The 57,671-nt window shown below is 48.6% G+C and carries 51 protein-coding genes, 2 tRNA genes, 1 rRNA gene and 3 pseudogenes (2 of these 57 running past the window's edge); 38 read left to right on the forward strand and 19 right to left on the reverse strand.

All coding sequences use genetic code 11. The annotated features are described in order from the left end of the window. Positions 1 to 1,091: ribosomal RNA gene (locus FND36_05200) — 23S ribosomal RNA — on the forward strand (it extends 1,808 nt beyond the left edge of the window). 168 nt (positions 1,092 to 1,259) lie between these two features. Here FND36_05200 and FND36_05205 read toward each other — a convergent pair. From FND36_05205 to FND36_05215, 3 genes are all read right to left on the reverse strand, one after another. Continuing rightward, positions 1,260 to 1,880: an HAD family hydrolase gene (locus tag FND36_05205; protein QDW73491.1), complete on the reverse strand. Its 621-nt coding sequence runs from the start codon at positions 1,878 to 1,880 to the stop codon at positions 1,260 to 1,262. 39 nt (positions 1,881 to 1,919) lie between these two features. After that, the gene (locus tag FND36_05210) at positions 1,920 to 2,456 is read right to left on the reverse strand and encodes a flavodoxin (protein ID QDW73492.1); all 537 of its coding nucleotides are present in this window, start codon (positions 2,454 to 2,456) and stop codon (positions 1,920 to 1,922) included. A 141-nt stretch (positions 2,457 to 2,597) separates the two neighbouring features. Beyond that, positions 2,598 to 3,881 (reverse strand): AAA family ATPase, encoded by a 1,284-nt coding sequence (locus FND36_05215; GenBank protein QDW73493.1) that lies wholly within the window; start codon positions 3,879 to 3,881, stop codon positions 2,598 to 2,600. A 167-nt stretch (positions 3,882 to 4,048) separates the two neighbouring features. Between FND36_05215 and FND36_05220 the strand changes: the two genes are divergently transcribed. The 9 genes and pseudogenes from FND36_05220 to FND36_05260 all read left to right on the forward strand — a co-directional run bounded on the left by FND36_05220 (position 4,049) and on the right by FND36_05260 (position 12,825). Then, positions 4,049 to 5,047 (forward strand): hypothetical protein, encoded by a 999-nt coding sequence (locus FND36_05220; protein ID QDW73494.1) that lies wholly within the window; start codon positions 4,049 to 4,051, stop codon positions 5,045 to 5,047. A gap of 54 nt (positions 5,048 to 5,101) precedes the next feature. Further along, positions 5,102 to 6,514, forward strand: coding sequence for an MmgE/PrpD family protein (locus FND36_05225; protein QDW73495.1), 1,413 nt, complete (start codon positions 5,102 to 5,104; stop codon positions 6,512 to 6,514). Positions 6,515 to 6,529: 15 nt separating this feature from the next. After that, entirely contained in the window at positions 6,530 to 7,585 is a 1,056-nt protein-coding gene (locus tag FND36_05230; GenBank protein QDW73496.1) for a hypothetical protein, read from the forward strand. Between the two features lie 4 nt (positions 7,586 to 7,589). After that, a complete protein-coding gene (locus FND36_05235; protein ID QDW73497.1) occupies positions 7,590 to 8,315 on the forward strand; it encodes a hypothetical protein in 726 nt (241 codons plus the stop codon). Positions 8,316 to 8,320: 5 nt separating this feature from the next. Further along, complete coding sequence (locus FND36_05240; protein QDW73498.1) at positions 8,321 to 9,496, forward strand: M20 family metallopeptidase; 1,176 nt, start codon at positions 8,321 to 8,323, stop codon at positions 9,494 to 9,496. A 15-nt stretch (positions 9,497 to 9,511) separates the two neighbouring features. Further along, positions 9,512 to 10,216 (forward strand): DUF5058 family protein, encoded by a 705-nt coding sequence (locus tag FND36_05245; GenBank protein ID QDW73499.1) that lies wholly within the window; start codon positions 9,512 to 9,514, stop codon positions 10,214 to 10,216. A 25-nt stretch (positions 10,217 to 10,241) separates the two neighbouring features. Further along, positions 10,242 to 10,778 (forward strand): annotated as a pseudogene (locus FND36_05250) (hypothetical protein). A 219-nt stretch (positions 10,779 to 10,997) separates the two neighbouring features. After that, the gene (locus tag FND36_05255; protein ID QDW73500.1) at positions 10,998 to 12,182 is read left to right on the forward strand and encodes an amidohydrolase family protein; all 1,185 of its coding nucleotides are present in this window, start codon (positions 10,998 to 11,000) and stop codon (positions 12,180 to 12,182) included. A gap of 4 nt (positions 12,183 to 12,186) precedes the next feature. After that, positions 12,187 to 12,825 carry a lactate utilization protein gene (locus FND36_05260; GenBank protein QDW75541.1) on the forward strand — a complete coding sequence of 213 codons (639 nt, stop codon included), beginning with the start codon at positions 12,187 to 12,189 and terminating at the stop codon, positions 12,823 to 12,825. A 50-nt stretch (positions 12,826 to 12,875) separates the two neighbouring features. Here the strand turns inward: FND36_05260 and FND36_05265 are convergent, their stop codons facing one another. From FND36_05265 to FND36_05275, 3 genes are all read right to left on the reverse strand, one after another. Then, the gene (locus FND36_05265; GenBank protein ID QDW73501.1) at positions 12,876 to 13,433 is read right to left on the reverse strand and encodes a hypothetical protein; all 558 of its coding nucleotides are present in this window, start codon (positions 13,431 to 13,433) and stop codon (positions 12,876 to 12,878) included. Next, on the reverse strand, positions 13,434 to 14,192 hold the full coding sequence (locus FND36_05270; GenBank protein ID QDW73502.1) for a hypothetical protein: 759 nt from the start codon (positions 14,190 to 14,192) through the stop codon (positions 13,434 to 13,436). A 201-nt stretch (positions 14,193 to 14,393) separates the two neighbouring features. Continuing rightward, a complete protein-coding gene (locus tag FND36_05275) occupies positions 14,394 to 15,680 on the reverse strand; it encodes an aminotransferase class I/II-fold pyridoxal phosphate-dependent enzyme (protein ID QDW75542.1) in 1,287 nt (428 codons plus the stop codon). Positions 15,681 to 15,963: 283 nt separating this feature from the next. Here FND36_05275 and FND36_05280 point away from each other — a divergent pair, with 283 nt between their 5' ends. The 4 genes from FND36_05280 to FND36_05295 are packed head-to-tail and all read left to right on the forward strand — an operon-like array spanning position 15,964 to position 20,224. Next, on the forward strand, positions 15,964 to 16,476 hold the full coding sequence (locus tag FND36_05280; protein QDW73503.1) for a sigma-70 family RNA polymerase sigma factor: 513 nt from the start codon (positions 15,964 to 15,966) through the stop codon (positions 16,474 to 16,476). After that, positions 16,473 to 17,042: a hypothetical protein gene (locus FND36_05285; GenBank protein ID QDW73504.1), complete on the forward strand. Its 570-nt coding sequence runs from the start codon at positions 16,473 to 16,475 to the stop codon at positions 17,040 to 17,042. Before FND36_05280 ends, FND36_05285 begins: the two co-directional genes overlap by 4 nt. Positions 17,043 to 17,099: 57 nt before the next feature. Continuing rightward, positions 17,100 to 19,490, forward strand: coding sequence for a transglutaminase domain-containing protein (locus FND36_05290; protein QDW73505.1), 2,391 nt, complete (start codon positions 17,100 to 17,102; stop codon positions 19,488 to 19,490). A 17-nt stretch (positions 19,491 to 19,507) separates the two neighbouring features. Then, positions 19,508 to 20,224 carry a hypothetical protein gene (locus FND36_05295; GenBank protein QDW73506.1) on the forward strand — a complete coding sequence of 239 codons (717 nt, stop codon included), beginning with the start codon at positions 19,508 to 19,510 and terminating at the stop codon, positions 20,222 to 20,224. A gap of 63 nt (positions 20,225 to 20,287) precedes the next feature. Here FND36_05295 and coaBC read toward each other — a convergent pair whose 3' ends face one another. Next, positions 20,288 to 21,496 (reverse strand): bifunctional phosphopantothenoylcysteine decarboxylase/phosphopantothenate--cysteine ligase CoaBC, encoded by a 1,209-nt coding sequence (coaBC, locus tag FND36_05300; protein ID QDW73507.1) that lies wholly within the window; start codon positions 21,494 to 21,496, stop codon positions 20,288 to 20,290. 250 nt (positions 21,497 to 21,746) lie between these two features. On the opposite strand from coaBC, the gene FND36_05305 reads away from it, so the two are divergent. Both FND36_05305 and FND36_05310 read left to right on the forward strand, forming a co-directional pair. Continuing rightward, the gene (locus tag FND36_05305; GenBank protein ID QDW73508.1) at positions 21,747 to 22,403 is read left to right on the forward strand and encodes an ECF transporter S component; all 657 of its coding nucleotides are present in this window, start codon (positions 21,747 to 21,749) and stop codon (positions 22,401 to 22,403) included. 84 nt (positions 22,404 to 22,487) lie between these two features. After that, entirely contained in the window at positions 22,488 to 27,212 is a 4,725-nt protein-coding gene (locus FND36_05310) for an AAA family ATPase (protein QDW73509.1), read from the forward strand. 10 nt (positions 27,213 to 27,222) lie between these two features. Here the strand turns inward: FND36_05310 and FND36_05315 are convergent, their stop codons facing one another. Beyond that, entirely contained in the window at positions 27,223 to 27,921 is a 699-nt protein-coding gene (locus FND36_05315) for a hypothetical protein (protein QDW73510.1), read from the reverse strand. 154 nt (positions 27,922 to 28,075) lie between these two features. On the opposite strand from FND36_05315, the gene FND36_05320 reads away from it, so the two are divergent. Together FND36_05320 and FND36_05325 are read left to right on the forward strand one after the other, a co-directional pair. Next, positions 28,076 to 29,002 (forward strand): hypothetical protein, encoded by a 927-nt coding sequence (locus FND36_05320; GenBank protein QDW73511.1) that lies wholly within the window; start codon positions 28,076 to 28,078, stop codon positions 29,000 to 29,002. Positions 29,003 to 29,105: 103 nt separating this feature from the next. After that, positions 29,106 to 29,176 (forward strand) — tRNA-Trp (locus FND36_05325). 47 nt (positions 29,177 to 29,223) lie between these two features. Here the strand turns inward: FND36_05325 and FND36_05330 are convergent. From FND36_05330 to FND36_05340, 3 genes are read right to left on the reverse strand one after another with little or no spacing between them, the layout of a single operon-like run. Then, on the reverse strand, positions 29,224 to 29,724 hold the full coding sequence (locus tag FND36_05330) for a peptide deformylase (GenBank protein QDW73512.1): 501 nt from the start codon (positions 29,722 to 29,724) through the stop codon (positions 29,224 to 29,226). Positions 29,725 to 29,777: 53 nt separating this feature from the next. Further along, entirely contained in the window at positions 29,778 to 30,155 is a 378-nt protein-coding gene (locus FND36_05335; GenBank protein ID QDW73513.1) for a hypothetical protein, read from the reverse strand. 36 nt (positions 30,156 to 30,191) lie between these two features. Further along, complete coding sequence (locus FND36_05340; GenBank protein ID QDW73514.1) at positions 30,192 to 30,782, reverse strand: TetR/AcrR family transcriptional regulator; 591 nt, start codon at positions 30,780 to 30,782, stop codon at positions 30,192 to 30,194. A 187-nt stretch (positions 30,783 to 30,969) separates the two neighbouring features. On the opposite strand from FND36_05340, the gene FND36_05345 reads away from it, so the two are divergent. Continuing rightward, positions 30,970 to 32,223 (forward strand): amidohydrolase family protein, encoded by a 1,254-nt coding sequence (locus tag FND36_05345; protein QDW73515.1) that lies wholly within the window; start codon positions 30,970 to 30,972, stop codon positions 32,221 to 32,223. An 89-nt stretch (positions 32,224 to 32,312) separates the two neighbouring features. On the opposite strand, the gene FND36_05350 is transcribed toward FND36_05345, so the two are convergent. Continuing rightward, positions 32,313 to 32,606, reverse strand: coding sequence for a hypothetical protein (locus tag FND36_05350; GenBank protein ID QDW73516.1), 294 nt, complete (start codon positions 32,604 to 32,606; stop codon positions 32,313 to 32,315). 299 nt (positions 32,607 to 32,905) lie between these two features. Between FND36_05350 and FND36_05355 the strand changes: the two are divergent. Beyond that, positions 32,906 to 34,303: pseudogene (locus FND36_05355) on the forward strand (IS1182 family transposase). A 178-nt stretch (positions 34,304 to 34,481) separates the two neighbouring features. Here FND36_05355 and FND36_05360 read toward each other — a convergent pair. After that, positions 34,482 to 34,826 (reverse strand): hypothetical protein, encoded by a 345-nt coding sequence (locus tag FND36_05360; GenBank protein QDW73517.1) that lies wholly within the window; start codon positions 34,824 to 34,826, stop codon positions 34,482 to 34,484. A 177-nt stretch (positions 34,827 to 35,003) separates the two neighbouring features. Then, positions 35,004 to 36,488, reverse strand: a complete 1,485-nt coding sequence (locus tag FND36_05365; protein QDW73518.1) for an ISLre2 family transposase — start codon at positions 36,486 to 36,488, stop codon at positions 35,004 to 35,006. 138 nt (positions 36,489 to 36,626) lie between these two features. On the opposite strand from FND36_05365, the gene FND36_05370 reads away from it, so the two are divergent. Together FND36_05370 and FND36_05375 are read left to right on the forward strand one after the other, a co-directional pair. Next, positions 36,627 to 37,520: a DUF4397 domain-containing protein gene (locus tag FND36_05370; GenBank protein QDW73519.1), complete on the forward strand. Its 894-nt coding sequence runs from the start codon at positions 36,627 to 36,629 to the stop codon at positions 37,518 to 37,520. Positions 37,521 to 37,745: 225 nt separating this feature from the next. Continuing rightward, on the forward strand, positions 37,746 to 39,038 hold the full coding sequence (locus FND36_05375; GenBank protein ID QDW73520.1) for an HlyC/CorC family transporter: 1,293 nt from the start codon (positions 37,746 to 37,748) through the stop codon (positions 39,036 to 39,038). A gap of 40 nt (positions 39,039 to 39,078) precedes the next feature. Here FND36_05375 and FND36_05380 read toward each other — a convergent pair whose 3' ends face one another. After that, positions 39,079 to 39,696 (reverse strand): YwaF family protein, encoded by a 618-nt coding sequence (locus FND36_05380; protein ID QDW73521.1) that lies wholly within the window; start codon positions 39,694 to 39,696, stop codon positions 39,079 to 39,081. Positions 39,697 to 39,829: 133 nt separating this feature from the next. On the opposite strand from FND36_05380, the gene FND36_05385 reads away from it, so the two are divergent. From FND36_05385 to FND36_05400, 4 genes are read left to right on the forward strand one after another with little or no spacing between them, the layout of a single operon-like run. Further along, positions 39,830 to 40,738 carry a DMT family transporter gene (locus tag FND36_05385; GenBank protein QDW73522.1) on the forward strand — a complete coding sequence of 303 codons (909 nt, stop codon included), beginning with the start codon at positions 39,830 to 39,832 and terminating at the stop codon, positions 40,736 to 40,738. After that, positions 40,731 to 41,270 carry a phosphohydrolase gene (locus FND36_05390; GenBank protein QDW73523.1) on the forward strand — a complete coding sequence of 180 codons (540 nt, stop codon included), beginning with the start codon at positions 40,731 to 40,733 and terminating at the stop codon, positions 41,268 to 41,270. The genes FND36_05385 and FND36_05390 overlap by 8 nt, the downstream gene beginning before the upstream one ends. Beyond that, positions 41,254 to 41,703, forward strand: a complete 450-nt coding sequence (locus FND36_05395; GenBank protein ID QDW73524.1) for a GNAT family N-acetyltransferase — start codon at positions 41,254 to 41,256, stop codon at positions 41,701 to 41,703. The genes FND36_05390 and FND36_05395 overlap by 17 nt, the downstream gene beginning before the upstream one ends. Positions 41,704 to 41,706: 3 nt before the next feature. After that, the gene (locus tag FND36_05400; GenBank protein ID QDW73525.1) at positions 41,707 to 42,153 is read left to right on the forward strand and encodes a D-tyrosyl-tRNA(Tyr) deacylase; all 447 of its coding nucleotides are present in this window, start codon (positions 41,707 to 41,709) and stop codon (positions 42,151 to 42,153) included. Positions 42,154 to 42,441: 288 nt separating this feature from the next. On the opposite strand, the gene FND36_05405 is transcribed toward FND36_05400, so the two are convergent. The 3 genes from FND36_05405 to FND36_05415 form a co-directional block, all read right to left on the reverse strand. Beyond that, on the reverse strand, positions 42,442 to 42,702 hold the full coding sequence (locus FND36_05405) for a spore coat protein (protein QDW73526.1): 261 nt from the start codon (positions 42,700 to 42,702) through the stop codon (positions 42,442 to 42,444). Positions 42,703 to 42,713: 11 nt separating this feature from the next. Next, entirely contained in the window at positions 42,714 to 42,896 is a 183-nt protein-coding gene (locus tag FND36_05410) for a hypothetical protein (protein QDW73527.1), read from the reverse strand. A gap of 68 nt (positions 42,897 to 42,964) precedes the next feature. Beyond that, the gene (locus tag FND36_05415; GenBank protein QDW73528.1) at positions 42,965 to 43,684 is read right to left on the reverse strand and encodes a gamma-glutamyl-gamma-aminobutyrate hydrolase family protein; all 720 of its coding nucleotides are present in this window, start codon (positions 43,682 to 43,684) and stop codon (positions 42,965 to 42,967) included. A 74-nt stretch (positions 43,685 to 43,758) separates the two neighbouring features. Between FND36_05415 and FND36_05420 the strand changes: the two genes are divergently transcribed. From FND36_05420 to FND36_05430, 3 genes are all read left to right on the forward strand, one after another. Beyond that, positions 43,759 to 44,715, forward strand: coding sequence for a membrane dipeptidase (locus tag FND36_05420; GenBank protein QDW73529.1), 957 nt, complete (start codon positions 43,759 to 43,761; stop codon positions 44,713 to 44,715). Positions 44,716 to 44,808: 93 nt separating this feature from the next. Then, positions 44,809 to 44,879 (forward strand) — tRNA-Gly (locus FND36_05425). A 99-nt stretch (positions 44,880 to 44,978) separates the two neighbouring features. After that, positions 44,979 to 45,917, forward strand: a complete 939-nt coding sequence (locus FND36_05430) for a D-2-hydroxyacid dehydrogenase (GenBank protein QDW73530.1) — start codon at positions 44,979 to 44,981, stop codon at positions 45,915 to 45,917. Positions 45,918 to 45,921: 4 nt separating this feature from the next. Here FND36_05430 and FND36_05435 read toward each other — a convergent pair whose 3' ends face one another. Beyond that, entirely contained in the window at positions 45,922 to 46,860 is a 939-nt protein-coding gene (locus FND36_05435) for a LysR family transcriptional regulator (protein ID QDW73531.1), read from the reverse strand. 171 nt (positions 46,861 to 47,031) lie between these two features. Here FND36_05435 and FND36_05440 point away from each other — a divergent pair, with 171 nt between their 5' ends. From FND36_05440 to FND36_05480, 9 genes and pseudogenes are all read left to right on the forward strand, one after another. Then, positions 47,032 to 47,904 (forward strand): hypothetical protein, encoded by an 873-nt coding sequence (locus FND36_05440; protein QDW73532.1) that lies wholly within the window; start codon positions 47,032 to 47,034, stop codon positions 47,902 to 47,904. Positions 47,905 to 48,114: 210 nt separating this feature from the next. Next, positions 48,115 to 49,002, forward strand: coding sequence for a MerR family transcriptional regulator (locus tag FND36_05445; GenBank protein ID QDW73533.1), 888 nt, complete (start codon positions 48,115 to 48,117; stop codon positions 49,000 to 49,002). Between the two features lie 212 nt (positions 49,003 to 49,214). Further along, positions 49,215 to 50,459 (forward strand): MFS transporter, encoded by a 1,245-nt coding sequence (locus tag FND36_05450; GenBank protein QDW73534.1) that lies wholly within the window; start codon positions 49,215 to 49,217, stop codon positions 50,457 to 50,459. Between the two features lie 21 nt (positions 50,460 to 50,480). Beyond that, the gene (locus FND36_05455) at positions 50,481 to 51,887 is read left to right on the forward strand and encodes an aminomethyl-transferring glycine dehydrogenase subunit GcvPA (protein QDW73535.1); all 1,407 of its coding nucleotides are present in this window, start codon (positions 50,481 to 50,483) and stop codon (positions 51,885 to 51,887) included. Positions 51,888 to 51,900: 13 nt separating this feature from the next. Then, positions 51,901 to 53,479: pseudogene (locus FND36_05460) on the forward strand (glycine dehydrogenase subunit 2). A gap of 22 nt (positions 53,480 to 53,501) precedes the next feature. After that, positions 53,502 to 54,614, forward strand: a complete 1,113-nt coding sequence (locus tag FND36_05465; protein ID QDW73536.1) for an ATP-NAD kinase — start codon at positions 53,502 to 53,504, stop codon at positions 54,612 to 54,614. Positions 54,615 to 54,631: 17 nt separating this feature from the next. Further along, entirely contained in the window at positions 54,632 to 56,044 is a 1,413-nt protein-coding gene (locus FND36_05470) for an MFS transporter (GenBank protein ID QDW73537.1), read from the forward strand. Between the two features lie 206 nt (positions 56,045 to 56,250). Then, entirely contained in the window at positions 56,251 to 56,985 is a 735-nt protein-coding gene (locus FND36_05475; GenBank protein ID QDW73538.1) for a DUF5058 family protein, read from the forward strand. Positions 56,986 to 57,018: 33 nt separating this feature from the next. Then, positions 57,019 to 57,671 carry the 5' portion of a hypothetical protein gene (locus tag FND36_05480; GenBank protein ID QDW73539.1) on the forward strand. Its footprint extends 58 nt past the window's final position, so 653 of the gene's 711 nt are visible here — the first part of the coding sequence; its start codon is at positions 57,019 to 57,021; its stop codon lies off the right edge, out of view.

A 57,671-nucleotide genomic window follows, 5' to 3' on the forward strand; every position in this document is an offset into this window, starting at 1 on the left:
AGGTGAAGTATACGGGCTGACGCCTGCCCGGTGCTGGAAGGTTAAGGGGAGAGGTTAGCGCAAGCGAAGCTTTGAACTTAAGCCCCAGTAAACGGCGGCCGTAACTATAACGGTCCTAAGGTAGCGAAATTCCTTGTCGGGTAAGTTCCGACCCGCACGAAAGGCGTAATGATTTGGGCGCTGTCTCAACAATGCACCCGGTGAAATTGAAATACCAGTGAAGATGCTGGTTACCCGCGCCAGGACGGAAAGACCCCATGGAGCTTTACTCCAGCTTGATACTGGGATTCGGTATTGCATGTACAGGATAGGTGGGAGACGCTGGAAGCCATGACGCCAGTTGTGGTGGAGTCGCTGTTGGGATACCACCCTTGCAGTATTGGATTTCTAACCAGCGGCCGTGATCCGGCCGGGGGACAATGTCAGGCGGGGAGTTTGACTGGGGCGGTCGCCTCCGAAAGGGTATCGGAGGCGCTCAAAGGTTCCCTCAGAATGGTTGGAAACCATTCGAAGAGTGTAAAGGCAGAAGGGAGCTTGACTGTGACACCGACGGGTGGAGCAGGTACGAAAGTAGGACTTAGTGATCCGGTGGTATTAAGTGGGAATGCCATCGCTCAACGGATAAAAGCTACCCTGGGGATAACAGGCTTATCACTCCCAAGAGTTCACATCGACGGAGTGGTTTGGCACCTCGATGTCGGCTCATCGCATCCTGGGGCTGAAGTAGGTCCCAAGGGTTGGGCTGTTCGCCCATTAAAGCGGTACGCGAGCTGGGTTCAGAACGTCGTGAGACAGTTCGGTCCCTATCCGGCGTGGGCGCAGGAGATTTGAGAGGAGCTGTCCTTAGTACGAGAGGACCGGGATGGACTGGCCGCTGGTGAACCTGTTGGGCTGCCAAGCGCATAGCAGGATAGCCAAGCCGGGAGGGGATAAACGCTGAAGGCATCTAAGCGTGAAGCCCCCCTCAAGATGAGATCTCCCTAACATAAGTTAGTAAGACCCCTTGAAGACGACGAGGTAGATAGGGCGGAGGTGGAAGTGCAGTAATGTATGGAGCTGACCGCTACTAATCGGTCGAGGGCATGACCAAGAGCAAAGAGAGCGGGCTGGATGTTACAGCCAATGAAAGGGCTCTCAAGCGGAGGCGGAAGGTACGGATGATTTCTTGTATGCAGTTTTCAGGGTATGTAAAAGACCTAAGTTAGATTATCTGACTTAGGTCTTTTTTTTACCGGATCTTTCTGCCGGCGAAAGACTGTCTATATGTATTTCAGCAAGTCTAAGGGCGTCTTAAGTTTAACGTCCGTCGAGATTTCTTCCTCAGATGTACAGCCCCAGGAGGCCAGTCCAAAATCGATGCCGGCTTGTTTCGCGCACCCGAAGTCAGCAGAAGTGTCGCCGATGTAAAGAGCGGAAGCGGTGTCTGTTCCAAAGCGGCGGATACATTCCAGCAGAGGTCGTGGGTCTGGCTTGTGATATGGAGTGTCATCTTCGCAGACAATGTGCTCAAAGCAGGAATAGATGGGGTAGTTTACAAAAGTACGTCCAAGCTGGAGGCGGGATTTGGATGTGACAACCCCAAGATGTGTGCCTTTTTTATACAGTTTTGTAATGGTTTCTTCTATATCGTCAAATAAAGGAATTTTGGAGATGGCTTCCTCGTAGAAGCTTTGACCGATCCGGGCGGCTTCCTGCCATTTATCACCGCAAAGTTTTTGAAGAGAAAGATAGCTTGGCGTGCCCAGGGCAAAATTAAGTTCTTTGTAGTCGTAATCCCTGCCTGTTATGGCCAGTACTGTCTTTCGCAAAGCGTATAAAATCGCGGAAGCGCTGTCAGTCAAGGTTCCGTCAATATCGAAAATCATAGTGCTGTAAGCCATTGTATTCTCTCCTTTATTTTCTCAGTACCTGCGAATCATTTATAAATCCAGATATGCTATCAGTGGGTCCAGATATTTCCGATCCGTCCAGTCACATTTTTGTCCGACCGCGCACATGAGAGCCTTCATCCAGGGTTCGTAGGTGGCTGGATCTTTTTTGGCCACAGATTTCTGAAGCAGCCGGCAGAGGGTCCTGTCTTTGAATGTCATGGCTTCTTCATCCCAGGCGCCCCGACCGTAGAAAAGGGGAAGATCTTCCAAATCCCCTTTCAGATTGAGCTGTCGGATTTCCTGAAGTGCTTTCTCATCATAAGGCGAGGCGCCGACACAGAAGATCGCGATTTTCTTGTGATGCTCTGCTTTTAGCTGCTGGATATTTTTTTTCAGATAAGATATTCCGGAAATGCCGGAGGCATAGATCGCGCCGCACAGTATGATGGTTTCATAGAGGTTCAGGCTGCCGGAAGGCGCCTTTTTTACTTCCAAACAGTCAAAGCTTGTCATTTCTTGAAGCCAGTTCGCGTATTTCTTGGCGGAACCGTATTTTGACTGATATAAGATCAATCCCTTTTTCATATTGACTTTCCTCTCTTAGTCTTTGATCCTTCTTGTTTCCATTTGGTGATGAAGAAAAATAAGATACCTCTTTTTATATATATCATTTGGGTCAAAACATGTCAACAACAGGCGTGCCGGATAAGCAGAGAAAGCCATCCATTACAGCAGATACTTATCGAAACAGTCCTGAAGGGTGAAATGGCTTCGAATCACGATGGGCACATCCCGAAGCAGGGTGTTTAAGATCTTGCTGCTTCCTCCGGCGGTGAATAGAGACAGGGCAATGTTCTGGTTCAGGTTGCCAAACTCGATCTCCAGATGATCCTGATGTCTCAATAAATGCTTATAGTAGGCGTTGGCGCAGGTGAGCCTGATGTCTGTATAGAGCTGACCAATGTTGTTTGGACAGTCGTAGTGGACAAAAGTACTGATGATCTCCCGGTCGATCCGTATATCTTTCTTTAAGTTCTGAACTTCTTTCCAAAAGAAGAACAATACCAATTGAAGCCGTTCCGCTACAGAGCGTTCCGCCAGAGATGGAAGCTTGATCTGTACCGGAATCCTCCGCAGGAATGTACTGAGCATGGAGGTCTTGGGACTTTCTGTAGTAGCGCAGATCAAAAGTACATCCGCGTGTCGGGTTTTGGTGGTTTCTCCCAGTCTTTGGAAGATTCCCTGATCCATCAAAAGGAATAGTTTCTCCTGTCCTTCCGGGTTTAGACGATGGATCTCGTCCAAGAAAAGAATTCCTTTGTCAGCAAGTTCCACAAGACCTGGCTTATCTGAATCAGCGCCTGTAAAAGCGCCTTTGGAATGGCCAAAAAGCTGAGACATGACAAGCTGCGGGTTCTCCGCGTAGTTGGCGCAGTTATAAGTGACTAGAGAAGTGGCGGGAGAGATCATGCCGCTTTTTTTGGCAAAATCAAACATACAGTGGGCAAAATGGCTTTTGCCGACGCCGGTCGGCCCTGACAGGAGCGTGTCCAGACCATGAGGCGGATACAAAATCGCCGCCTTTGCGTGTTCGATATGAGGCTGCAGACTCTTTTTGCTTCCGATCAGGGAATCAAAGGCCGATTGAGCGGAAGCCTCCAGATGTTTGGCAAAGTAGGAGGATTCCGCTGTAAGAGCGGGAGGAGCCAGAAAGTCGAGAAAAGCGTCCATGGAAATAAATTCGTAGGTTGGAAGCTGTTTTTCCAAGATTTCCTCCAGGATAGATATGCTGAAGTAGGTCACAGGGCGTCCCCGAACCCGCATGACCAGCCCGTCGGAAAACAGCCGATTTAATTCCATACTAATATTGTTTGGCAGGATTCCAGTCTTCTGCGCAAGGGCGTTTATCTGTAAAGTTTCAATTGCGGAGGCGGGGTTTCTTGGGTCAAAACGGGAAGTCCCTTCTGCCACCGCCTGATAAATCCGTTCACTGCGTGATGGATGCTTCATAAATATCAACTCCGATAATATTAATCTTACAATTTGATATTGATTATAAGGATTTGAAAAGTTATTGTCAATAAAAAGACGAATTCTAGGAGAAAAAGAAGATTAAGAGAAAAGTTGGCACAGAAATTGCTAATTATTATTTCAAAAGAAAAATTTGCAGAAAGGAAATGAGACATATGAGTTATCCAATTAAGGTGAGAGTCATCTCTAAAACAGAGGCAGAACAGCTGGTATCCCCTGGGGATGTGCTGGAAGCGGTTAACGACACATTTAAGGCCCTGGGAAATGGACAGATCTTCCATCCGGTAAAAGAACCGATCTGGATGGGGAAGGAAAACGCGAACATGCTGATCGCGATGCCGGCCCACTTAAAGGACAAAGGGATCGTAGGAATGAAATGGGTAAACATGTATACCTATCAGCAGGAAGGAATCCCATCCTCTTATGGAAACCTTCTGATCCTCAGTCATGAAGAGAACGGACAGCCTTATGCCATTGTTGAGGCAACTCCGATCACCACCATGCGGACCGCGGGGGGCCACGGAGTTGTGGCGGCCCAGTATTTCGCGAAGAAATCCTCAAAGATACTGGCGGTGGTAGGATGCGGAGCAGAAGGAATGGCAGGGATCCGCAGCTTCCTGTATGCGTTTCCTCAGTTGGAAGAATTAAGGCTTTGCGATAAAAACCCGGCGGCGCTCCAGCGAGTGAAGGACGAGTTTGGTGAAAAGATCAAGATCACAATATGGGAAAACGCAAAAGACGCGGTAGAACCTGCGGATATCGTTCTTTTGGTGACGACGGCCAGAAAGCCTTTGGTTATGTTTGACTGGCTGAAGAAGGGGTGTTTCGTGTCCGGTTTATATTCTTTCAACGACCTGGATCCAGAATGTTCCAGAAAAGCGGACAAATGGTATCTGGGATCCAGAGACACAGACTACCATCAGATCATCAAAGCCCCTTATCTGGCACAGTATAACTTGAGCATGGATAATGTGACTGGAGACCTGGGAGAGGTAGCGGCCGGAAAATGCGCGGGAAGAGAAAACGATGATGAGATCATTGTTTATACCCATATGGGAATGGGAGCCCTGGACGTGGCGGTAGGAGATATCATTTACCGCAGGGCTAAAGAACAGGGAATCGGAAAAGTGCTGGACCTGTCATAGAAGGAAAAGGAGGTTTCAACCTGACTTTTACTATAAAGAAAAGAGGAAAAGGAAATGGCAAGAAAATATTTTAAATCAGATGCAACAGAATACACACAGAAATTAGCGGATTACGCGGTGGATCTGAAATACGAAAATATTCCGGAAGAAGTGATCGAACGGGCGAAGATGCTCACACTTCATACACTGGGCGTAGCGCTGGCGGCAAAGCCCATCGAACTTTCAGACAGCGTTGTAAAGATCGCTGAGGCGGCCAATGGCGGAAAGGGCGGAGAGTCTTCCGTATGGCTGGGAGGAAACCAGCTATCTATGGCAAGCGCCGCTTTCGCCAATGGAACCCTAGCCGATATGCTGGACTGGGAAGACTGCGCCTGGGGCGGACATCCAAACGCGGGAGCGATTCCCGTAGCCATGGCGGTAGCGGAAGGTTTGAAAAAGGATGGAAAATCCTATCTGGAAGCGGTAGTGGCAGGACTGGAGGTTTACCAGAGAGTGTCTATGGCGGTTCAGCCGGCAGATGATTTTGATCACAGCCAAGGCTGGGCGATCGCGAACTGGCAGATCTTCGCGGCTTCCACACCGGCGGCTAAGCTTATGGGATTAACGAAGGAGCAGATGAATCAGGCGTTTGGAATGAGTGTCCTGTACGCGAAAATGCCTTCTAATCTTCAGCAGGGAACCATGAGCAACGCATACCACTATGAATATGGAATAACGTCTCAGAATGGTGTTCTGGCGGCTATGGGAGCAAAAGAAGGCGTAGCCAATCTGAAGGACTGCTTTGATATCCCTTACGCTTACTGCGAACAACTGACAAAGGCAGTAGACAGATCCTGGCTGAATCGGGGGCTGAATGAGAACTTCTATATGATGGACGTGCTGGTAAAACACTGGCCGGCAAACATGTGGGTACAGACACCGGTAGAGATGGTGCTGGATATGGTGAAAGAGAACAGCATCAATCCAGACGATATCGAAGAGATCATCGTGAATCCGCCGACCCAGTACCGGATGCACTTCTATGAAGATGGGTTTGAGAGCCTGATGGAAGCGCAGTTCAGTATTCCATACGTGATCGCCGCTGCGCTGATCGATCCGAATCCGGGTCCAAACTGGTACACCGAGGAGAAATTCAACGATCCTAAGATCATTGAATATGGAAAGAAAGTAAAGGCAGGTCCGGACAAGGAAGACACACTTCTGGAATGTTTCCATGTATTCCAGCAGGGAAGCCATCCCAAGAAGACGGTTACTATCAAGATGAAAGACGGAACCGTCTATGAGAAGACACAGAGGACTCACAAAGGCCATCCATTGGATATGCTGACAAGAGAAGAGTTCTGTGATCTGTTCCGCAGAGAGGCATCCTTTGCTCTTACACCGGAGAAGACAGAGAAGCTGATGGACTTCATCCTGAATCTGGAAAATGTTGACGATATGTCCAAGATCCATGATCTTCTTGTGTAGAAAGGAGACAGCGCGATGAAAAAGATTACTGTAATGGGCGGAGGCGGGACCGGGATCATGATGGCCGCGGATCTTTCCCTCCAGGGGCATGAAGTAACGCTGTTTGAGATCAAAGAGCACGCAGAGAAAATCGAAGAGATCAAAGAGAGGGGATTTGTAGAGATCACAGGAAACGCGGTGAACGGGAGAGCTAAGATCGCCCATATCACCACAGATATCCAGGAAGCCATGGAGGATCCAGAGTACATTCTGATCGGCGCGATGGCACAGCGCCAGGAAGAATTCATGGATCTGATGCTCCCGTATCTGAAGGACGATCAGACAGTGTGTTTTTCCGCGGGAAACTGCGCATCCATCATCCTGAAAAATAAGATCAAAGATAAAGACGTGCTGGTAGGAGAAATGCAGGGAAATATCTATCCCTGCCGGATGCTCCCGGATGGGAAATTGATCAGCGCGTTCCCCTATAAAGAAAAGGGAATGTCCGCATTTCCGGCGAAAGACAATGAGCGGTACATAGCGGCAATGAATGAAGTATATCCATGCCACGCCGTGAAAAATGTATTTGAAGCGACCCTGAATTCACCCAATACTTCCATCCATCTTGCGGGAAGCCTGCTGGGGACTACTAAAATGGAGACCATGGAAGACTTCCGGCTGTACCGGGATGGAATCTGTCCCTCCCTGATCACGCTGATCCGGGCGGTAGAAGAAGAGAAAGCCAAAGTCATGGAGTGGATGGGCTACGAAATAGGCCGGGCGGTAGGACAGATGGAAGCCCTCATGGAATATGAGAAGTATCCGGAACTTACCATCTTCCGGGGACTGGAAGGACCTACCAGTATCCATCACCGTTATGTGACGGAGGATGCCCATGCCGGAAACAGCCTGCTTTTGTCGCTGGCGAAACAGTTTGGGATCAAAGCGCCGCTGTGTGAAGGCTTGATCGCTATTGCCTCCGCGCTGAACCAGACAGATTTCTATGAGACGGGAAGGACAACTTCCTACTTTGGGCTGAGCAATATGGGGCCAAAGGAGATCAACCGCTACCTTGAAACGGGAGAAAAATAGAGATATGGAAAAAGAACAGACGAAATACGTGGTAGGCGTCATCAATGTAACAGACAGCAAAAGTTCTGTGATCGCGGAGGAAATGCAGATCGGATTTCCAAAGAACGTGGAGGTGTTGATGACCTACGCGCCTCTGGAGAGAGTGTCTTATGACGGACTGATGGAATTCCTGGGAGCGCTCCCTGGAGCGCTGGATGAATTTAAGGATAAGGATCCGGATCTGATCATCTGTCCCAGTATGACGGGAAGCGCCATCAAGGGGTATGAGATCGTCAATATGCTGGAGCAGAGAAGCGGCCGTCCGGTGATCGTGCCGGCGCTGGAGACAAAAAAGTGTTTTAAGGAGCTGGGGATCACACACATCGCGATCGTATCCGCTTTCGGCGTGGAATTGGGACTTTTGGAGCAGTTGTTTTTTAAGAACCATGATATCGAGGTGACGAACCTGATCAATATTTTTGACGAGCCGGACGAGGACAGACTGCGGGTTGACCAGATAGACACCCAGCTGGTCCTGGAAAAAGTGAGGCGGGCTGATTTCAAAGGCGCGCAGGCCGTCTTTTTCGACAGTCCTACGTATCGGCTGAGGCCGATCATACCGGAATTAAAAGAAATCATAAAGCTGCCGCTGTTTTCCGTAAATCAGATCCAGATTTACGCCGCGTTAAAAAGACTTGGACTTTCCGCAGAACATCTGCCCATCGCGGAGCATTTCAGAAAAGGAGAGTGAGGAATATGTACGATAAAGACAAAATAATAGAAGTGATCGATCAGATCAAAGAGGAAGTGACGGAACTCTGTGAATACATTCACGAGAACCCGGAACCTGGTTTTAAAGAGTATAAAGCGAGCGCCGCTTTGAAAGAGTTCCTGGAAAAGCATGGATTTACCGTAGAAATGGGGGCAGGAGGTCTTGAGACGGCTTTCCGGGCAGAGAAAAAAGGAACAGGAGAGGGACCGGTAGTCGGATACCTCTGTGAGTATGATGCCCTGCCTAATGGCCATTCCTGCGGACATAACATCATTGGTTCTTCCGCGGCAGCGGCGGCCGTGGGACTTGCGGAGGCCATGGGAGAGTACAGCGGGAATGTAGTAGTTATAGGAACCCCGGCGGAAGAAGGAAGCGGAGGCGGAAAGGAAATCCTCTATCAGGCGGGAGTGATGGACGACTTGGACTGCGCGATGGTCTTCCATCCCAATTCCCATACGGTGTTAAACGACATTTTACTTGCTATCGCGGCATATTCTTTTACCTTTCACGGGAAGGCGGCCCATGCCGGCGCGTGTCCAGAGAAAGGAAACAGCGCGGTAGAAGCAGTGATCCAGTTGTTTAATAATATCAACGGCCTGCGGGTAACGACCAAGACCAGCATGAAAATGCATGGGATCATCAAGCAAGGCGGTGTGGTGACCAATGTGATCCCAGATCTGACAGAGGCGCAATTTGCCATCCGCGCGGCTACTGCCGAGGATCTGGACTGGCTTACAGAGCGGGTGAAAAAGTGCGCGGAAGCGGCTGCGCTTTCCACAGGCTGTACGGTGGATATCGAAGAGATTGGCGTTCCTTATATGAACCTGATCAATAATCAAGTGTTGATCGGCCTGGTAGAACAGAATCTGATTCAGCTTGGCGAGACGATCGATGTAAGGAACGCTAAGGAAGGCCCTGCCTCCAGCGATGTTGGCAATGTATCCCACCGGATTCCGGCTTTCCAGGTAATGCTTGGCGTAGGAAGCCCGGCGATCCCTCACTCAGATTCTTTTGTAAAGGCGAGCGCGGGAGAGCAAGGAGCCAGGGCGGCGATACGGGCGGCAAAAGCATTGGCTATGACAGGGATGGATCTTTTCAATGATCCGACCCTTGTTGATAAAGCAAAAGAAGAACTAAGGGAAAAGAAGAGTACAAAGTAGAAGGAGGAAACGAACATGGAACTTATGAACTTACAAGAACTGAATAGTGCGGTAATGTGGATTGGCTGCGGCCTTCCGGTAGTATTTCTGCTGTTTTTAGCGGGAAGGATGTGGAAAAAGACTTACAAGGCGGGACAGGAGATCGGCCTTGAAGACGCGCAGTTAAAGACAGCGGTAAAAACCAGCGCCATCACAGCCATTGGACCGTCCATCGCCTGTCTGGCAGGTATGTTCGCGGTCATGGCGATCATGGGAGGACCGGTAGCCTTCATGCGTCTTTCTTATGTAGGAAACTCGATGTTCGAGCTGATGGCGGCAGGATTCGGAGCGGCAGCCACAGGCGTACAGGCCGGTGTGGACCCGATGACAAAGGATGCCTTTATGGCAGGGCTTTGCGTTATGGTGCTGGGTTCTATTCCGTGGGTTATCTTTGGAACTTTTGCTTCTGATAAGATGGATAAGATCCAGACCAAGATTGTGAAGAAAGCCGGTCGGGCGATTCTTCCGGTCATCTCTACAGGCGCCCTTCTGGGAGCTCTTGGAGCAAACAACGCGACTTATCTGACAGCTTTGGACAAGACTACGATCTCTTGTCTCTTAGGAGCGGCGATCATGGCGGTCTGCTGTGTTGTCGCGCAGAAGAAGCAGATCAAATGGCTGTCTCAGTGGAACCTGACTATCGCCATTTTCCCGGCAATGATCATTACAGCGTTATTATAAAATCAAAGGAAGAGAGGTACCAAGCATGTTAAAACCAGAAGAAGTAAGAGAGGACATTTACCAAAATAAATATCTGAAAAGCGTACACAAAAGCAGCAAGATCGGAAACTATATCTGTGTAGTATTCTGCTTTATCCCAATCGTTCTGACCGCGGTGGTATACGGCATCGATATTCCATGGGGCGCGGTAGTGACCGGATGGATTTCAATCGCAAGCGCCATCGGTGTTGTATGGTTTGTTGAGCCGATCTCCAACTTCCCGATCGTAGGGTCCGCGGGAACCTATATCAACGTTGTGGCCGGAAATACTTCCAATATGCGTGTGCCCTGCGCGGTCATGGCTCAGAAGGAAGCGGGCGTAGAACAGGGAACCCCGGAAGGTTCCATCATTTCTACCCTTGGAATCTGTACATCTGTATTTATCAATATTCCAATCCTGGCGATCGGAGCGATCTTCAGCAGTATTATCATGAATTATCTGCCGCAGAGTGTGCTGGATGCGTTCAACTATCTGCTTCCAGCTCTCTTTGGAGCTGTATTTGTACAGTTTGCCATGAATAAGCCAAAGATCGTACCGGTAGCCTTGATCCTGGGTATCTCCTTCTGTCTGATGGTAAACAATGGAGTGTTCAGTATTCTTGGACCAAACCCAAGTTATATCACTTCATTGGTAGGTGTATTTGGTTCTATCGCGTTCGCTCTGTGGCTGCATAAGAGAGAGCAGGCAAAAAAGGGAGAGCAAAAAGACGCGTAAAATCCGCGGGAAATAGGAGGATATGCCATGTTGATCACAGCGAAGAAAATCGTAACAGGCGATGGGAAAACGGTAATAGACGATGGGGCTGTCTGTGTAGATGAGCGCGGTAAAATTCGGAAGGTCGGTTCTGCCAGCGAATTGAAAAATATGTATCCAGAGGAAGAGGTCAGGGATTATCCGGGGAGCACGCTGCTCCCCGGCCTGATCGACTGCCACGCCCACCTGGGACATTTCGCGTGCCGGCCCGCTGTCATGAATGACTATATGATGGCGTATATTACAGAAAAATACGCCAAAGACGCATTTAGCCGAGGAGTGACCGCGCTTAGGGATATGGGGTCTCCAGAAGGAGTCTGCATGACACTGAAAGCGGCATCCCAAATGGGACTCTTCAAGATCCCCAGAATGGAATATGGCGGATGCGCTCTGTGTATCACAGGCGGACACGGAAGCGCTTTTGGACTGGGGGAAGGCGTAGAAGAGACAGACGGGATGGATGCGCTCAGAAAAGCCATCCGTACAAGAGTCAAACATGGAAGTAAATGGATCAAGATCATGACCAGCCATCGCTCAGACGTGTGCGAGTACAGCCAGGAAGAACTGAATCTGGCGGTAGAGGAAAGTCACCGGCTTGGAGTAAAGATCATGGTACATTCTGGAACTCAGCCTTCCATAGGGATGTGTATCAAGGCAGGGTTTGACACGATTGAACATGCTACCTTTATGACCAGAGAACAGGCCGAGGAAATGGCGGAAAAGGGAATCGCCTGGACGCCTACGATCCTTCCGTACGCGACGATCTACCAGAATATGGAGAAGAAATGCGCGGGCATGGAAGAAAAACCAAGAGAATACTATTACAGTAAAGCGGCTTCCGATATGTATAAGGACCATTTCAAAGAATACTATGATATAGGGATGTTGGTGACGGCGGGAACAGATAATATCACCGCCGATGGAAGAAGCGACCTGTATGTGGCCAAAGAACTGGCTTACATGGTGGAATATGGTCTTACGCCGGTGGAAGCGATCCAGGTAGGGACCATGAATGGAGCGAAAGTGATGGATATGGAAGACAAAGTCGGCCAGATCAAAGAAGGCCTGTGCGCAGACCTTCTGATCGTAGACGGAGATGCGTCTTCGGACATCCAGGCATTGGAAAATGTCAATACGGTATACCTGAATGGAGAGGTTGTATATGGAGGATAAGAATATGACGCCGAAAAAGAAAGCCTATCGGAAATTGGCGGATACCATGATCCAGAATCTTCGGAAACGGAACATGGAAGGATTCTACTGTGAAGACCGGGAAGCGGCCAGAGAACTGGCCATGGAGATGATGAAAGAGGGCGGGACCGTTGGGTTTGGCGGTTCTGTTACTCTGGATGAGACGGGAATCTTAAAGGCGGTAGAAGAAAAAGAGGGGCTGACCCTGATCGACCGGCGCAAAGCCAAGACGCCTGAGGAGACCAGAGAGGTCTTCTTCCAGACCGTGGCATCGGATTATTTTCTGATGAGCACCAACGCCATCACCATTGACGGGGAGCTGATCAACATTGATGGAAAAGGCAACCGCCTTGCCTGTCTGGTCTATGGGCCAAAGAACGTGATCATTATCGCGGGAATGAACAAAGTGACCGCCGACACAGACAGCGGGATCAAGAGAGTACAAAACGTATCTTCCCCCGCGAACGCGGCAGTGTTTGACTCAAAGACGCCATGCGGGATCACAGGCCATTGCGGCAGCTGCCATTCTCCCCAGACGATGTGCTGTCAGGTGGTCATAACCAGACACTCACGGTTTGACGGCCGGATCAAAGTGATCTTGGTAGGCGAAGAATTAGGACATTAAGAAAAAAGGGCGCTGACGAAACACCGGATATGGGTGGATCGCCGACGCCCTTATTCTTTTCGGTCTACGCTGCTTCCAATCCCCAGTTCCTGGCGGTACTTGGTGACGGCCCGCCGGGAGATGGAGATTCCCTGCTCTTCCAGCAGCTTGACTAATTTCTGATCGCTGTAGGGTTTGGATTTGTTTTCCCCGTCTATGGCTGCCTGGATCCGGTTTTTGATGTCTTCCTGAGACAAGGCACGTTCCTGATCCTGGCCTTCTGTGGGGATCGCGCTTGCGGTGAACAGATCCCGGCAGGAGATAACGCCCTTGGGATACTGGACATATTTTCCCTTGATGGCTCTGCTGAGAGTGGAAGGGTGGATCCCCAGTTTCTCTGAAAGGGCGGCCATGGTCATGGGACGGAGAGGCTCCTTGGAGAGAAAGAAGCCGCTTTGACAGCTTAAGATCTGTTCCGCAAGAGAAAAGAGGGTTTTCCGACGCTGTTCAATGCAGGTGAAGAGAAACTGGACCCGCGAGAGCTTTCCCTCGAAATATTTGCTCAGTTCCGGGTCTTTGGCAGTCTGCATCATTTTTATATAATAGTCGTTCAGGTGATAGTTTTCCACCTAGTTATCGTTCAGCGAAATCTGCCAGTTCCCTTCAAAATAGGAATAAATAATATCCGGGATGACGAAATGATCCTGGCCGGATGAAAGCCCGGACAGGGGACGTGGATTCAGCACCCGGATGCGTTCCATGCATTTGCGCACAGAAGCGGTGGAAAGGTTCAAGGCGCGGGAGATGGAACTGATCCGCCCCAAGGCCATATCTTCCATATGGTTTTGGATCATAGCCTTCATAGGTTCATACTCTTTGGAAGATTCATCAAGCTGGCTGATAAGGCAGGAAGTAAGATCTGGAGAGAAGATCCCCGCAGGCTCCAGAAGCCGCAGTTCCTCCAGGCATCGGGAGATGGTCTTGGCATCGGCGTTAGTCTGCTCCTGGATCTCTTCTATAGAAAAGGGGAAATATCCATTTTCATCCAGGCAGTTGGTCAAATATTTTATCAAGGCCCACTCCGCCTTGCTGTAACGCTTCATATCCAATTGATTTAAGAGAAACTGCTGGATCGTCTCTTCTTCCGAGCAGGGGATGTCCCCGGGTTTCTGCTGGTCCTGACGGGACAGAGCGGCGGCGTAGGCCGGGGGCGCATCCGTTTTGGCAGGGTTTGCTACCGTCTCCGTATAATCCAGAAGAGGATTCTCCAGATACTCATCCTGGAGAAACTGATTGAGTTCCACACAATCGTAAGCCAGTACGTTTAAAGACTGGATCTGAGCGTGAGAAAGGGTCTGTTTTTGCTGTAATTTTAAGTCGATCTGCATCCTGTGTCCATCCTCTCAAAAGTCTCTGCAAAGACTATTATAGCACATGGCCGGAAGGGGCAAAAGCGGTTGTTTTAAGGTCTGATTTATGATAAACTGGAACAATATTTTGACCATAAGGATCAGCCAAAACGGGGCGTGGAAAGAACAAGCTTTCCACGCCCCGGATTATACTATGGGCCGTATTAATTGCGGTCAGGTTTATTTGCTCTCTAAGATTTTGTCTACACTGACCAGTTTGACGCTTAAGATAAAGATCTCTGTAGCCAGCTTCAGTTCCTCTACTGTTGGGTAGGAAGGAGCAATACGGATATTGCTGTCATGCGGATCTTTGCCATAAGGGAAAGTGGCTCCGGCAGGAGTCATGGCAAGTCCCGCTTCTTTAGCTTTGGCTACGATCTTCTTGGCACAGCCGTCCATGGAGTCAAAGGAGATGAAGTAACCGCCTCTGGGAGCGATCCAGGAACCGATGCCAAGGCCTCCAATTTCCTTCTCCAAGGTCTCCAGTACGATATCGAATTTAGGACGCATGATATCCGCGTGTTTCCTCATGTGTTCTACCATCCCATGGATATCTTTGAAGAACCGGGCATGGCGAAGCTGATTGAGTTTGTCGTGGCCGATGGTCTGGATCTTCATCTGCTGCCTGATCTCAGCTAAGTTAGCATCGGAAGCGGCGATGGCCGCGATCCCTGAACCGGGGAAGCTGATCTTGGAAGTAGAAGAATACTTGTAGACCATGTCCGGATGGCCTTCCTTCTTACATTCCATCAGGATTTCCAGAAGATAATCCTGCTTATCCTCATAAAGATGGTGGATGCCGTAAGCGTTATCCCAGAAGATACGGAAATCTTCCGCCGCGGGATTCAATTTGGCGAACCGATGTACCGTTTCGTCAGAGTAGGTGATGCCCTGAGGATTGGAATACTTTGGAACGCACCAGATTCCTTTTACGGAAGGATCCGTGCTGACCAGTTCTTCCACAATATCCATATCCGGGCCTTCCGGTGTCATAGGAACGGGAACCATCTCAATGCCAAAATATTCAGTAATAGAAAAATGACGGTCATATCCGGGGACCGGACACAGGAATTTTACTTTATCCAGCTTGCACCAGGGAGTGCTGCCCAGCACACCGTGAGTCATACAGCGGGCAACGGTATCGAACATGACGTTCAGACTGGAATTGCCAAAAATAACGATATTGTCCTTAGGGACTTCCATCATGTCGGCCAGAAGCTGTTTAGCCTCTTTGATGCCGTCCAGCACGCCGTAGTTGCGGCAGTCTACTCCTTCCTCACAGACAAGGTCAGAATCGCTGGTGAGCACATCCATCATCCCCATAGACAGATTAAGCTGCTCTGTAGACGGTTTTCCTCTGGACATATCCAGTTTCAGGCCTTTGCTTTTTTCCTTCTCGAACTGCGCTTCCAGTTTGGATTTCAACGCCAATAATTCTTCTTTTGATAATTCACTGTAGGGTGTCACGCTATCATCCTCCATCCATCATATTCCTTATTATTTCTGCAAAACACAGGTTTCAAACCCTGAAACCCGGCGTCATTTCAATATTCTATCACAAATTGAAAAATCGTCAATGGATTCTTGCAAAAAATAATAAAAATATCGTAAAAATATTAAAAACCAAGTTTGATTATGAAATATCAAGCAAAAAATAATTCAAAAATAAAAAAGAGAAGAAGAACAGAAAGTTAACAGGAGTTTATGGTACAATAAATGTAACGATTTGGAAAGATAAAGGGTATTACTTATGAAGAGAGAAAATGAGGGGGAATCGGGAAAAGTCCAGACAGATCCGGCGCGCGCGCTGGAGATCTACGGAGATATGGTATACCGGATCGCGCTGCTTCATATGAAAAATAAAAGCGATGCGGAAGATGTATTCCAGGAAGTGTTCCTGCGGCTTGTCCGGCATAGAGGAAAGATTCTGGGAGAAGCCCATCTGAAACACTGGCTGATCCGGGTCGCGGTCAACTGCTGCAAGAAGCAGTTCGCAAACGCGTACCGGAAACATACCATCCCCATGGACCGGGAAGACCGGGCAGAACTTTCTTATGAGATGCCGCTGGGAGAAAACAGCGTGTGGGAAGTCGTATGGACTCTGCCGGAGAATTACAGGGATGTGATCCATCTATTTTATTACGAACAATTTTCGGTAAAAGAGATCGCGGGACTTCTGGAACTTACAGAGAGCGCGGTCAAGACCAGGCTGTCCCGCGCAAGGGATATGCTGCGGGAACGGTTAGAAGGAGAGAGGGAATGAAAGAAAACCAAAAGGAAAGTTTGTGGGAATATTCATATCGGCTGGAAACAGAGAATATCCATGTGCCGGAATCGCTAAAGGACAAAACGCTGGAGGCCATGCGGCAGGCCATGGAAGAAGAACCAAAGCGGCGCAGGAAGAAGAACTGGGCGGCAGCCGGGATCCTGGCGGCGGCAGCCTGCCTGTGTCTGGTGCTTCTGGGAAATTATACAGGATTGCTGGGGGAAACTGGCGATGAGATCCATGTTGCCAAGGTTGCGGAGCAGGCGGGGCAGTGGGAACTGGAGATGAATCTTGGGCAGGCAGGAAGCAGTGAAGAGGAAGAAGAGGCGCGGGATGGGATTTCTGTTCAAGAGGTTCCTTCCGCTAAGTTTCTTCCCCAAGGATTGTGGGAGGCGGATACAAGCTACGTGGAAGGCCGGGAAGTGAAGATCGGCAAAGATCCGGATCAATCCTGCTGGTATGCGGCCTGGAAAAGCGAAGACGTCTATTACTTTGCGGAAGGGGAGGATATGAGCCAGGAAGAATTTGTGGAAGAATTGAAAAAAATCTGGAAAAGTCTGTAACCTTTTGATGAAAGGAGGGGTATTGATAGTAGAAGCCCAAGGAGGGAGGATGTGCTGATGAGGAAGAATGAGTGGGGAAGGGCGGTAAAAAGATGGGCGGCAAAAAGCATTGGGATCCTTGCGGCGGTTTCTTTGCTGGCCGCCGGATGCGGAAAGGGGGAAGAAGAAGGGACTGTAAGGGACGAAGAGAAGATCGAGGCTCAGAAGCTGGCCCAGAGCGTGAAGGAGAAATACGCAAAAGAAGAACGCTATGAGTACGGGGAGGCAATCCGGGATATTGAAAGGGATGAATCTCTGAAGCTGGAGATGGGATTTGATATCATGAACGCGGGATTTGATGAATATCCCCAGATCGCGGCAGTCTATCAGGACCCTGAGCTGACCCAGCGTGTAGGGACCCATTATGAATGGGACGAGGAAAAACAGGTGCTGTCCATTACACCTCCCAGGTGGAACGCGGGAGGGATCAGCGCCTCCCAGCTGGATCCCGATGTACCGGGCAATGAGCCGGGAGCGCTGGAACTCTTTGACAAAGGAGAGTTGAAAGACTGGGGGAATCTGCCTCAGTATTACCTGGCTCAGTACGTGGATGCCAAGACTGGCGAAAAGCTGAACAAGCCGCTGGTGAGGGTGGTGACGGTCAAGCATGAGGTCAGCCAGGCGCCAAGACTTTCCATCTCGATCGATGACGACGGCCTGCCTGTCTTCTCCTGGCAGGAGCTGAAAGGAGCCGACAATTATTATGTGATGGAACTTGGCTATGACCAGGAATCGGGTTACAGCGGCGCCGGCCAGGTGATCGGAGAGACAAGCGATACCAAGTGGAAGCCGGAACAGGCCTCGGATTTCCGAACGTTTTCCGTGTCGGAGGCAGAGCGGTCAGAAGACTATAATATTGAGCGGTATGGAGAGGGGGCAGAACCGATCTATCCGGAAGAAGTGTACGAAACGTATTACTGTGTGATCGCGGTTTCCAAGAAGGGAACCTCGGCGGTGAGCAATACCTTCCACGAGCAGGATATCGCAAGGAGGGTGCCTTACATGGAAGAGACCAAGATGAGCCTGGAGAAAGAGGGATCCAATTACGCGGATGGCTTTGGAAATATGCCTTCCTATAAATGGGTGACCATGTGTGACGGAACGCTGGTACAGAAGCTTTTGGAGTATGATTTTGAACAGGCCCAGCGGACGACGGAACAGTGGGGCGAGTATGAGAAGGAAGACATGTCGGACCTAAGACTGGTGGATGTGGATCTTGTAAAGGTGCCGTATACCATAGAGGGGACCGGATTTACCGGAGTGGTGAAGGTACAGAACTTTAACGCCGATACCTGGGAAGAAGATCTAAAAGAGATCGAAAAGCGCCAGGAAGACCTTAGGAACCGGGCGGGGACCAGAGATCTGGAGATGAAAGAGGAGACGGAAGAGGAAGAAGAGTCTGGAAGGGAGGCGGAAGAGGAAGAGGTCTATCAGACGGAATACGAAATTACAGCCAACAGCGCGCTGAGTGAGTACCTGGCGGCCAACATGCTGACGGGAACGGCTATGATCGATCTGAGTGAGTTTCCGGAAAGCGCGGACCAGGAATATCTGGCGGATGCCTGGATGGAGGCTGTCTATCAGAACCCCATGATCCTGGGTGTGCGAAGCGCCGCCGTTTCTGGGGATGGGAAGACTATGCTGGTCCAATACGACACGACTCCGGAGACTATGGAAGAAAAGCAAAAGGAAATCGCGGCAGAAGTGGACCGAGTCACAGGGGAGATCATCCGGGAAGATATGTCAGAGTTGGAGAAGGAGCTGGCCATCAATCAATATCTGTGCGATACAGCGGAATATGATATGGAGGCGTTAGAAAATGCCGAGGAAAATCAGTTCCAGACGGTGGACGAGGAGTACAGTGATTCTTTCACACCTTATGGAGTCCTGTTGAACCAAAAGGGCGTATGCGCCAGCTATTCCGGGGCTTTCAAGCTGCTGGCGCAGGCGGCGGGGCTGGACTGCATCGTAGTGACTGGGAATCTGGAGGGGAATCTTCCCCACGCCTGGAATAAGGTTAAGGTAGACGGAGAGTGGCAGATCGTAGATTCTACCAATAATGATAACGAGCAGCTCTTCAATGCTCTTTTGAATCTGCCGGACAGGGCCGCGGGAAAAGTCCTGGTAGAAGATGAACTGTTTGTCCTGGACAGTAAGCTGGGAGACTATGGGGCGCCAAGCGATGAAAAAGAATACTATCGGCTGCAGGATAAATTCTTTGAACAGGACCAGATTGCCGCATCTTTGGCCGATGAACTCCAGGAGGGAGACCGGGCCACCCTTCGCACCGACTATGACCTGAACGATCAGGAGTTTGAGACTATCGCCCAGAAGGTGCTGGAGGATTTTGGAGGCAGTGAACTGGCAGGCTACTATTGGATGGGAGTTATTTATTTAGAGGGGAAATAGGAAAAGGAGGAAGAACAATGAAAAAGAGACTGGTATTAATGTTGAGCGTATGTATGATCACGGTATCCCTGTGGGGCTGCGGCGGACAGGAAGAAGAAAGCCAGGAGCCGGCGGCAGAGGAAACAACGCAGGAAGAAGAGGAAACAGAAGAAGAGGCAGAGGCCGCGAAGGAAGAAGAAGCCGATGAGGCCGCGGCGTCCGGCGAGATCACTCCGGTAGAGACATCCATCGACGCGCCGGCGAAGATCGGTGAATGGGTGGAGACAAAGAGATATTCTGCCGAAGACGAGCAGTATCATACGGTATATTACCGGATCACAGACGTTGTCCGGGGCGCCCAGGAGGAAGTCGATGCCTATAATGCCACAGACAGCGTCGTAAAACTGACGGATCTGGATGACGATAATCTGGAATACTGCATGATCACATACGAAGTGAACTTCCCCTCTGATTATCCACAGGCGGATTACGGGATCACAACCGTGGATATAAACTTCGGCGTAGAGAATCCAGATGGCGGCGGAATCGAGAAAGACGGTGTGGCCTATATCGGACTTTCCACCGTGTGGGATATATCAGAGACGCCAGAGATCAATGAATTTTACGCGGGAGATACTTTTACAGAAGGCAAGGCTGTGTTCGCAATGGTAAAAGATGTATCCGACTATGTGTTTGAAACTTCTTATACAGATGAAAATGGAGAGATGGTCTACTCTTATGTAGAAGGGAAATAATTAATCAATTAGGGCCGGGGGATTTTTAAAAATCCCCCGGCCCTAATTAAAAAAGCCCTGTCCCTAATTGATGAGTGCAAGGATGTTATCCAGGATCACGAAAGATACTTCTTCTTTTGACATGATGGGAAGCTGGATTTCTGATTCCTTAGTGATCAGTGTGACGATATTGGTATCGGTTCCGAATCCCGCGCCCGTTTCTTTCAGATTATTGGCGATGATCATGTCCAGATGTTTTTTCTCCAGCTTTTTGCGGGAATTCTCCAGCATATTCTGGGTTTCCATGGAGAATCCGCATAAGAATTGTCCGTCTGGCTTGTGCTCCCCCAGATATTGTAAGATATCGTCGGTGCGTTCCAGAGGAATGGACAGATCTTCATCTGCTTTTTTCACCTTTTCATCGGAGACATGGGCCGGCCGGTAATCGGCGACGGCGGCTGCTTTGATGATCAGGTCCATATCCTGGCTTCTGGATGTGACCGCATCGTACATATCTTTGGCGGAGGTGACCGGCACGGTCTCTACAAATAAAGGGGGCTTCAGGCTGGTCTTCCCGGTGACCAGGGTGACGTTGGCGCCCCGCAGCATACAGGCTCTTGCCAGGCTGTAGCCCATCTTGCCGGAGGAGTGGTTGGAAATATACCGCACCGGATCAATGGCCTCCTGGGTGGGCCCCGCGGTGACCAGCACATTCATGCCAGCCATATCCTTAGCATGGGCGCAGGCTTTGTAAACGTATTGGATCAGGGTTTCCGGCTCCGGCATTTTCCCGGCGCCTACATCGCCGCAGGCCAGCCGTCCGCTGGCAGGGCCCGCGATCTCAAAACCGTATTTCCTAAGCAGCGCCAGATTATCCTGGGTAATGGGATTTTCATACATTTTGGTATTCATGGCGGGGGCAATGATCTTGGGAGCCTCGCTGGCCAGTATGGTAGTAGTCAGCATGTCGTCCGCGATCCCGTGAGCCAGCTTGGCGATCACATTGGCAGTGGCGGGAGCTGCAATGACAGCGTCTGCCGCCTGGGCCAGGGATACGTGGGCAATGTTGAATTCAAAATTCCGGTCAAAAGTATCGACAATACATTTGTGGCTGGTCAATGACTCAAAGGTGATAGGATTGATAAAGTTTTTGGCATGTTCCGTCATGATGACGTGTACCTGGGCGCCGGCCTTCACCAGCAGGCTGGCAAGAGAGGCGCTTTTGTAGGCGGCAATGCCTCCGGTCACGCCCAGAAGGACGGTTTTGCCTTCTAATATTTTATGATTTGACATAGATAGATTCCTTTCTTGAGAGCTTCGAGGAAACCCCGTGGCTTTTTATCATTTTCTAGATTTCACTATAGCGTGTTTTGAAAAATCTTGCAAGCCTTATACAGTGCGTATCAACGGGATTTTTGATAGGAACCATCTGTTCTATGAAATAGAGAAAGCGCTTGTTTCTCCCAAATCAGAGTGCTATAATGATTCCGTAATTGTATTGTATCCCGCAGAAGCGGGAATGATAACAAGGAGGAATTGAATAATGAAGACGAAGAGACACGACACACGCTGGATGGTCAGTGTCGCACTTATGGCAGCCATCGTCATCGTCCTGGCGAATACGCCTCTTGGGATGATCCAACTGCCGATCATTAAGGCGACAACTGTACACATTCCGGTGATCATTGGAGCGATTTTGTTAGGCCCTGGGGCGGGAGCGATCCTGGGAGCGGTGTTTGGTATCTGTTCTTTGATCAGTAATACTATGGCGCCGACTCTTTTATCTTTCGCGTTCTCCCCATTTATGAGCACCAGCGGACTGCCGGGAGCGCTGAAAGCAATCTGGATCTCTGTAGGCTGCAGGATCCTGATCGGAGTAGCAGCAGGCTGGCTCTGGAAACTGTGGATGCGTCTGAAGGTGAATCAGAGTATAGGGCTTTTGCTTACTGGATTTGTTGGCTCTATGGTGAATACGGTCACAGTCATGGGAAGTATTTATCTTTTGTTTGCCCAGCAGTATGCCCAGGCCAGAGACGTAGGAGTTACGGCAGTGTGGGGACTGATCATGGGAACGGTGACAGCATCCGGCATACCGGAAGCGATTGCGGCGGCGGTGCTGGTACTGGCCCTTGGGAAAGTGCTGATCCAGGTGTTTAAGAAGATGAACATTGGTATGGTCAGCAGCCAGATGATCCGATAAAGAGAACCATAACAGCGGGGTATCTAGGAGGAAAGATAGATGCCCTGCTGTTTTTTGTAATAAGAGGAAAGAAGGAAGGGAACGATGTTCAATAAAAGCGCTTTTGAAAAAGGAATCCGAGAATCCATAGGAGAATTTGAAGTGCAGCAGACAGCTTGGGAATGTTACCAATACACGATCGTCAATGGGAGAGATCCCTCTTACCAGTCGATCGGCTTTTTCATCGGAAACCGGGGGATGGAAGGAATCCGGATTACCTTTTATAATACCTTTCTGAAGCGGATGCAAAGCTTTGACCATATTTATCACTGGTCAGATGCTTATGAGATTCTGTATCTTGGGCTCACCAGACCGGAAGCCCTGCGGTATCAGGATGAAAACGGAGAGATCCTGGCAGTTGGCAGAACACTTGGCCGTCCGCGGTATGAGTTTACCTGGCAGCCATCTGTGGAGCAGCTGTGGGATTTTGGAGACCAGGTCATGGAATCTGCCATCCAACTGGTCCTGTGCCGCTACATCAAGAAAGTGGAATATCTGGAGGAAGAGGATCAGATCCGGATCGAAGGGCGGATCTGCCCTTGCGGAGCAGATATGACTCTGGAAAGACTGGCAGAGGAAATGCATAAAGAATTCTTTGACGGCCAGGGGGAAGACCATAAAGAATGGGCGTTCTGCAGAACCGGGTCCAGCAGGGTGGGGATCATCTGCGGAAATCCAGGCTGTTATCTGGGAAGCGACTGTATCCTGGACTTATGCGGATATTTGGAGTATGCGGCCAACCAGGAGATGTTGGCTCCCCTTTTGGAAGAGCGGGCAAAAAGGCGGGAGGCATACCGGAAGCCCTGCGGGGAGTACCAATTTACCTGGCAGCCGGAACAGGGGCTGAAGGTGGTAGACGAAAGCCGGTACTGCCTGGCCTTGCAGCTTGCCCGGCAGGGACAGATAGAGGTGGAGAAGGAACTGACGGAAGAAAATCGTGTGAAAATCTCGGCCAGCGGTCTCATCTGCGGCTTTGACGGGGAAGACGAAGTGACCACCTGCCGGATCGCGTCAGCGGCAGCGGGGATCAAAGAAGGACAGGAAAAGGATATGGAATTCACGATTCCAGTCACACGGTCCTTACAGACCCGTCTTTCCGGCGGGGCCTGTGACCGCTGCATCAATCGCTGCGTGTATTTTTACGCAGGCTATATCAAATATCTCTTGGACTGCGGAAAGGAGAACGTGATCCGGGAGGACAGGGAATGGTTCCGGCAGAATCAGAAAAACGCGGAATCCAAAATGCAGACAGAATATCAATTTATCCTGCCGGACGACTTGTTCCTGGACCAGCCGGAAGAGCTGTTTGAGGCCGCGGAGCTTCTGCAGGAGCGGAATTATGTGTCCCTGTACCGGGGAATGGCGGATGATGGGGAAGGAAATCGCAGTTTCCGGATCGAAACGGTACAGGGGATCGTTAATAGAACTTCCGATGACCTGAAAATGCTTAAACAGGAAGTTTTGGAAGAGAAGATCGATCGGACCCAGAGAATGTCCTGTTATCTCTATGATTTCAGCGCAAACTTTGAGCCGTTAAAAGCATATGTGGTCTTGGCGGGGTATATTGATTATCTGAGAAGGACCGGACGATATACGGATTATCAGAGGAAACTTGCCAGTCAAAGACTGACGACAGCGAGGGCCTTTGACAGCGCCGCCGAGGAAATCCCAAAGCTGGAGAAAGTGCTGGCGATCGCGGAAAATGAGAAAGAAAGCGGACTCTACTGCGTGATCCAGGGAGAACGGGGCGTAGGAAAGAGACGGATCGTGGAGCAGATTGCCAGATTACTGGCACAGAAAGGGAAGATCAATAGTTCCGAATATGAGATACATACATTTGATGATATGGCCTCCATCTTAAGCTACCGGGCCATGTATGACCTAGGTTGCGGAGCGGCGGAGGACCAGTTCGTGGTCTACTCCGATTTTGAGCCGCGGAAACTGTATGTGCTTACAGATTTGAAGGAATTTCTCTATAACAGCGCAAAGGCAGAAGATGGGGACAGCTCCAAGGTATCCCATCTGATCAAGCTGCTGGGAAGATACCAGCCCCAGACTTACATCGTGGTCATCGGTGAAGAAAAATATGTGGAACGGTTCCTGGAATTAAGTCCCAAGATCCGGTTTTTGTTCGAGAATAATGTGATCCCGATCGTAAACCTGACGCCGGTGAAAATGTATGAGGCGTTTGTAAGGAAGCTGTCGGAACGCTTAAAGAGCCAGCTTACAGAAGGGTTCAAGAATCGTTTCCTGGATTATATTGCCTTGAACCGCAGGTTTCTTCCCTTGGGGAATCAGGAGTTGGCGGATTATTTGGCGGATTACGCGAATAACCAAAAGGAACTCTGCCTCCCGCCGGATGTCTACCGGAAACAATCGGCGGAAGAAATGCTGGAATCTGTGATCGGCATGGAAAATGTGAAGAAAAAGACCTGCGAATTCGAGGCCTACGCCATGTTTATGAAGCGGGCCCAGATGGATGGTATGCATCTGCCGGACAGCAATATGCATATGATCTTTACCGGAAATCCGGGGACTGGAAAGACCATGATCGCCAGGGTGATCGCCCAGATGCTGTTTGACCTAGGGATCGTAAAGGAAAACCGGCTTACCGAGGTAGAAGCAAAAGACTTAAAATCCCCTTATATCGGGGATTCCGCGGGGAAAACCGGCGGAGTGATCAGCAAGGCTATGGGCGGGGTCTTGTTCATTGACGAAGCATATTCTATCGGAGATGATGCCCACGGAAAAGAAGTCATTGCCACGCTGATCAAGGCAATGGAAGATTACAAGGACCGGTTTGTGGTCATTTTTGCCGGGTACGCAAAGGAGATGCAGGACTTCCTGAATATCAATCCAGGCATTGCGTCCAGGATTGGCTATACGTTTGATTTTGAAGATTATACGGCAGAAGAACTGACCCAGATCTTTGATAGGAAGATGAAAAAGGCGGGATTTATCTACGGGCCAGAGATCTTGGACCAGGTCCGGGACATCTGCGCTTATTTCCGGGAGAAGAAAAACTATGGAAACGGCCGGTTTGTTGATAAGCTGATCCAGCGCGTGATCATAAAACACGCCTCCGCAGAAGTGGAAAACGCGGCCCTGCGGAAGATCCGGCCAGAAGATATTCCTGAGATTGAAGAACTGATCTCTACCGATGTGGTGGAGCATAAAAACTATGAAGAACAGCTTGCGGCGTTTATCGGGATGGAGCCTGTGAAAGAGAAAGTCCGGCAGTTTGCCCGGTTTGCAGAATTCCAGCAGATGGCAAAAGCCGCCGGGGCTTCGATCCCTGCCGGGAATATGCATATGATCTTTACCGGAAATCCTGGAACTGGCAAGACGGCGATTGCCAGAGTCATGGTGGAACTGCTGTATGATATTGGAGTGATCAAAGAAAATAAACTGGTAGAGGCGGAGCGCAAAGATCTGGTGGCGGGATATGTAGGGCAGACCGGCGCTAAAACGGCAGAAGTGATCGAGCGGGCCTTAGGCGGGGGCTTGTTTATTGACGAGGCGTATACCCTTACGCCCACATCGGAGAATGATTTTGGCGGGGAAGCGATCGCCACGCTTTTGAAAGCCATGGAAGATCACAAAAATGACTTGATCGTGATCTTTGCCGGATATCAAGAGGAGATGCGCCAGTTTGTCAACACCAATCCGGGGATTGCTTCCAGGATTGGAAATGTGTTTGACTTTCCGGATTATACGCCCTCTGAGCTGGCGGAAATGTACCGGACACAGATGGAAAAAGCGGGATTTGCCGTTACTGGCCAGGCCTTGGAAAAGGTTGAGATTGTGATGGAATACTTCTCAGGAAAGAAGAATTTTGGAAATGGAAGGTTTGTAGGCAAGATGGTACAGGAAACGTTCCTGATCCATTCCGGGCACGTCCGGCCGGACCAGGCCAATCTGACCGTGATCGATGGGGAGGATATTCCGGAAATCACAGATCTGACCAATACTGGGAAAAAGATGGAAAAATCCACAGAACTTGACCGCATTGTGGGACTGAGCGGCGTGAAAGAAAAGATGAAGGAGTTGGAAGCGCTGGTCAATTTTGGCATTCTCGCAAAGGAGCACGGCCTGAATGTTCCGTCCGCTAATATGCATATGATCTTTACCGGGAATCCGGGAACCGGGAAAACAACGATTGCCAGGATCATAGCGGGGAAATTGTACGATATCGGTATCATCAAAGAAAAGAAACTGGTAGAAGCGGAGCGAAAAGATCTGATCGCCGGATATGTGGGCCAGACGGCGCTGAAAGTGGGAGAAGTCGTTGAAAAGGCCATGGGAGGGATCCTGTTTATCGATGAAGCCTATACCCTGACGCCAAAGACCGAATCGGATTTTGGCGGGGAAGCGATCGCGGCGCTCATCAAAGCCATGGAGGACCATAAAGAAGACCTGATCGTAATCTTTGCTGGTTATAAGGAGGAAATGGAAGAGTTTGTAGACGCGAATCCTGGAATAGCCTCCAGAATCGGTTTTACGTTCCATTTTGAGGATTACACGGCAGAAGAGCTGTGCAAGATATTCGTGAAAAAAATGGAAGCAAACGGATTCACTGTGACGGAGAAAGCAGAAGAAAAGGTGAAAACCCTCATGCAGGAATCCCGTCATAGGAAAAATTTTGGAAACGGCCGGTTTGTAGACCGGGCGGTACAGCAGACGATCACAATACATGCCCAGAATTATACGCTGGAATCGATCGCGGTGATCGATGAAAGAGATATTCCAGATGGTGTAAAAGAAGGGTAGCGGCCAGCCGCTACCCTTTGTGACTGTTCATGGACTGCCTCAGGCAGTCCATATTTTTGCGAAGAAATCGGATAAAGGAATAGCCGCCAGTCCGGAAAACCTTGCGGAAAGCAAGCCATACAAAGACGGAAGAAGCTTCCATAAGCAGGATCCGCAGCAGAAAGTGGGGCCGGCAAAGCCCAAGCCGGCTGAGTGTATAAGACTGGAACCGGATATGCCGGGTCTCATCGTGGAGCATCTGGGCGCAGATGCTCCTTAAGGCGGGAGAGTCCACAGCGCGGGAGAGGGCGTCGTAATAGCACAGGGCGATCATTTCCGCGGTTACCAGGACCATGATCTCGCCTTTTAATCCGCCTGTTTTCCTAAGCAGCCGGAAGATAGAGTCCAACAGTGTCCGCTTCAGAGGCCTGACGCTGTAGAAATCCATATACTGGCGCAGATAGGCAGAGTGCCAGTTCTCTTCCCGGACAAACCACTGCATGGCACAAGCATAGGCTGGCTCCCGGATTTCTTTGGCAAAGCGTTCTACAGTCTCTAACAGGTGTCTTCCATCGGAACCTTCCCCTTTTTGAAAGGCCCGGATCGAAGGAAAGATGAGAGCTTTTTCTGTTTTGGTAAGGGTTGGTTCCTGGGAAAAGTCAATCTTTAAGCGGTGCTGGGAATTATGTTCAAAATACGCGTTCCATTGTGGGTAATTCCAAGAGTTCATGCTGGATTCCCTTCTCCTTTCTGGTTCTTTCTCTCTATCATAACACTTTACAAGGAAATCACAAATATTTTACGGAAGAAAGATTTCCCTCTTGTGAAGGCGGGGATACAATAAAAGATGAGGAAATGGATCCTCAGGGAAGGAGGCGTTTTGCATGGCATGGGTATGTGTCTGGATTCTGGCGGGAATCGGGTGTCTGCTTCTTGGATTCTGGTGTGCAGGGCAGAATCCAAAATGGGGAAGGAGTGTCCGGCTGGACGCGAAAGTGGAAGAGATAAAATATCACGTACAGAATGAAGGAAGCGGTGTGATCGAAGAGAATCAGTGCAGTGTCTCCGTGAGACTTTGCTTTGTCTGGAATGGAAGAGAATACAGAGAAACCAAAGAGTACCGCGGCCTTTTGTCCGCGCCGCCGCCTACGCAGCGGCAGATCCAGATTTTGTTCTGGCCAAAGGATGGACGCTGGAAGATTTGGAAAAGGACAAGACCTTACTGGCTTTTGCTCTTTCCAGGAGCTGTGTTTTCAATTTGCACCGGGATCGCTCTGGCGGTCGGAGGGCCCAAGTTCAGTCAAATGCTGGGAAGTTTTCGCTATGATGATCCCAATATAGTAGGACAGTTGTTCTATGGATCGCTTGCTTTGTTGGGAATTCTAGCCGGGATCGCCTTTGGCATTTTTTTGATTCCTTATGGATTTGGGCCGATTTTCGGGCCATTTCTATTTAAAGTATGGGAAGCTTTTGGAAGACTGGAAGAAATACAGGCAAAATGTATAGTGATTATTTTCGAGGCGTATGATAGTAATGAGGGTATGTTCTATCCGGTATTCACCTATAGGGGCTTGGAGGGGATACAGTACTGGAGAGGTCCTAAGAACTACAAGATTGGAGATTACCAGCCGGGAGCGTACTATCCCATTTACCGGCATCGGCGTACAAAGAGAATCTATTTGCGCCCAAAATGGGTCGAGGTGGTGAATGTGCCATTTGCAATCCTGAGGTTTGTACTTCTGGGAGGGTTTCTTTTGATCGTTCTGCTGACCTGTATGGCCATGCTGGGGGGCGTGATCGTCAGCCTTTAGAAAACAGATTTTATGTTTGGGAAAAAGGCACCGGAAAAATGAATTTTGGAATTGACAAATCCTAGGGGAATATGGTATAAATATCTAGTGCACAAGTGCATACAGGGGATTGGTCAAGTGGTATGATAGGGGTCTCCAAAACCTTTGGCGGGAGTTCGATTCTCTCATCCCCTGCTTGAAAAAGCCGGAAGCCTTGAAATTCAAGGGCTCCGGTGTTTTTTTTATTTTTGAAATTCCTGCTGGCTGTTTTTTAGGATGAATGATTTGCTGTCGATCGCGCGCATAGTCGCCAAAATTCCGTCAAGATGATCGTATTCGTGCTGGATGAGTTCAGACATATCATCATCCATACGCATTTCTTGTTCTTCCCAATTTTCATCCAGATAACGTAAAATGCAGTGACGGTAACGGCTGACCCGGACCAACAGGTTGGGAAATGACATGCAGTCGTCCAGCAGTTCCATGCGTTCCTCTCCGATAAATTCCAAATGCGGATTGATGATCACATAAGGCTTGTCTGTTAAAATGCAGATGAGCCGCTTTTTTATGCCTATTTGGGGCGCCGCAATCGCCCGGCCAAACCCGTATTCTTTCTGGATACCCCTGATACAGTCAAACATATCTGTAAAAACGGGGCGCAGCTGTTCCAGTTCTTCCCGTTTTACTTCTTGGGATACTTCATATAATTCAGGGTTTCCCAACAGCAGAATTTCTCGTTTCATACTATGTCCTCCTTAGTAAATTACAATTCATGATCCGCAGGCTGGAATTTGGATCACAGGACGCTGCTTAAAAATGCGCCCAGTATCAATATCACAATTCCAAGAATTGCAAAAAGTGTACCCACGATGCAGCGGATATACTGTCCACTCATTTTGATATAAGAGCAATTGGGATCTTTCTCACAATAAAGGACATGGCAGTCGCCGCCTACCGTAAAGATACAGTTTGAAGTCCAATTCGTCTTATTCGTATAACTGTTGCCGCCGATGCGGTATTCATATATGGCTCTGGCATTATTAGATGAATTCTCAATACCTATGATCTTTCCAGTCGTATGTCCCTTACATTTTGAAAATTTCATAAATGTGGGAACACAGACGATCAATCCGACCAATAGAAATAAACTTCCGATTATCCAAAATACGATCATGATATACCCTCCAGCTTTCACTCATTTTTATATACATTATACATCGGATTTCTGCTTAAAAGAAGAGACCAGATGTTCAATGATTTTTATCCCGGATTCTTCCAGAGAGCTGGCGCCGTTGCTCAGACACCATTCATACATGCTGCCCCTTATTGCGGTGACCAGGATCCTGCTGATGGTCTTGTAGGAATCTTCTCTGCTAAGTTCTCCCCTTTCCTGGCCGATCCTGGCGATATCGGCTAAGATTACGTATAGGTTTCTCTGTACGTGGATAAGACGTTCTTTGTGTGAGATTTTTAGCTGCGCGGAGTAGATCTCTGAAAGCATTGCGGGGCTGGTCTCACATTCGGTCGTTCTGAGAGAGTAGCGGCAGAAATTGACCAGCTGCTGGTCGGCGGGAAGGGACTTGTCACTATTTTCATACCAGTTTACATAGAGTTCTTCTATATGAGGAAGCCAGTAGAGCAGTAATTCTTCTTTCGATTTAAAATAATAATAAAACCCGCCTTTTGAAGTTCCGGCGGCCTGTATGATCTCGTCTACCGTCACTTCGTTATAACTTTTCTGCGCGAACAGATTCATTGCGGTCTGTATGAGCCGGTCTTTCAGCGATTTATTTGAAGTCATTTTCTGATACCTCCGGTAAATGATGAAAAAATTATAGCACAGAGAAATAGAAATATACAATAGATGAAGTGCAATAGACAGAATATTTTGTGAAAACAAAAGAGTTGACAAAAAATAAGAAAGAGTTTATGATTTTTAAAACAGACTATAGTTTGTAGTGCGGTTTGTGCTCGAAAGGAGGAAACTTATGAGCAGGAAATGGATTCGATGTGGTAAGCTGTTTGACGGAATTCACGAAGAACTTTTGGAAGGACAGGAGATCATAGTGGAAGGGAATCAGATCGTGGAGGTGGGAAAGGACCTCTATCGCGGAGGCGAAGAGGTGATCGATCTGTCTCATCTGACGGTTACGCCGGGGATGATCGATGCCCATATCCATTCGGATATTCTTGACTGGCGTGAATACTGGAAGAATATCCCATTCCGGTCGGATGCGTTCTATACACTGTCCCATCTGCACACGGCCCAGAGATCTCTTGAACGGGGATTTACGACCATCCGCTGTCATTCTGCTTCCGCAAGGGATTACGGGATCGCGGATGTAAAACAGATGATCCAGCGGGGAGCGTTTAAAGGTTCCAGACTGTGCATTGCCTGTCACATGCTGGGGACTCCGGGGAGTCATGCGGACAGCGGGCAGTCCTTTTCAGGCAATCCCCAATACGCTTTGCTGACTCAGGGGATCAATGTTGGGACGGGAGCGGATTTCTTCCGGAACGCGGTAAGAAATGAAGTGAAATTTGGAGCGGATTTTATCAAATTATTTTTATCCGGCGGCTTTTCCACTCCCAATGACGGACCAGAGGACCAGCAGATGTGTGATGAGGAGATCGAGGCGGTCATTTCTACAGCAAAGGCGCTCCATAAGCCGGTGACGGCCCATGTATACGCGCCGGAGCTGATGAACAAACTGATGGATTATGGGATCACCGGAATGGAACACGGGGCATTGATGGATGAGGAAACGGCACGGAGATTTGAGCGGACGGATACCTACCTGGTTCCTACTTTTGTACCCTATGACGACATTATTGCCGGAGATGAAGAAAGCTTGAAGAAGAAGAGTCCCCAGTTCCGCAGGAAACTGGAAATATACGGAAAGCGGCTGAAAGAAAGCCGGCAGATCATCATTGACAGTAAGATCCGTCTGGGATATGGAACCGACCTGGTGGCAGTGGATCAGTGCTATGAAAGCTGGCATGAATATGAAAGCTGGATGCGGTCCGGAATGGATCCCTACCGGATCTTGAAAGCCGCCACCAGTGTAAATGCCGGGATTCTGGGAATGGAAGATAAGATCGGGACGATAGAACCTGGAAAAGAGGCGGATCTTGCCGGCTGGCACAGAGATCTTCTGACCGATCCTTTGGCGTTAAAAGAATGTAATTTTGTGATGAAAGAGGGAACGGTATACGAAGCGGCATATCAAAACATGGATTAAGAGATGACTCTCTTAATAAAAGGAACAGGGATCTGTCGGAGCGATGTTCGCCGGCAAGATCCCTGCAGTTTGTCATAATGTAGGTAATATCAATCGTCCAAAGGCCTTTGGCCGGTTCCGGATACTATCTCTGTTACGTTTCCAAAGCCGCTGACCTCGATCTCATACCAGGTATCTCCATTTTCGATGACAAAGTCGTACTCGTTCCAGAGTCCCTCACTGCTGATGGATTCCGAGACGATCTCTCCGCCGCCGGTCTGGGCCAGAGCCGTTTCTCTGGCTTCTGACGGGGTAGCCCGCAGGAAGAAGATGGCTCCCACGGCAATAATGATAACTGCAATAACCGCCGCCGCGGTGATTCCGATGATTTTTTTCTTTGACATATATAAGTTCCTCCTTTAACGACTTGTTTTGTTTGCTATGTGTGTAGTATATACAGCAAAGATTAAAAGAAGATTAGAATTTTAATTTTTTTGAGTTGGGGCCGGGGGATTTTTAAAAATCCCCCGGCCCCAACTCAGACTGTAGACAAAGTCCCCGGTTTACACCGGAGCTTTTCTATTGTAGTTATCAACATTTCAATGATTCTTCCGGTTTTTATCAAGAAAAATCCCCTACTTATCAACTCGAAAGTTAAGCGGTGCGTTCTCTGCACATGGTATAATTATCCTATAAGGAGGGCCTGCTTATGATGACAAGAGATTCCGATAAAAAAAGAGAACAAATGATGCTGTTCAGCATGGATGACATGGTGCCAAAGGATCACATGCTCCGAAAGATTGACCGGGCAATTGACTGGAACTTTATTTACGATCTTGTAGAAGACAAGTATTGTGCAGATAACGGAAGGCCGAGCATGGATCCGGTGATGCTGATCAAAATCCCTTTTATCCAGTATCTCTATGGGATTAAAAGTATGCGCCAGACGATCAAAGAAATCGAAGTGAATGTAGCGTATCGTTGGTTTCTCGGTCTGGATATGCTGGATCCAGTTCCTCACTTTTCTACTTTTGGGAAAAACTATACCCGGCGTTTTAAGGATACGGAACTGTTTGAACAGATCTTTTCCCATATCCTCGAACAATGTATGAAGTTTCATCTGGTAGATACGTCTACCGTGTTTGTGGATTCTACCCATGTAAAAGCCTGTGCGAACAGCAAAAAGAGGCGAAAGAGGATTGCATCTCAAGAAGCTCTATGGTATGAGGAGGAGTTAAAAAAAGAAATCAATGAAGACCGCAAAAATCATGGAAAGAAACCTTTAAAAGAAAAAAAGGATGATTCAACTACACCGCCTGCAGCGGGTAGCGGCACTTCTGGTGAAAGCGGTTCTTCAGACGAGATCCCGGAAGGAGCCAAAACGCAAAAATGCAGTACTTCAGATCCGGAAAGCGGGTGGTTCCGAAAAGGCGAACATAAACATGTTTTTGCATACAACATAGAGACTGCATGTGACAAGCACGGGTGGATCTTAGGTTATACTGTGCATCCAGGGAATGAACATGACAGCAGGACATGGAAGCCTTTGTACGACAAGTTGAAAGACCTGGATATGGAGATGATGGTATTGGATGCCGGATATAAGACTCCAGCAATCGCCCGAGAATTGTTAAAAGACGGGATACAGCCCCTGTTTCCGTATAAAAGGCCCATGACAAAAGATGGATTCTTCAAGAAATATGAGTATGTCTACGATGAGTACTATGACTGCTATATCTGTCCGGCGGATCAGATCCTTACTTATCGGACAACGAACCGGGAAGGGTACAAAGAATACAAGAGCGATAAAAGCATCTGTAAAAACTGCCCTTACCTTTGCAACTGTACAGAAAGCAAAGAGCATGAAAAAACGATCTCCCGCCACATTTGGGAAGAGTATCTGGAAACCAGTGAGGATATCCGCTATACTCTCGGGAACAAAGAGATCTATATGTTGAGAAAAGAAACCATTGAGAGATTGTTCGGAAGTGCAAAAGAACAGCATGGATTTCGATACACACAATACATCGGCAACGCCCGAATGAGAATGAAAGCCGGGCTGACCTTTGCGTGCATGAATCTGAAAAAGCTGGCAAAGATTCTGGATGTAAGGGAAAGGCAGGACAAAAAATCAGGATTCTTTTTTATCTTTTATAAAAAAATATGGGAGTTGGCATTTTGGCAAAAAGAGTGGTGCTGGAGCTAGGCTCCAGCACCAACTTTGTCTACAGTCTGAGTTGGGGCCGGGGGATTTTTAAAAATCCCCCGGCCCCAACTGACTATCCGCAGTATTTTGCCATATCTTCTTCAAAATGCCGGATCTGGGTTTCCAGAGAATCCCGCTCAGCCTCGGTAAGGTTTTCTTCAATGGCGGTCAGATCCTGGCGGATCTTCTCTGGATTATAGGGTACTTCCAGAGCAAAATCGCTGTAGGCCCGGATTTTCTGGAAATACATATTCGTATCGGGCTCTTCCTGGCCCTGGCGGCACATCTGGTACATGGTCACGCTGTCGGCGGCATCAGTATCGGTACATGGTTTGCAGATCCATTTTCCCATATAGTAATAGCGCCCGCTGATTTCATAGATAAAGCCGGAAAGTGTCAATAAATGTTCTGTCAGCATATGTATGACCTCCTTTTCTAGTTACACAGTAGCAGAAATAGAATAGAAAAGCAAGGCGCCTGAAGGGAATGATGAAGTAAACGAATTGTCAGTTGAAATGAAAAAGATCGTCCCCAAAATGATGTGACTTCAGACTTGTTTTCTTAATCATACAACTGGCGTTTCTTTTTTTCAAGATTATAGATTCCCGATCTGTTCCCGGATGGCAAGGATCTTACGTACGGTGGAATTTCCAGCCAGAGTCCCATGCAAAGCCTCCGCATACCGCTGTACCTCTCTCTGTTTCGTTGTATACTTTTTCCTCTGTGGTTCATCGATCATTCCGTCTGTCCCTGTTGCCGCACATGTTTCCAGCTCCCGCTTCCTTCGGTAATTCACAAGGTCAATCACTTTTTCCCGTCCATAATTACGGATAAAACAACGCAGCTTGCACATCCGGTCTGAACCCGTCTCACTCCATCCCATAGGTCTTGAACTCATCCGCTCAGATAAAACGCTGCTCACATGTCCTTCCGCGCTGCATCCCAGCACATGCTTATCATGGAATGCCCTCTGGATATACTCCCAGTTTCCAACAAGATACGTCCTGCAGTCTTCTACCGCGCGGTCGCTCCCTTCACAATGGTTCCGGATCCGGGTCAGGAGCTTTTTGGCTGCCAGAAGCTTATTTTTATAAATATACTTATAGAACCGTCCTTTTGTGACCCCTTCTTCATCCAGCATATACCCGGCTACCCGGTTGATATATTTCATCAGATGAAACCGGTCTGCCACGAGTCTGCTTTTACCTACATAGTTGGCAGCCGCACGGATCCAGCTCCCGCCATCGCTGTTGATATAAACACATTTCAGTACGTCCAGATCATAGTGCCGCCGGATATAAGCATCTACAGATTCCCACAGGGCGGCATTCTGATCCGATCCCGCATAAAGTCCTCCAAAATAGAACGGTGAGATCAGCTTTCTCCTGCCATTGCAGATCTCTTCTTTTCCTTCAAAGAGATAGACCAGCTTGCCGATAAAGCATCCCTGTTCATATCCATCTTTCTGCCGATGGATATGATCCTCATCCGCTTCGATATAAAGGTATTCGCAGGCCTTCTTTTCCTTTGGCGGTTCTTCCATCTCCGGGATCTCTTTTTCGATGGAGTGGACTTTGTTCATTACCGTCGTCTTTGTGATCGTCTGCCCATTTGTCTTTATTGATTCCGCGGCATGCTGGTAAGAATGGACTTCCGCTTCATTCAAAAGCTTTGCTTCTGCCGCTGCTGTAAATCTTTCTCTATCCGGCAGGTGCATCAGTTCATCCAGGAGGCACCGGATCTTTCCTGTCTGGTCTTTATACAGGGTATGCGTAAAGGTAATATCTCCTACAATGGAGATCAATGTCCTCTGTCTGCTCCGCTGCACAGTATAATTGTCCTTGCGTATCCCGCTGTCACGGATCATCTGGTCGGCATTCGTCAGTGCCAGACCGATAAAATCTGCCGCCATCTGATTACTCAGACTGCTGACCGTTTCCTCAAAAGTGGTAAATGAATCCAGGTGTTCCAGAAATTTCTCTTCCGCATTAAGTAAACCACTGACAAGAGTATTGATTAATGTTATAATATCCATGAGTATTGGACTCCTTTCGGTTTTTGTTTTTTTCGTCGAAATCATTATACCTCAAGGAACCAATACTCTTTTCATTTATTTTTTGTCAACTGACTATTTCTTTACTCCAACGAAGGGAATCACCTTTTGGAAATACTCACATATATTGAAGGTAGTATCGTATCGAAGGGAGCAGCTTTGATTATGCCTGACAATGAGAGAACCAGAGAAGGGGAGGATATTATGATCCTTCCTGAATATCCAGATATGGGAATCCCGGAAACAGATCCGCAGGAGGATGTGCCCGCCTCTCCTTATCCAGATCCAGACAATCCGTTTCCAACGCCGTCCCTGCCAGGGAAGCCCCCCGCCCCCCAGCGTCCGCCTGCGGACAGTACGCCGTCTTTGCCGGGAAATGGAGGAACTGGAACCGGACAGTGGCCGCCCATTACCATTTACCCGATCCCGATCCTGCCCAGTCCCCAGGGAAACCGGAGAAGGTATTGCACTATCCGGTTTCTGAATGCGGCGGTAGGATATGACAGGATCCATATTTCCTTGGGAAATCAAAGGATGGTAAACAGCCTTGGCTATGGAGAACTGACGTCCTACTTTATTGAACGCTCAGGGTTTCGGGACATCCGTGTGATGGACGGGATGAATCAGGGCAGCCTGCTGTCTGTTGATACGTTTCTGCTTGCGGAAAATGAAACGTACACAGCGGCGTTTGTAAATGGGGTAAATGGGCCCTCGATGTATCTGATGACAGATTATTCCTGCGCGGACCGCTATCAGAGGACTTCCTGCGTGCGGGTGGCGAATCTGTCTTATAACGCCCAGACGCTGGATGTGTCGGCGCAAAAAGGAGAGGTGCGGTTTGAAGACCTTACCTTTAAAACGGTGTCCACATATAAAAGGGTCCTCAGCGGCAATCAAGAGTTTGTGGTGACGGATGCTATCAGCGGCATTATGATATTCCATGTAAGACAGCAGATCCAGGCGGATCGGGCATATACTATGTATATTATTGGAAATGCTTACGGAACGCCGCCTCTTGAGGGGATTTTCGGCGAGAACTATTCCAGGCTGGAGGGATAGGTTGACAATAACGCTTGTTTATGGTATTGTACTTCTTGATCAGTTTAGAATCGGGAGTGTGAAATTTTCCATGGACGAGAGTGCCGAAGACGACACTGAAACAGTCTGTTGTATGTATTTATATTGTTTATACAGAGGTATAGCCTGTACTCGGATACGAATATAGGCTGTACCTTTTTGCGTCTATTTTGATCAAACATAGAAAATGGAGGAAGAAAGAAAATTATGATAGGTTCAATTCTGTTGCAGGTTGTATTGATTTTCCTGAATGCAACCTTTGCGAGCGCGGAGATCGCGGTGATCTCCATGAGTGAAACGAAATTAAAGATGATGGCGGAGGAGAAGGATAAACGGGCGATGAAGCTGTTTGCGCTGGTGGAACAGCCGGCGAAATTTCTGGCTACGATCCAGGTGGCGATCACTCTGGCAGGACTCTTAGGGGGCGCGTTTGCGGCGGATAATTTCGCGGGGCCTCTGACAGATCTTCTGGTCAGAGCGGGAGTGACGATTCCGGAGAATGTATTGAATTCCATTGCGGTGGTTGTGATCACGCTGGTCCTGACTTACTTTAACCTGGTGTTTGGGGAATTGGTCCCCAAAAGGATCGCTATGAAGAAGACAGAGGCTATGGCCCTTGGAATGTCCGGCCTGCTGTCCTTTGTTTCTAAGGCGGCGGCTCCGCTGGTATGGCTTTTGACAGCTTCTACCAACGGAATCCTGCGGCTGATGGGGATCGACCCAAATCAGGACGAGGACACTGTGACAGAGGAAGAAATCCGCATGCTTCTGGTGGAAGGCAACGAGAAGGGGATTATCCCCCAGGAGGAAAATGATATCATCCAGAATGTATTTGAATTTAACGATACTTCTGTGGAACAGATCTGTACAAGACGTCGGGATGTGATCTATCTTTCTCTTCAGGACGACATGGAAGAGTGGGAGAAGATCATTTATGAAAACCGCCATACCCACTATCCTGTCTGTCGGGAGGGCCAGGAAGACATTGTGGGCGTGCTGGATACGAAAGATTATTTCCGGCTGAAGGATAAATCCAGAGAAAGCGTTATGAATTCAGCGGTAGACAAGGCGTTTTTTATTCCAGAGATCATGAAGGCCAATGTGCTGTTTGCGAAGATGAAGCAGACACGCAATTATTTCGCGGTGATCGTAGATGAGTACGGCGGCCTGTCCGGGATCATAACCCTTCACGACTTAATGGAAGCCTTGGTAGGAGATCTGAGGGAACTAGAAGAACCTATAGAACCGGAAGATATTGAGAAGCTGGATGAAGGAGTTTGGAAGATTCAAGGATGCGCGGATCTGGAAGATGTAGCGGAAGAGTTGAAGATAAAATTAGATCTGGAGGACTATGATACTTTCAGCGGTTATATCTGCGGAGAAATAGGACGGATACCAAGCGATGGGGAAAAATTCCATATAGAAACAGAAGAATTGTCTATTGATGTGAGAGATGTAGAAAATCATGTGATCAAGGAGACGATCGTAAGATTGAAATAATCGGAATTGTTTCCGAATTGTAGTTGGGGCCGGGGGATTTTTAAAAATCCCCCGGCCCCAACTGATGAATTACGTATCCACCAGTGAGGGATGCCCCGATGTAGCATAGGATTCCCCCGGTATTTCCAATGGTTTCCGCGATTTGACAGAATATTTTCTGTGTCATGTCATAGTAGGGACTGATGTAGAACATGTTGATAGGGCCATATTGATGAAGGAAAAGATTCAGCCCTGTGGCGATCAGACAGCAGGTGAGGTAGCAGACAGCGGCGCCGGCGAACCCGCTCCTATCTTTGTTCTTCCTGCGGATATATCCTGCGGAAAGCCCAATCCCGATCAATGCGAAATGCCAGGCGTAGGAGTGGATGGTCAGCGGAGCGCAGCCGTAATGCATTCCGCTGGTATCGCAGAAAGCAAAGATTCCGCCCAAGAGACCAAAATCCATCAAGAAAGACAAGAAAGCCTGATACAGCCTGGGGGATCTGATCCAAGGAAGAAGGAGACAGATATACATGGGCGTGCTGCATAGCTGGAAGGGGAAATACCACCAGTTGTAAACGCCGTTATTTAGTTGATATGTGATACACCACTGTTTCCAGATCTCGCTTGCGAGCAGGACCAGTCCGCAGCACAGGAAGAAATATCTTTGTTTTTTCATAATTGACTGCCTCGATATCAGTGTGTCTTAGAATGTATTTATTATACACCTGGCGCAATAAATGTGCTATAATACAAATACTGTGCCCGCAGAGGGATGGGAGACAGCATACAATAAGAGATGAGGTGGAAATATGCGGACGAAAAATGCGTGTATGCTGATATTGACAGCATTTATCTGGGGGACGGCTTTTGTGGCCCAAAGTGTGGGAATGGATCATCTTGGCCCGTTTACCTTCAACGGTGTGCGGAATCTGATCGGAGGAGCGGCTTTGCTTCCCTGTATCTTTTTCCTGGAAAGATGGAACCGGAAGGATCAGAAGAAGGAATCAGGGCAGGAAGTCCCCGGTACGAGAAAGGATCTGATCACAGGCGGAATCGCCTGCGGTCTTCTGCTTTTTGCGGCCAGCAGTCTTCAGCAGATCGGCCTAGTCTATACATCGGCTGGAAAGGCAGGGTTTATTACGGCTTTTTATATCGTGATCGTACCGGTGCTGGGGATTTTTCTTCATCAGAAAGCAGGATGGAAGATCTGGGCGGCGGTGGCGGCGGCGCTTGCTGGTTTATATCTTTTGTGTATTACCGATGGTTTTTCGGTCAATATCGGAGATTTCTATGTGCTTCTATGCGCATTGTTGTTTTCCCTGCATATCCTGGTGATCGATCATTTTGCGCCGAAGGTAGATGGGGTAAAAATGTCCTGTATCCAGTTTTTTGTATGCGGGATCGTTTCCCTGGTCCCAATGTTTCTATGGGAAGAACCAAGAATAGAAGGCTTGCTCTTAAGCTGGTTTCCTCTTCTGTATGCGGGAGTGCTTTCCTGCGGTGTGGCTTACACCCTGCAGATCGTGGGGCAGAAGAATGTGAATCCAACGGTGGCTTCTTTGCTTTTGAGTCTGGAGTCCTGTTTCTCTGTTCTGGCTGGATGGATTATCCTTGGGGAACGGCTGTCGCTAAGAGAGGGAGCAGGGTGTATTTTGATGTTTGCGGCGATCGTGCTTGCACAATTGCCGGAGAGAAAGGAGAAATTGCAGTATGAATAATTATCCGCTGATTCTTAAAATGATGGAATACTATGCGGGGCGTCCAAAGCAGATCCAGCATTTTATGAAAGTGTACGCCTATGCGAAACTGATCGGGGAGATGGAACACATTTCGCCGGAACTCCAGAGGATCCTGGAAACGGCCGCGATCACTCATGATATTGGTATCAGAGCCAGCGAGATAAAATATGGAAATTCCAGCGGAAAAAATCAGGAGTTAGAAGGTCCGCCGGAGGCGCGGAAAATGCTTTGGGAACTTGGGTATGACGAAGAACTGATCCAAAGGGTATGCTATCTGATTGGCCATCATCATACTTATCAGAAAATCGATGGTATAGATTATCAGATCTTGGTTGAAGCTGATTTCCTGGTCAATCTGTATGAAAACGGAAATGATTCTCAAGCGGTAAAGACAGCTTTGGAGCGAATTTTTGTGACGGAGACAGGAAAAACTTTGTGCAGGACAATGTTCGGTATACAGGAACCCCAAATAGACAAGAAGGGAGAAATATCATATGGTACGAGAAATTAAGAAAGAAGATTATCAGCTCTATATGGATTTAAGCCGTGAATTCTATGATTCCGACGCGGTGCTCCACTCTATTCCAGCTTCTTACAGGGAAGAGACTTGGAAGGAAATGATGCGTTCAGAAGAGTTTGTCAAAGGATATATTCTGGAAAAGGACGGGATCGAAGCCGGGTACGGGCTGACCAGTTATACCTTTTCCCAGGAAGCCGGCGGAAGAGTGGTCTGGCTGGAAGAATTATATATCCGTCCTGAATATCGTTGCCATGGACTTGGAAAAGAGTTCTTCCGGTATGTGGACGAAAAGGTAGCCCCCACGGTGAAACGGCTTCGGCTGGAGATCGAACCGGACAATCTGCGGGCGAAAAAACTGTATCTTGCTATGGGTTATAAGGATCTGCCTTACGTCCAGATGATCAAAGAAGCACAGGAGGATTAGAAGATGAGATTTGTAATTCAGAGAGTATCGGAAAGCGAAGTGAAGGTGGACGGAGAGATCCTGGGAAAAATCGGGAAAGGATTCATGGTGCTGGTCGGAGTCAGCGACAGTGATACAAAGGAGACCGCGGACAAAATGATCCGGAAAATGCTTGCTCTTAGGATTTTTGAAGATGAGCAGGGGAAAACAAATCTTTCACTGGAAGCGGTGGAGGGAGAACTTCTGCTGATCTCTCAGTTTACTCTGTATGCTAACTGCAAGAAAGGAAACAGGCCAAGTTTCATTGGAGCCGGAGCGCCGGATATGGCAGAAGAGATGTACGAGTATATTATCAGTAAGTGTAAAGAACAGGTTCGTGTCGTAGAAAGAGGAAGATTTGGGGCGGATATGAAAGTCAGCCTTGTTAATGACGGGCCGTTTACCATTATCCTGGATTCAGATACATTGTAGAAAAAGACCAGGCGCCGCAGCAGTCTTTTGGCTGTCGGCGCCTAAAAAGAGGAAAAGATTAAGTCTGTGCATAGAAAAACGCACAGGAAATGTAAAAAATGATATCCAAAAAGAAATAATTACAATAATAAAACAACTGCGGGGAAAAAATTAAGAAACCAAAGAAAAATCTGATAAGTTTGAACGATATGAGTAGAAAACTATTAACTGATGGAAATATAATATCATAATCTGAAAAATATGTAAAGGAGAAAAACGGGAAAATCTCGTTTTTCTCCCAGGCAAGGCCTACTTCATAGCGCCGCCTGTCAGTACGGAACGTACATGGTCAATTTCCTGCTGGGTTGCCTTTGCGGCGGGAATATAATAGCTTTTCTCCCGCGCGATCTGATAAAGCTTTTCCTGAGACATTTCACATTCATTGCGCAGCTGCTTCAAACACTGCTTTAATTCTTTGTTTTCTGTCTGAGGGATCATTTCCCCATATCTTACAAGTTCTCCATTTACGCCGGCCAATGCATCTGCTACCATCGTTTTGTCGTCTAACATTGTTCTTCCTCCTACAAAAATTTTAAAAGATCCTGTTTGTTTTTCATTGCGCAGTTTGCCGCATCCTGAAAAAGTTTTTTTACTTCCGGGTCCTTTGCCTGCGCGGCATAGTCGTTCATTTTACAGTGGGATGTCTCATAGCCCCCGATCAGGTGGCGAAGGTTCTGCAGATCTAAAATTGATATTTCGGACATTGTCTTTCCTCCTTTAAGAACAATTGTGGTTTTTCGGGATTAGTATGTGTCAAAAAGAGGAAAATATGTTAGATCAGAGTTAAATTTTTCGCGCTTTCCGATTGACGGACAAAATATTGGAAGAGTTTCCCCATTTTATTATTTCTTTGATACATACATTCCGGATGCCATTGGACGCCTGCCGCAAAAGAATGGGAGGCAGACTCAATGGCTTCTATGATTCCGTCCGAAGCTACCGCGGTCGGTTTGAGGTTCTGTCCAAGTTGTCTCACGCATTGGTGATGAAAGCTATTTACAATCTGATGTTCTCCAAGAATGTTATATAGTATGCTATTTTTTGAAATGATGATTTTATGGCAGGGGTCGGAACGGCTGTCAGAGATCTGCATATGTTGAAGGGAGGAAGCGTCCCGCAGGGAAAGATCTTGGCAGATCGTGCCTCCAAGAGCCAGATTAAGGATCTGCATCCCTCTGCAGATTCCAAAGACCGGAAGTTTTGTCTCCAGCACATGGCGCATGAAACTTAGATGGAACCAATCCGTGTCCCAATTAGTCCTGCCCTGGGCAGTCAGAAGATCTTCCCCAAACAAAAGCGGGGAGACATCATCGCCGCCGCAGAAGAGAAATCCATCGCAAAGGTCAGTATAAACAGAGAAAGATGATTCTTTGGCGCAGGGGATGAGAACGGCAGTGCCTCCCGCCGCTTCAACGGCTTTAATATATGTGTCTGTGACAAACTGTCTCCCGTTGTGATAGCCGCAGGAGATGATCCCGATGATTGAAGTCATAAAAATCCCTTTCATAAACTGAATTTGAAGAGTATACTGATTATATAGGATAATATGCAAAGGAGTGGCTGAATATGAAATTGATCGACATGCATTGTGATACTTTGTGGAAGATGATGGACCTTGATAAAGAGGGAAATCTGATGGAGAATCAATGCAGTATCAATATCCCCGGTATGAAGAAAGCCGGTACGCTGGCCCAGTTTTTTGCATGCTTCACATATTTAGAGGATTACAAGGCAAAGGGAGCGTATGAGAAAGGGTACGCGCGCATCCTGGAGATGATCCGTTTTCTGGATCAGCAGATCAACGCGTTTCCTGATGAAATCGCCCGCGCGTGCTCCAGGAAGGAGATCCTCAGGAATGAATCAGAAGGAAAGATTTCTGCTCTTCTTGGGGTGGAGGACGGCGGCGTGCTCAATGGGAAGATGGAAAGGCTGGAGGAATTGTATCGGAAAGGCGTCCGGCTGGTAACGCTGCTGTGGAATCACGAGAACTGTATCGGGCATCCAAACAGCAGGCGGCCGGGAGAGATGTGGCAGGGATTGAAGCCGTTTGGAATCCAGATGGTAGAGAGAATGAGCGAGCTGAAAATGATCGTAGATGTGTCCCACGCCTCTGATGGGACTGTGCGGGACGTGTTGGAACACGCGAGGGGAGCGGTGATCGCCTCCCATTCTAACTGCCGGGCGGTATGCCCTCATCCAAGGAATCTGACAGATGAGATGATCCGGGCGATCGCAAACAGGGGCGGAATCGCGGGAGTAAATTTCTATGGGCCGTTTCTGGGTACAGAGACGGAATCCAGGATTTCTGAGATCACGCATCATATCCTTCATATGATTGACGTGGGAGGCAGCAGTTTTCCCGCGATCGGCACAGACTTTGACGGGTTTGACGGTATGGAGGTTATGGATATCCCGGAGGTGGGGAGCATGGAACGTCTCTGGGAAGCGCTGAAGAAAAAAGGGATATCAGAGCGGCAGCTGGATATGATCTGGCGGAGAAACGCCCTGCGTGTGATCCCATAAGCGCTGCTGCTGTCTGATATTGCACAGGGAAATTGAAAAAAATAAAATTCCCTCTTTTCTGTATGGAAAAGCTGTGCTATAATAGACAGGTACGCAGATGTAGTTCATCGGTAGAACACCAGCTTCCCAAGCTGGGGAGGCGGGTTCGACTCCCGTCATCTGCTTGGAAAAGCCGGAAGCGTTGCATAGTCAGCGTTTGCGGCTTTTTTGAGTATGATTTTGTTTGCGGGAAGCGTAAAAGCAAAAGCGGCGGGAGGAAAAGTATGAAAATAGTGTTTTTGGACGCGAAAACGATAGGTGATGATATAGACTTATCCGGTTTCGATCGGCTGGGAGAAGTGGTAAAATATGGATTTTCCCGGTCGGAGCAGGTCCCTTGGCGGACGGCGGACGCGGATGTGGTCATCGTCAATAAGGTGGAGGTCAATGAATCCACCATTGGAAACGCGAAGAACTTAAAGCTGGTTTGTGTGACGGCCACCGGAACCAACAATTTAGATAAGGAATACCTGGACAGACGGGGAATCGCCTGGAGGAATGTGGCCGGCTATTCGACTCAGTCGGTGGCACAGCATACCTTTGCCATGCTGTTCTATCTTCTGGAGAAGCTGCGTTATTATGATGATTATGTAAAGGAAGGCCGTTATGTAGATGATACGATCTTTACCCATTTCGCGGAAAGTTTCTATGAATTGAACGGAAAGCGGTGGGGGATCATTGGGCTTGGAAATATTGGAAGAAAGGTAGCAAAGATCGCGGAAACATTCGGAGCGGAAGTGGTATACGCTTCCGCGTCGGGCAGCGCGCCACAGGAGGGCTATCATCAGGTGGATCTGAATACGCTGCTTCGGACTTCGGATATCATTTCCGTCCATGCGCCATTGGATCAGAATACGGAAGATCTGATCGATGCCAGGGCTTTTCAGAAGATGAAGAAAAGCTGTATTTTCCTGAATTTAGGAAGAGGGCCTATTGTGGTGGAAGAAGATCTGGCAGAGGCACTGGAATCAGGTGAGATCCAGGCGGCGGGGCTGGATGTGCTGAGGGAGGAACCTATGAGTCCGGATAATCCGCTTCAAAGGATCCGGGACAGCAGGCGTTTGTTTATCACACCCCATATCGGCTGGGCCAGCATTGAGTCCAGGACAAGGCTTATGGAGATCATCCAGGGACAGATTGAAGAATTCTTCTGTCAGAGATAATGGCTTAGTCCTGTCCGGCGATTTTGAGAAATTCTTCCATTGCTCGGGTCATATACTTGGCTTGCTTGTGGTAGAAGACGATGCTCCGCTTTGTCTGGGGGTTGTCCAGTTTGTAGAAGCAGCATTCATCTACATTGGCAATGTGTCGGATAAGCGTATCTCCAACAAAGGTGATGCCCATGCCGTACCGGCAGATATTGAAAGCGGTCACCTGCTGGTCTAATTTAAGGATCACATTGGGAGAGAACCCTTCCATCTGGCAGATTTTCTCTGCCCGGGAGCGGGTGTCATTGCCGGAACGAAGGAAGATGAAAGGTTCCAAACGGAATTCCCTCAAAGAGACACAAGGGAAGGATGGATCCAGATGCCGTCCCTCCAGGATATCCTTCTGGGTCAGCAGAAACCTGGAGAGCCGCTGGTTAGAAGGGAAAGCTATCGGCACTGACAGCAATAGGGTCTCGTCCGCGAGAAAATGAGGGTGATAGACAGACTCCGGAAACTGGCAGTTGTCGATGACCAAATCTAAAGCCCCCCGGGACAACAGCTCCATAAGCTGAGGAGTGTCCGCTTCTGTGAGATGGATTCTGACTAGAGGGTATTTCCTGGTAAACCGGGCGATCATGGGCGGCAGGATATAGGAGGCGAAAAGGTTGCTGCCTCCGATGGAAAGCTGTCCTGTCTTTAATTCATTTAAGTCATTCAGATAGTTTTCAAATCGGTTCTGGATATCCATGATCTCTTCCACGGATCGGATATAGTGTTCTCCGCATTCGGTCAGCTGGATCGGACTGACGCTGCGGTCGAACAGGGGCGCTCCGATCTTTTCTTCTACTTTTTTGACGGCAGCGCTCAAGGAGGGCTGACTGATATAGAGATTAGCCGCTGCCTTGGAAAAACTGCGTTCTTTGTAAACTTCATAAACGTAATGCATAGAATGGAACATAACCGCGCCATGCCTCCTGTCTTCTCTTATAGCCCCATTATAGCCTTCAGCGCTCGGAAACGCAATAAGCCGGAGGGAGGGGAGAAGGCTTCAAAGAGAATTAAGAATACCTTAAGTTGCCTCTTTTGGAACAGGTATAGTATAATAGAGTTCCGATAAGGAGAGGTCCATATGACAAAAGAAAAGAAGTATTCCAGAAGAAGGCAGCAGGTGAAAAGACAGATCCTTATAATCGTGATTTTAGCGGTTTTGGCAGTGGCAATTCCGGTCATATATACAGTAAGATCTTCTGCGGAAGAACAGAAAACCAGCGGGGCGATAAGCAGTTCAGAAGGAATCAAAGGGACGCTTCAGGAGACAGACAGAGCGCTTCAGGATGAGACGCCCCGGGAACGGCTGGCAAGGGTGAAAAAGACCGCGGTGGAACGGGGATATCCCGCCGGAGTTATAGAACTTCTGGATAAAAACGAAGAGACTATAGAATTCGTAGCGAATTATGAAGAAAAGAAAGACAGTTCCCCTGCTCAGACGATCGGGGACGATTTGATCCAGGGGGAAATTCCAGAGCTGATCCAATGGGATGAGCGGTGGGGATACGCGTCCTATGGAACCAGCATCGTGGCAGTCAGCGGCTGCGGGCCTACCTGCCTTTCCATGGTGGCCAGCGGCCTTACCGGAGATGCGTCCATCACTCCCGCCAGTGTAGCTGCCTATGGGACGGCAAATGGATACGTGGATGAGGAAAATAATACCTACTGGAAGCTGATGAGCGATGGGTGCGCGGCTTGGGGCCTGACATGCTATGAAGGAGAGATTGAAGAAACAGTGGTTGTCAGTCAGCTTCAGGCGGGCCATCCGATCATCTGCAGCGTAGGGCCGGGAGATTTCACGGACAAGGGACATTTTATCGTGCTGGCAGGGTATGAGGATGGAAAGATCAAGGTCAATGATCCCTTTAGCAAAGCAAATACAGAGAACTTATGGGAGTTTGAGCGGCTGGAGGGGCAGATCAAAGCCTTGTGGATCTACTCATTGAAAAGATAAATAGATATATAGCGTTTGTCAATTCTATACAAAAACACAGAAGAAAAATTGGTCAGGATTTTGTTTGATAAATCATTGACAAGCTTAAGAGTACAAATGGTAAAATACGGGGGGGGGGTAAAGAAGGGCGGAATGTTTCTTCAAAAACCTCAACCTAAGTAGAGGGTTTCTCGTGGTTTATCATATTATGTTTTTGTTAGGAAGGTCTTAATGCAAGGAAAGAAACAAAAGTATACGATCGGTGAATTGGCAAGGCTGACAGGGATCAGTATTACCGCTCTGCGTTATTATGACCGGGAGCAGGTTTTGATTCCCGCGATCCGCAATGAAAGCAACGGATACAGGTATTACTCCGTCCACCAGTTAGAGCGGGCGCAGACGATCCGAGATCTGAAGTCTCTGGGATTATCTCTGGAAGAGATCCGGGAGATTTTGAAAAAGAAAAGCCACCGTCAGCTAGAGGAATGTCTGCGAGAGAAAGTAAGGGAGATCGAGGGAGAGATTGAAAACCTGGAGAGTAAGCTTCTATCCGCCCAGAACGCGTATCGGAGAGTGACAAACGGCAGGAGTTTCCTGGATGTGGAGGCGGATACTTCCTTGTTTTCTGTGGAACATTTCTATCCGGTAGAGGTGGCGCCGCTGAAGGAAATGTGGGTTTTGTATACCCGCTATCCCAGCGAAGTGAACGCGGAGAATCTTTTTTCCGACCGGTGTCTGGAACTTCAGCGACTGAGGAGCCAATATAATCTGTATACGATCGGGCCCTATATCGGCATTTTTCATGATGGGTATGAACGGCAGTTCAGTGAAGAAAAGGGAGATTTGGAAGTCTGCCTTCCGGTGATCAAGCCGGACGGTTTCCAGTGTCGGGAACTGCGCCAGTTTGGCGGATTCCTTACAGCAAGCACGATCCACATCGGTCCTTACAGCAAGAGCCGGAAAACCTATCAGTATCTGGAAGAATGGATCGGAGACAATGGGTATGAGATCACAGGACCTCCATTGGAGTATTATCTGATGGATATCAGCAATACCTTCAGCGAGGAGCAGTATTTGACTAAGATTCATTTTCCCGTGAAAAAGCGGGAAAACTTGTAGGAAAAGCAGGAATATAGCACATCTTGAATTTTGAAATTCGACAAAATCCAAGATGTGCTGTTTTTTTTGCTTTTTTTTGGAAAGATAAATAAAATTTTCACACTTTTCTATTGACTTTCCACCTAAGTTCAGAGTTTAAGATGCATATCAGAAAGGCAATGCGCAGATGTCTGAACGAATGAAAAAGAAAGTGAAGGAGGGAAACAAAGACGATGGCTGAGAAAAGCTATGACAGAAGTTATGAGAAAAGGATCGTGGTTCTGTTTTCTCTGACTTGGGGATTCCTGCATCTGAACCGTCTGGCAGTGAACTTTATGATGCCCGCGATCATGGAATCCATTCCTATGACAAACGCCCAGGTAAGCTATATCAGCGGCGCGACAACGGTCGCGTTCGCGATCTCATCGGCGATCATAGGTTACATTTCTGACCGGACTGGACATAAGAAATGGTGGATCGTCCCGCTGACGATCACGGCGGGTGTTTTCGCGGGGTTGTCTTTTGCGGCCAACAGCTATGGGATGCTGATCTTCTTTCGGGCCGCGTTTGGCGTGGCGTTAGGTCCGATCCTGGTTCTGATCTACAATATCATGGAACCGGCATCCACAAAGGAATCTTATGGGAAGAATACAGGGTATGTGAATTCGACCTGTGAATTTATCGTAACCTTATGCGGTCCGATTCTGATGACCCAGCTCTGTACCTGGATGGGCTGGAGGAACTCAACAGCACTGATCTGTATCCTGGTACTCCTGGTAGGCTTTGCCATGATCAAGATCGTGCGGGATACAGGGAAATCCGAATTGCAGCTGGACAGCAGAAAGGGACAGCTTAGACAGGTGCTGAAGAAGAAGAATGTAGTCCTGGCAGGTTTGATCGCGGTCATGGGGCTTGGCGGATACTGGATCATTATGAACTACGCGCCGCTTTACTGGGTTGAGTATGCCGGCCTGGATATTAACGGCATGGGCTTTGTTACAAGCTCTATGGGTGTCCTGGCCATTATCTATGCCTTTGCGGTTCCGAAGATTTCAGATAATATAGGACGAAAACCCGTTCTGGCAGCAGTGTTTGGCGTGGCGATCATTGCCCCGGTGGTAATGGCGGTTATGCCAGAGAGCAAGGCAACAATCGTGGTGTATGCGTTGATTGCCGGACTTCCAATTTCTACGCTGCCGCTGTACTACTCGATCGTGCCTTATGAGTCTGTGCCGGACTCCCTGAAGGCTACGGCCGGAGGTTTCGTCGCAGGCGTGGGTGAAGCGGTAGGAGGCGCGGTTGTTCCGGCAATCTCCGGGAATGTGTGCCCAGATCTTAAGACTATTATCCTCTCTGCGGCAATCGTATTCGCTATCGCGATGGTTCTGTCCATCTGTCTGACAGAAACCAATCCCACAACCTTGAAAAAGCGAGAGGAAAGGGAAGCGCTGCAGGGACATCCGGGGAGAGCAATCTAATAGAAAGAGGAGGAAAGAAATATGAGCCAAAAAACAGTGTTTCCATACATACCGAATTCCGTGCCGGAAATCCAGGAAGAGATGCTCCGGGAAGTGGGCGCCTCGGATGTGATGGATCTATATGAAGAAATTCCTGAGGAGCTGCGGGTCAAAGGCCTGCTGAACCTGCCGGAACCAATCCGGGATGAACTTGGGATCAAGCGGCATATGGAGAAGATCCTTGCGAAAAATAAGAACTGCAATGAGTACGACAATTTCATGGGAGCAGGATGCGCCCAGCACTTTGTGCCGGCTGTATGTGATGAGATCGCCGGAAGAGGCGAACTTCTGACCTGCTACGGGGCGGAGACCTGGGCGGATCATGGGAAATACCAGATCTTCTTCGAGTACCAGAGCATGATGGCAGAACTTTTAGAAATGGACTTTCTGACGGTTCCCTGCCACTGCGGCGGCCAGGCGGTGTCCACCTCTTTTTGTATGGCAAACCGGATCACAGGAAGAAAGAAGATCTTAGTACCTAAGACCATGACGCCTCAGAATCTGCTGATTGCCCAAAATTATGTAAAATCTGCAATCGAAGAAAAAGCGCTGGTGATTGAGGAAGTGGCGTATGACCCGTCTACAGGAGAGATGGATCTTGCTGATCTTGAGTCAAAACTAGACGATACAGTTGCGGCAGTGTTGATCGAGAATCCTAATTATCTGGGTGTGATCGAAAGCCAGGGAGCAAAGATCGGAGAGATGGCCGCAGCGGCTGGAGCGGAATTTATCGTTTATGCGGATCCCATTACTTTGGGCGTAATGGAAGCGCCAGGGAATTATGGGGCGACGATCTGTGTGGGAGACCTCCACGGACTGGGTCTTCATCTGCACTGCGGCGGCGCCCAGGCCGGCTATATCGCCTGTAAGGATGATATGAAATACATGGTTGAGTTCAAAGAACTGGTAGACGGTGTGGTGGAGACGACTGTGCCTGGAGAGGTAGGATATACGGTCGTCCTGATGGAACGGACCCACTACGCGATGCGGGAGAAGGGGAAAGAATTCACAGGAACCCAGAACAATCTGTGGACCGCACCGGTAGCTGTATATCTGGCTTTGATGGGACCAAAAGGGATGGAAGAGATCGGAGATACAATCATGACCAAGAACCAGTACGCTGCACAGCGGTTCTCTCAAATTCCAGGAGTGGCGCTGAAATTTACCGGAACTTTCTTCAAAGAATTTGTCCTGGATTACAGCGGCACCGGGAAGACAGCTGAGGAGATCCGCCAAAGTCTTTTGGAAGAGAAGATCTTCTCCGGAGTCACTTTGACACAAGATTATCCAGAGCTTGGCGAGTGTGCCCTGGTGTGTGTAACAGAGATGGTGACCAAAGAAATGATCGATCATATGGCGGATTCACTTCTCAAAGTGGTGAACGGATAAGGAGGAGGACATTATGCGCAGAGATTATCATACATATCTAAGACGTTTCCACGAGGCAAAGTGGGACGAAGAAATCATTTTTGACTTGAGTGTTCCGGGACAGCGGGGGATTGCGGTGCCAAAACCGGAGGGAGAGATCATAGAAAAAGTTGGAAAAGGAAGCGACAAGATCCCGGCTTCTATGAAACGGAAAAAAACTGCCCAACCTCCCAGAAGTACATCAGATGAGGGTCAACCGCCATTATATGCGGCTGACCCAGGAAGTCTTGGGCGCGGATATCACGCCGGACTTAAGCCAGGGAACCTGCACCATGAAATACAGCCCGAAAGTACAGGAGCATATGGCGGCCAGAAATGAAAATCTGGTGGATGTGCATCCTCTGCAGGACGATTCCACTATCCAGGGAATTCTGGAAATTTATAAGAAAACGGAGGAAATGGTGTGCGAGATTTCCGGTATGGATGCCTTCAACTTTCATCCGGGCGGCGGCGCCGCGGCCTGTTATGAGGGAGCCAGTGTCGTAAGGGCTTATCATAAGGCCAGAGGAGATGAAAAGAGAGACGAGATCATCACAACCATCTTCTCTCATCCCTGTGATGCGGGAGCGCCTGCCACAGCGGGATATAAGGTGATCACTCTGATGCCGGGCGAAGATGGAGTGCCGGAATTGGAAGCATTGAAAGCGGCCCTTTCTGAGAGAACATCGGCCATCTTTATTACCAATCCGGAGGATACAGGAATCTTCAACCCAAGGATCAAAGAGTATGTGGATGCCGCCCACGAAGTGGGAGCGCTCTGCTATTACGACCAGGCTAATGTAAACGGCATTATGGGAATCACCAGAGCCAGAGAAGTGGGATTTGACCTGATCCATTATAACCTCCACAAGACTTTCTCTTCTCCGCACGGCGGCATGGGACCGGGGTGCGGAGCTCTGGGGGTAAGAGAGTTTTTGAAACCGTTCCTGCCGGTTCCGCGGGTAGAGTATGATGGAAGCAAATATTATCTGGATTATGACTGCCCGGAGAGCATCGGGAAGGTAAGGAGCTTCATGGGGAATGTGCATGTAGTCATGAGGACTTATATGTGGATCAAGCAGATGGGAGCCGAGGGGATTCGGGAAGCCGCGATCTGTTCTGTCCTGAATAACCAGTACCTGATGAAGAAGGTCAGCCAGATCCGCGGCGTTCAGGTGTACTATGCGCCCGGCAAGCGACGGATCGAACAGTGCAGGTACAGCTGGAACAAATTGAAAGAAGATACCGGATTTGGAACGGTGGATGTGACAAAAAGGCTGGTAGACTTTGGCATGCAGCACTACTGGCAGTCCCATCATCCCCATATCGTACCGGAGCCGTTTACCTTGGAGCCCACCGAGTCCTACAGCAAGGATGATCTGGATGAATATGTGGCTATTCTGACGGAGATTTCCAGAGAATGTTACGAAGAACCGGAAGTGATCCGGACCGCGCCCCATAACGCGCCGATCCACGCAATCTTACAGGACGAGGTAGATGATTATGACAAGATTGCTGTAACCTGGCGTCAGTGGCAGAAGCGGATCAAAGCGGGGACTATGAAAGACGCATAAGCGATTTGGCGGGGGAACGGTTATGAAACAAATTGGATTCCTGGTCAATCCGGTCGCCGGTATCGGCGGCCGGGTAGGCTTAAAAGGGAGCGACGGAGCAGAGATACAGAAGAAAGCAAGGAGTCTGGGAGCAGTTCCAGAAGCTGCTGTCAGGGCCCTGCACGCTTTGGAGAAAGCCTCTGGGCTGGAAGAGAAGGTGACCTTTCTGACAGCGCCGGGAATCATGGGGGAAGAGGTTCTAAAGAAGACAGCCTTCTCATATCATGTGATTGGGACACTGGCAGACGGAGAGACGACGGCGGAAGATACCATTCGGATCGCAAGAGAGATCCTGGAAGAGGGGGCAGATCTTCTTTTGTTTGCCGGCGGCGACGGAACGGCCAGAAATGTCTGCGAAGCTGTGGAGATGGAACTTCCAGTCATAGGGATCCCGGCCGGAGTCAAGATCCATTCTGCCGTATATGCATACAATGCCGGAAATGCGGGGGAAGCCCTGACATATTTTTGCAATGAGAGTAAAAACCGGTTTGAGGAAGCAGAAGTTATGGATATTGATGAAGAAGCTTTCCGGAACGGAAGGGTACAGGCAAAACTGTATGGTTATATGAAAATCCCGATGCTGCACCGTTATATGCAAAGCGTGAAAAGCGGAGGCTATTCGGAGAAAGACAACACAATGGGAATGGCCGCGGAGGTGGCAGCGGGAATGAAACCGGACGCTTATTATGTGATCGGCCCTGGAACCACGACCCGGCCAGTGATGGAGAAACTGGGCCTGCCCCATACACTGCTGGGAATGGATATTGTAAAAGATGGGGTCTTGATAAAGGCAGATGCAGTGGAAAAAGATATTTATGAATTGACGCAGCAGGGGGAAGTATTCCTGGTGCTGACCGTCATTGGAGGACAGGGGCATCTGTTTGGGAGGGGAAATCAGCAGATCAGTCCGAGAATCTTAAGAACTATCGGTAAAGATCACTGCATCATCCTGGCGACCAAAAGTAAACTTTTGAACATTGGGTCAGGCAGGCTTACGGTAGATACTGGCGATACAGATCTGGATCAGGAACTGGCCGGGTATGTGCGGATTATCACCGGATACCAGGACAGTATGATGTACCGGATCGAGCCCTAAAGGAAAGAGGTGTTGATATGGAAAATTTAGAAAAATATGATCGAAGACTTCCGATGAAAGTAAAGGTAGGTTTCGGAATCGCGAATCTGGGAGATACCATCATCACAGAATTCGTGGGAGCGTTTTTGATCTTCTTTTTGACAAATATTGCCGGGATACGTCCCGCTTTGGCCGGAACGATCGTGTTCATCGGTGTGATCTGGGATGCCATCAGCGATCCGATCATTGGGACGATGTCGGACCGGTGCGGCCTGAAAGCGGGAAGAAGAAGGCCGTTCCTTCTGATCGCGGCAGGGCCGATCGTAGTCTTTACCATGCTGCTGTTTACGGCGGTAGATCTGTCAGCGGGGGCAAAGGCCGCTTACTTTATCATCATGACGATCTTCTACTGGACGGCTTATACATTATTTAACATTCCGTATCTTTCTCTGGGGTCGGAGCTTACCACCAATAACGACGAGAAAACAAGGGCGTCTTCGATCAGACAGGTATTTGGTACGTTTGGGCTTTTATTTGCCAATGCCCTTCCCCTCCTTTTGGTTACGGCTTTTGAAAACCGGGGAATGTCGGAGAAGAGAGCCTGGATGATGGCGGCTCTGACGCTGGGGATCATCGCGGCGGCGGCCATCCTGATCACATGGAGATCCACAAGAGGCTGGGAGATCCGGTATAAACCCCAGGATAAGAGCGCGCCGTTCTTTAAGAACCTTGGAAAAGTGCTGGTCTACAAACCGTATATCCTGATTATCCTGGCCTCCTTCTTATTCTACTTTGCGTTCAATACCTGCAACGCAACAGTGGTGTACAACGCGCTGGTAGTGGTAGGGGCGACGGAAGCTCAGACCTCGATCGTCTATACCACTGGAACGATCGTAGGGATCATATTATCGCTGCTGATCGGAAAACTGGCGGTCAAATACGACAAGAAATGGGTATTTATCGTATTTATGTCCATTGCGGGCGTGGCGCTGTGCCTGTTTAAAGTGATCGGATTTTCCAGTATTGCCATGCAGGCGGTGCAGTTCTCGATGGCTCACTTTGGGATCATCAGTTTCCTGGTGTTAAGCTACAATCTTTTGTATGATACCTGTGAAGTTTACGAGTTTAAGAGCGGAGAGATGCTGACAGGCGTTATGATTTCTTACTTTTCCTTCTTTATCAAATTAGGAAAGGCCACGGCTCTGCAGGTAGTAGGAATTATTCTGGAGATCAACGGTTATAATGCTGAATTGGCCGCGCAGCCGGAAAGCGCGAAAAACGCGGTCGAAAGTATGTCTTCTATTATCCCGGGGATTTTGATGCTGCTGTGCGCCTTTGTGGTCTACTTGTACCCGATTACGAGAGAGCGTTTCCGGGCTATGCAGGAAGCTAAGAAATTAAAAGACGCAGGGGAAGAATACTCAACCGCGGCGTTTGAGAAGATCTTATAAAAGTGTATAATTCCCGTTAACACTGGCGGCAGGAAGATATTTCTTCCTGCCGCTAATAGTTTGTCAATAATAGACAAAATATAGAAAGAAAAATTGTGAACAATTTAAGAAATCAGGGAATTGACATTCCTTTCTTGCTGGAGTATTCTTTCTAAAGGACATATTAGGGACATGTCCCTAAACAAAAAGGAAGGAGATTTACTTTCATGAAGGAGAATGTAAACTACATGGATCTTGCCAACAGTCCGCTGATGTGGCTGGGTGCAGCAATTGCCGTCGGGATCGTAGTATTCCAGTCGGTGCTTTTTTTCAAAAAATCGCTGACAGCAGCGAAAGAGGCGGGGCTTACTAAAGAACAAGTCAATATGGCGATCAAAAGCAGCGCTATTTCATCGATAGGACCATCCGTCGTGATCCTGGTAACCATGATCTCACTGATCGTTTCTATGGGAGCGCCGGTATCCTGGATGCGTCTGTCATTTATTGGTTCCGTCAACTATGAGGCGATGGCGGCCGGATTTGGTGCCCAGGCTATGGGGACAACGCTGGAAAACCTGAATCCTACAGCTTTTGCCTGCGGAGTTTGGGTTATGATCTGCGGGTCCTTGGGCTGGCTGATCTTTACCTTGATCTTTACAGATAAGATGGACAAAGTAAACCATATCATGTCAAAAGGAAATGCTAAGATGGTTCCGATCATCTCAGCGGGAGCTATGCTGGGAGCTTTCGCCAACCTGGCAAGCGGCAATTTCTTCAATGCCGAGGGCGGATTTGAATTTGGAGGCGCTCCGGCCATTGCTACGATCATCGGATGCATCTTAATGATGATACTTACGAAACTGGCGAAAGATAAGAAGATCACCTGGTTGAGAGAGTGGGCATTCGCGATCTCCATGTTTACCGGAATGTTTATCGGGTATATCTGGAGCCTGCAGGGTTAATCATATCTGAGGATAGAAATAGGAGGAAGAAAAATGAACAGTCAGTATTATTCAACCACATATATGCCCAGCATCATCAAATGGGGCAAGATCACGATGCTGCTTGGGATTGTCACCTGTTTTCTCCCGGCTATCGTTATATCTGTTATCTATGGGTATATGCCGCCGGTTTCAGCTATCATTGCCGGAACGATCTCCCAGATCAGCGTCAGCGGAGCGTTTTACATTGTAGAGCCGATTTCTTATTTCCCAATTCTCGGAATCCCAGGTACTTACCTGACGTTCCTTTCCGGAAATACGTCCAATATGCGTGTGCCATGTTCTTCTGTTGCTCAGGAAGCGGCAGAAGTAGAGATGGGAACAGAGAAAGGGTCCATCATCTCTACTATTGGTATCGCTGTTTCGATCATTGTGAATATCGCGATCCTGACCATCGGAGCTGTTGGCGGAAATGTGATCATCAACGCAATGCCGGAAGGATTGAAAGGAGCGCTTAATTTCCTTCTGCCTGCCCTCTACGGAGCGGTATTCGGACAGTTCGCGATCTCCAGGCCTAAGCTTGCGGGAGTGGCAGTGATCATCGCGTTTGGCATGAACTGGCTTCTGCAGAACGGCTTCCTGTCTTTCCTGCCGGGGACCCCGTCCTATGCTGTGATTCTGGTGGCTGTATTTGGTTCCATTTTTGC

It is taken from the genome of Lachnospiraceae bacterium KGMB03038, assembly GCA_007361935.1.
Taxonomy (GTDB): Bacteria; Bacillota; Clostridia; order Lachnospirales; family Lachnospiraceae; genus Massilistercora.

Excerpts from the sequence above, each read along its gene's own strand:
- FND36_05235 (QDW73497.1), top strand. The coding sequence starts at position 7,590 with ATGGAAAAAGAACAGACGAAATACGTGGTAGGCGTCATCAATGTAACA.
- FND36_05280 (QDW73503.1), top strand. The coding sequence starts at position 15,964 with ATGAAGAGAGAAAATGAGGGGGAATCGGGAAAAGTCCAGACAGATCCG.
- FND36_05210 (QDW73492.1), bottom strand. The coding sequence starts at position 2,456 with ATGAAAAAGGGATTGATCTTATATCAGTCAAAATACGGTTCCGCCAAG.
- FND36_05340 (QDW73514.1), bottom strand. The coding sequence starts at position 30,782 with ATGACTTCAAATAAATCGCTGAAAGACCGGCTCATACAGACCGCAATG.
- FND36_05395 (QDW73524.1), top strand. The coding sequence starts at position 41,254 with ATGGTACGAGAAATTAAGAAAGAAGATTATCAGCTCTATATGGATTTA.
- FND36_05470 (QDW73537.1), top strand. The coding sequence starts at position 54,632 with ATGGAAAATTTAGAAAAATATGATCGAAGACTTCCGATGAAAGTAAAG.
- FND36_05295 (QDW73506.1), top strand. The coding sequence starts at position 19,508 with ATGAAAAAGAGACTGGTATTAATGTTGAGCGTATGTATGATCACGGTA.
- FND36_05440 (QDW73532.1), top strand. The coding sequence starts at position 47,032 with ATGACAAAAGAAAAGAAGTATTCCAGAAGAAGGCAGCAGGTGAAAAGA.
- FND36_05375 (QDW73520.1), top strand. The coding sequence starts at position 37,746 with ATGATAGGTTCAATTCTGTTGCAGGTTGTATTGATTTTCCTGAATGCA.
- FND36_05285 (QDW73504.1), top strand. The coding sequence starts at position 16,473 with ATGAAAGAAAACCAAAAGGAAAGTTTGTGGGAATATTCATATCGGCTG.
- FND36_05445 (QDW73533.1), top strand. The coding sequence starts at position 48,115 with ATGCAAGGAAAGAAACAAAAGTATACGATCGGTGAATTGGCAAGGCTG.
- FND36_05305 (QDW73508.1), top strand. The coding sequence starts at position 21,747 with ATGAAGACGAAGAGACACGACACACGCTGGATGGTCAGTGTCGCACTT.
- FND36_05415 (QDW73528.1), bottom strand. The coding sequence starts at position 43,684 with ATGACTTCAATCATCGGGATCATCTCCTGCGGCTATCACAACGGGAGA.
- FND36_05345 (QDW73515.1), top strand. The coding sequence starts at position 30,970 with ATGAGCAGGAAATGGATTCGATGTGGTAAGCTGTTTGACGGAATTCAC.
- FND36_05380 (QDW73521.1), bottom strand. The coding sequence starts at position 39,696 with ATGAAAAAACAAAGATATTTCTTCCTGTGCTGCGGACTGGTCCTGCTC.
- FND36_05410 (QDW73527.1), bottom strand. The coding sequence starts at position 42,896 with ATGTCCGAAATATCAATTTTAGATCTGCAGAACCTTCGCCACCTGATC.
- FND36_05405 (QDW73526.1), bottom strand. The coding sequence starts at position 42,702 with ATGTTAGACGACAAAACGATGGTAGCAGATGCATTGGCCGGCGTAAAT.
- FND36_05475 (QDW73538.1), top strand. The coding sequence starts at position 56,251 with ATGAAGGAGAATGTAAACTACATGGATCTTGCCAACAGTCCGCTGATG.
- FND36_05370 (QDW73519.1), top strand. The coding sequence starts at position 36,627 with ATGCCTGACAATGAGAGAACCAGAGAAGGGGAGGATATTATGATCCTT.
- coaBC (QDW73507.1), bottom strand. The coding sequence starts at position 21,496 with ATGTCAAATCATAAAATATTAGAAGGCAAAACCGTCCTTCTGGGCGTG.
- FND36_05420 (QDW73529.1), top strand. The coding sequence starts at position 43,759 with ATGAAATTGATCGACATGCATTGTGATACTTTGTGGAAGATGATGGAC.
- FND36_05225 (QDW73495.1), top strand. The coding sequence starts at position 5,102 with ATGGCAAGAAAATATTTTAAATCAGATGCAACAGAATACACACAGAAA.
- FND36_05400 (QDW73525.1), top strand. The coding sequence starts at position 41,707 with ATGAGATTTGTAATTCAGAGAGTATCGGAAAGCGAAGTGAAGGTGGAC.
- FND36_05270 (QDW73502.1), bottom strand. The coding sequence starts at position 14,192 with ATGCAGATCGACTTAAAATTACAGCAAAAACAGACCCTTTCTCACGCT.
- FND36_05385 (QDW73522.1), top strand. The coding sequence starts at position 39,830 with ATGCGGACGAAAAATGCGTGTATGCTGATATTGACAGCATTTATCTGG.
- FND36_05240 (QDW73498.1), top strand. The coding sequence starts at position 8,321 with ATGTACGATAAAGACAAAATAATAGAAGTGATCGATCAGATCAAAGAG.
- FND36_05215 (QDW73493.1), bottom strand. The coding sequence starts at position 3,881 with ATGAAGCATCCATCACGCAGTGAACGGATTTATCAGGCGGTGGCAGAA.
- FND36_05390 (QDW73523.1), top strand. The coding sequence starts at position 40,731 with ATGAATAATTATCCGCTGATTCTTAAAATGATGGAATACTATGCGGGG.
- FND36_05320 (QDW73511.1), top strand. The coding sequence starts at position 28,076 with ATGGCATGGGTATGTGTCTGGATTCTGGCGGGAATCGGGTGTCTGCTT.
- FND36_05430 (QDW73530.1), top strand. The coding sequence starts at position 44,979 with ATGAAAATAGTGTTTTTGGACGCGAAAACGATAGGTGATGATATAGAC.
- FND36_05205 (QDW73491.1), bottom strand. The coding sequence starts at position 1,880 with ATGGCTTACAGCACTATGATTTTCGATATTGACGGAACCTTGACTGAC.
- FND36_05315 (QDW73510.1), bottom strand. The coding sequence starts at position 27,921 with ATGAACTCTTGGAATTACCCACAATGGAACGCGTATTTTGAACATAAT.
- FND36_05330 (QDW73512.1), bottom strand. The coding sequence starts at position 29,724 with ATGAAACGAGAAATTCTGCTGTTGGGAAACCCTGAATTATATGAAGTA.
- FND36_05260 (QDW75541.1), top strand. The coding sequence starts at position 12,187 with ATGACGCCGAAAAAGAAAGCCTATCGGAAATTGGCGGATACCATGATC.
- FND36_05290 (QDW73505.1), top strand. The coding sequence starts at position 17,100 with ATGAGGAAGAATGAGTGGGGAAGGGCGGTAAAAAGATGGGCGGCAAAA.
- FND36_05455 (QDW73535.1), top strand. The coding sequence starts at position 50,481 with ATGAGCCAAAAAACAGTGTTTCCATACATACCGAATTCCGTGCCGGAA.
- FND36_05310 (QDW73509.1), top strand. The coding sequence starts at position 22,488 with ATGTTCAATAAAAGCGCTTTTGAAAAAGGAATCCGAGAATCCATAGGA.
- FND36_05335 (QDW73513.1), bottom strand. The coding sequence starts at position 30,155 with ATGATCGTATTTTGGATAATCGGAAGTTTATTTCTATTGGTCGGATTG.
- FND36_05360 (QDW73517.1), bottom strand. The coding sequence starts at position 34,826 with ATGCTGACAGAACATTTATTGACACTTTCCGGCTTTATCTATGAAATC.
- FND36_05220 (QDW73494.1), top strand. The coding sequence starts at position 4,049 with ATGAGACATATGAGTTATCCAATTAAGGTGAGAGTCATCTCTAAAACA.
- FND36_05255 (QDW73500.1), top strand. The coding sequence starts at position 10,998 with ATGTTGATCACAGCGAAGAAAATCGTAACAGGCGATGGGAAAACGGTA.
- FND36_05350 (QDW73516.1), bottom strand. The coding sequence starts at position 32,606 with ATGTCAAAGAAAAAAATCATCGGAATCACCGCGGCGGCGGTTATTGCA.
- FND36_05365 (QDW73518.1), bottom strand. The coding sequence starts at position 36,488 with ATGATTTCGACGAAAAAAACAAAAACCGAAAGGAGTCCAATACTCATG.
- FND36_05435 (QDW73531.1), bottom strand. The coding sequence starts at position 46,860 with ATGTTCCATTCTATGCATTACGTTTATGAAGTTTACAAAGAACGCAGT.
- FND36_05450 (QDW73534.1), top strand. The coding sequence starts at position 49,215 with ATGGCTGAGAAAAGCTATGACAGAAGTTATGAGAAAAGGATCGTGGTT.
- FND36_05230 (QDW73496.1), top strand. The coding sequence starts at position 6,530 with ATGAAAAAGATTACTGTAATGGGCGGAGGCGGGACCGGGATCATGATG.
- FND36_05465 (QDW73536.1), top strand. The coding sequence starts at position 53,502 with ATGAAACAAATTGGATTCCTGGTCAATCCGGTCGCCGGTATCGGCGGC.
- FND36_05245 (QDW73499.1), top strand. The coding sequence starts at position 9,512 with ATGGAACTTATGAACTTACAAGAACTGAATAGTGCGGTAATGTGGATT.